The sequence below is a fragment of the Mycolicibacterium llatzerense genome (assembly GCF_000878195.1).
GTDB lineage: Bacteria > Actinomycetota > Actinomycetes > Mycobacteriales > Mycobacteriaceae > Mycobacterium > Mycobacterium llatzerense.
In genome coordinates, this window is the sequence record NZ_JXST01000033.1 from 1 (window position 1) to 56,439 (window position 56,439).

Annotated in this window: 58 protein-coding genes and 1 tRNA gene (1 of these 59 only partly in view); 15 read left to right on the forward strand and 44 right to left on the reverse strand. The window is 66.6% G+C overall.

Features of this window, described 5'->3' with window-relative positions; all coding sequences use genetic code 11:
• The coding region (locus TL10_RS31755) for a hypothetical protein (protein ID WP_234711503.1) at positions 1–287 on the forward strand (287 nt) is incomplete at its 5' end.
• Positions 288–385: 98 nt separating this feature from the next.
• On the opposite strand, the gene murA is transcribed toward TL10_RS31755, so the two are convergent.
• The gene (gene murA / locus TL10_RS20965; protein ID WP_043397050.1) at positions 386–1,639 is read right to left on the reverse strand and encodes a UDP-N-acetylglucosamine 1-carboxyvinyltransferase; all 1,254 of its coding nucleotides are present in this window, start codon (positions 1,637–1,639) and stop codon (positions 386–388) included.
• A 71-nt stretch (positions 1,640–1,710) separates the two neighbouring features.
• Here murA and TL10_RS20970 point away from each other — a divergent pair, with 71 nt between their 5' ends.
• On the forward strand, positions 1,711–2,286 hold the full coding sequence (locus TL10_RS20970) for a cob(I)yrinic acid a,c-diamide adenosyltransferase (RefSeq protein ID WP_043397047.1): 576 nt from the start codon (positions 1,711–1,713) through the stop codon (positions 2,284–2,286).
• A gap of 6 nt (positions 2,287–2,292) precedes the next feature.
• Here the strand turns inward: TL10_RS20970 and TL10_RS20975 are convergent, their stop codons facing one another.
• The 18 genes from TL10_RS20975 to fadD1 form a co-directional block, all read right to left on the reverse strand.
• Positions 2,293–2,739: a DUF2550 domain-containing protein gene (locus TL10_RS20975; RefSeq protein WP_043397045.1), complete on the reverse strand. Its 447-nt coding sequence runs from the start codon at positions 2,737–2,739 to the stop codon at positions 2,293–2,295.
• A 7-nt stretch (positions 2,740–2,746) separates the two neighbouring features.
• Entirely contained in the window at positions 2,747–3,112 is a 366-nt protein-coding gene (locus TL10_RS20980) for a F0F1 ATP synthase subunit epsilon (RefSeq protein WP_043397041.1), read from the reverse strand.
• A gap of 66 nt (positions 3,113–3,178) precedes the next feature.
• Positions 3,179–4,609, reverse strand: coding sequence for a F0F1 ATP synthase subunit beta (gene atpD / locus TL10_RS20985; protein WP_043397038.1), 1,431 nt, complete (start codon positions 4,607–4,609; stop codon positions 3,179–3,181).
• Positions 4,610–4,633: 24 nt separating this feature from the next.
• On the reverse strand, positions 4,634–5,554 hold the full coding sequence (locus TL10_RS20990) for a F0F1 ATP synthase subunit gamma (protein ID WP_043987160.1): 921 nt from the start codon (positions 5,552–5,554) through the stop codon (positions 4,634–4,636).
• 7 nt (positions 5,555–5,561) lie between these two features.
• The gene (gene atpA / locus TL10_RS20995) at positions 5,562–7,211 is read right to left on the reverse strand and encodes a F0F1 ATP synthase subunit alpha (protein WP_043397032.1); all 1,650 of its coding nucleotides are present in this window, start codon (positions 7,209–7,211) and stop codon (positions 5,562–5,564) included.
• A 45-nt stretch (positions 7,212–7,256) separates the two neighbouring features.
• Positions 7,257–8,597: a F0F1 ATP synthase subunit B/delta gene (locus TL10_RS21000; RefSeq protein ID WP_043397031.1), complete on the reverse strand. Its 1,341-nt coding sequence runs from the start codon at positions 8,595–8,597 to the stop codon at positions 7,257–7,259.
• Positions 8,598–9,110 carry a F0F1 ATP synthase subunit B gene (locus TL10_RS21005; RefSeq protein WP_043397028.1) on the reverse strand — a complete coding sequence of 171 codons (513 nt, stop codon included), beginning with the start codon at positions 9,108–9,110 and terminating at the stop codon, positions 8,598–8,600.
• Between the two features lie 9 nt (positions 9,111–9,119).
• Entirely contained in the window at positions 9,120–9,383 is a 264-nt protein-coding gene (locus TL10_RS21010; RefSeq protein ID WP_020104130.1) for a F0F1 ATP synthase subunit C, read from the reverse strand.
• A gap of 73 nt (positions 9,384–9,456) precedes the next feature.
• Complete coding sequence (gene atpB / locus TL10_RS21015) at positions 9,457–10,209, reverse strand: F0F1 ATP synthase subunit A (protein ID WP_192830277.1); 753 nt, start codon at positions 10,207–10,209, stop codon at positions 9,457–9,459.
• Positions 10,210–10,217: 8 nt separating this feature from the next.
• Positions 10,218–10,694, reverse strand: coding sequence for a hypothetical protein (locus TL10_RS21020; RefSeq protein ID WP_043987202.1), 477 nt, complete (start codon positions 10,692–10,694; stop codon positions 10,218–10,220).
• Between the two features lie 259 nt (positions 10,695–10,953).
• Complete coding sequence (locus TL10_RS21025) at positions 10,954–12,150, reverse strand: glycosyltransferase family 4 protein (RefSeq protein ID WP_043397025.1); 1,197 nt, start codon at positions 12,148–12,150, stop codon at positions 10,954–10,956.
• Positions 12,147–12,806: an L-threonylcarbamoyladenylate synthase gene (locus TL10_RS21030; RefSeq protein WP_043987162.1), complete on the reverse strand. Its 660-nt coding sequence runs from the start codon at positions 12,804–12,806 to the stop codon at positions 12,147–12,149. Before TL10_RS21030 ends, TL10_RS21025 begins: the two co-directional genes overlap by 4 nt.
• A gap of 43 nt (positions 12,807–12,849) precedes the next feature.
• Positions 12,850–13,683, reverse strand: a complete 834-nt coding sequence (gene prmC / locus TL10_RS21035) for a peptide chain release factor N(5)-glutamine methyltransferase (RefSeq protein WP_043987163.1) — start codon at positions 13,681–13,683, stop codon at positions 12,850–12,852.
• Positions 13,684–13,692: 9 nt separating this feature from the next.
• A complete protein-coding gene (gene prfA, locus TL10_RS21040; RefSeq protein WP_043987165.1) occupies positions 13,693–14,772 on the reverse strand; it encodes a peptide chain release factor 1 in 1,080 nt (359 codons plus the stop codon).
• A gap of 100 nt (positions 14,773–14,872) precedes the next feature.
• On the reverse strand, positions 14,873–15,109 hold the full coding sequence (gene rpmE, locus TL10_RS21045) for a 50S ribosomal protein L31 (RefSeq protein WP_043987166.1): 237 nt from the start codon (positions 15,107–15,109) through the stop codon (positions 14,873–14,875).
• Between the two features lie 128 nt (positions 15,110–15,237).
• Positions 15,238–16,395: an RNA polymerase sigma factor gene (locus tag TL10_RS21050; protein ID WP_234711504.1), complete on the reverse strand. Its 1,158-nt coding sequence runs from the start codon at positions 16,393–16,395 to the stop codon at positions 15,238–15,240.
• Between the two features lie 32 nt (positions 16,396–16,427).
• On the reverse strand, positions 16,428–16,778 hold the full coding sequence (locus tag TL10_RS21055) for a YciI family protein (protein WP_043987169.1): 351 nt from the start codon (positions 16,776–16,778) through the stop codon (positions 16,428–16,430).
• Positions 16,779–16,855: 77 nt separating this feature from the next.
• Positions 16,856–18,418, reverse strand: coding sequence for a fatty-acid--CoA ligase FadD1 (gene fadD1, locus TL10_RS21060; protein WP_043397013.1), 1,563 nt, complete (start codon positions 18,416–18,418; stop codon positions 16,856–16,858).
• A 146-nt stretch (positions 18,419–18,564) separates the two neighbouring features.
• Between fadD1 and TL10_RS21065 the strand changes: the two genes are divergently transcribed.
• Positions 18,565–19,164: a TetR/AcrR family transcriptional regulator gene (locus tag TL10_RS21065; protein WP_043397010.1), complete on the forward strand. Its 600-nt coding sequence runs from the start codon at positions 18,565–18,567 to the stop codon at positions 19,162–19,164.
• Positions 19,165–19,236: 72 nt separating this feature from the next.
• Here TL10_RS21065 and rho read toward each other — a convergent pair whose 3' ends face one another.
• From rho to argS, 6 genes are all read right to left on the reverse strand, one after another.
• Positions 19,237–21,198 carry a transcription termination factor Rho gene (gene rho / locus TL10_RS21070; RefSeq protein ID WP_110789170.1) on the reverse strand — a complete coding sequence of 654 codons (1,962 nt, stop codon included), beginning with the start codon at positions 21,196–21,198 and terminating at the stop codon, positions 19,237–19,239.
• A 293-nt stretch (positions 21,199–21,491) separates the two neighbouring features.
• On the reverse strand, positions 21,492–22,421 hold the full coding sequence (gene thrB / locus TL10_RS21075; RefSeq protein ID WP_043397005.1) for a homoserine kinase: 930 nt from the start codon (positions 22,419–22,421) through the stop codon (positions 21,492–21,494).
• A gap of 5 nt (positions 22,422–22,426) precedes the next feature.
• Positions 22,427–23,494 carry a threonine synthase gene (gene thrC, locus TL10_RS21080; protein ID WP_043397002.1) on the reverse strand — a complete coding sequence of 356 codons (1,068 nt, stop codon included), beginning with the start codon at positions 23,492–23,494 and terminating at the stop codon, positions 22,427–22,429.
• Entirely contained in the window at positions 23,491–24,810 is a 1,320-nt protein-coding gene (locus tag TL10_RS21085) for a homoserine dehydrogenase (RefSeq protein WP_043397000.1), read from the reverse strand. Before TL10_RS21085 ends, thrC begins: the two co-directional genes overlap by 4 nt.
• Entirely contained in the window at positions 24,807–26,204 is a 1,398-nt protein-coding gene (gene lysA / locus TL10_RS21090; RefSeq protein ID WP_043396997.1) for a diaminopimelate decarboxylase, read from the reverse strand. Before lysA ends, TL10_RS21085 begins: the two co-directional genes overlap by 4 nt.
• Complete coding sequence (gene argS, locus TL10_RS21095) at positions 26,201–27,853, reverse strand: arginine--tRNA ligase (protein WP_043396994.1); 1,653 nt, start codon at positions 27,851–27,853, stop codon at positions 26,201–26,203. The genes lysA and argS overlap by 4 nt, the downstream gene beginning before the upstream one ends.
• A gap of 167 nt (positions 27,854–28,020) precedes the next feature.
• On the opposite strand from argS, the gene TL10_RS21100 reads away from it, so the two are divergent.
• The 3 genes from TL10_RS21100 to TL10_RS21110 all read left to right on the forward strand — a co-directional run bounded on the left by TL10_RS21100 (position 28,021) and on the right by TL10_RS21110 (position 29,462).
• Positions 28,021–28,093: transfer RNA gene (locus TL10_RS21100), tRNA-Arg, on the forward strand.
• Positions 28,094–28,271: 178 nt separating this feature from the next.
• Positions 28,272–28,571, forward strand: a complete 300-nt coding sequence (locus TL10_RS21105) for a hypothetical protein (RefSeq protein WP_043396991.1) — start codon at positions 28,272–28,274, stop codon at positions 28,569–28,571.
• 9 nt (positions 28,572–28,580) lie between these two features.
• A complete protein-coding gene (locus TL10_RS21110) occupies positions 28,581–29,462 on the forward strand; it encodes a hypothetical protein (RefSeq protein WP_131630780.1) in 882 nt (293 codons plus the stop codon).
• Between the two features lie 36 nt (positions 29,463–29,498).
• Here TL10_RS21110 and TL10_RS21115 read toward each other — a convergent pair whose 3' ends face one another.
• Both TL10_RS21115 and TL10_RS30280 read right to left on the reverse strand, forming a co-directional pair.
• On the reverse strand, positions 29,499–30,062 hold the full coding sequence (locus tag TL10_RS21115; protein WP_043396986.1) for a hypothetical protein: 564 nt from the start codon (positions 30,060–30,062) through the stop codon (positions 29,499–29,501).
• A 568-nt stretch (positions 30,063–30,630) separates the two neighbouring features.
• On the reverse strand, positions 30,631–31,275 hold the full coding sequence (locus TL10_RS30280; protein WP_043987171.1) for a DUF1942 domain-containing protein: 645 nt from the start codon (positions 31,273–31,275) through the stop codon (positions 30,631–30,633).
• A 181-nt stretch (positions 31,276–31,456) separates the two neighbouring features.
• Here TL10_RS30280 and TL10_RS30285 point away from each other — a divergent pair, with 181 nt between their 5' ends.
• Positions 31,457–31,996 (forward strand): hypothetical protein, encoded by a 540-nt coding sequence (locus TL10_RS30285; protein WP_202813123.1) that lies wholly within the window; start codon positions 31,457–31,459, stop codon positions 31,994–31,996.
• Here the strand turns inward: TL10_RS30285 and TL10_RS21130 are convergent.
• Positions 31,887–33,134, reverse strand: coding sequence for an amidohydrolase (locus TL10_RS21130; RefSeq protein WP_081936723.1), 1,248 nt, complete (start codon positions 33,132–33,134; stop codon positions 31,887–31,889). The two genes, TL10_RS30285 and TL10_RS21130, sit on opposite strands and share 110 nt — an antisense overlap.
• On the reverse strand, positions 33,131–34,027 hold the full coding sequence (locus TL10_RS21135; protein ID WP_043397165.1) for an LLM class flavin-dependent oxidoreductase: 897 nt from the start codon (positions 34,025–34,027) through the stop codon (positions 33,131–33,133). Before TL10_RS21135 ends, TL10_RS21130 begins: the two co-directional genes overlap by 4 nt.
• A gap of 138 nt (positions 34,028–34,165) precedes the next feature.
• On the opposite strand from TL10_RS21135, the gene TL10_RS21140 reads away from it, so the two are divergent.
• Genes TL10_RS21140 through TL10_RS21150 form a run of 3 tightly spaced genes read left to right on the forward strand, consistent with a single transcriptional unit; the run spans position 34,166 to position 37,020 of the window.
• Complete coding sequence (locus tag TL10_RS21140; protein ID WP_043987172.1) at positions 34,166–35,479, forward strand: sensor histidine kinase; 1,314 nt, start codon at positions 34,166–34,168, stop codon at positions 35,477–35,479.
• Positions 35,467–36,111, forward strand: coding sequence for a response regulator transcription factor (locus TL10_RS21145; RefSeq protein WP_043396976.1), 645 nt, complete (start codon positions 35,467–35,469; stop codon positions 36,109–36,111). The genes TL10_RS21140 and TL10_RS21145 overlap by 13 nt, the downstream gene beginning before the upstream one ends.
• Before the next feature lie 18 nt (positions 36,112–36,129).
• Entirely contained in the window at positions 36,130–37,020 is an 891-nt protein-coding gene (locus tag TL10_RS21150) for a DUF4097 family beta strand repeat-containing protein (RefSeq protein ID WP_043396974.1), read from the forward strand.
• Here TL10_RS21150 and TL10_RS21155 read toward each other — a convergent pair.
• Both TL10_RS21155 and TL10_RS21160 read right to left on the reverse strand, forming a co-directional pair.
• On the reverse strand, positions 37,007–37,504 hold the full coding sequence (locus TL10_RS21155; RefSeq protein ID WP_131630781.1) for a DUF4232 domain-containing protein: 498 nt from the start codon (positions 37,502–37,504) through the stop codon (positions 37,007–37,009). The two genes, TL10_RS21150 and TL10_RS21155, sit on opposite strands and share 14 nt — an antisense overlap.
• 20 nt (positions 37,505–37,524) lie before the next feature.
• Entirely contained in the window at positions 37,525–38,538 is a 1,014-nt protein-coding gene (locus TL10_RS21160) for a nitronate monooxygenase (protein ID WP_043987173.1), read from the reverse strand.
• A gap of 75 nt (positions 38,539–38,613) precedes the next feature.
• Between TL10_RS21160 and TL10_RS21165 the strand changes: the two genes are divergently transcribed.
• Positions 38,614–39,003, forward strand: a complete 390-nt coding sequence (locus TL10_RS21165; protein ID WP_043987174.1) for a VOC family protein — start codon at positions 38,614–38,616, stop codon at positions 39,001–39,003.
• Here the strand turns inward: TL10_RS21165 and TL10_RS21170 are convergent.
• Positions 38,975–39,631, reverse strand: a complete 657-nt coding sequence (locus tag TL10_RS21170; protein WP_043987175.1) for a maleylpyruvate isomerase family mycothiol-dependent enzyme — start codon at positions 39,629–39,631, stop codon at positions 38,975–38,977. The genes TL10_RS21165 and TL10_RS21170 overlap by 29 nt on opposite strands.
• Positions 39,631–40,521 carry an alpha/beta hydrolase gene (locus TL10_RS21175; protein WP_043987176.1) on the reverse strand — a complete coding sequence of 297 codons (891 nt, stop codon included), beginning with the start codon at positions 40,519–40,521 and terminating at the stop codon, positions 39,631–39,633. The genes TL10_RS21170 and TL10_RS21175 overlap by 1 nt, the downstream gene beginning before the upstream one ends.
• A gap of 78 nt (positions 40,522–40,599) precedes the next feature.
• Between TL10_RS21175 and TL10_RS21180 the strand changes: the two genes are divergently transcribed.
• A complete protein-coding gene (locus tag TL10_RS21180; RefSeq protein WP_043987177.1) occupies positions 40,600–41,220 on the forward strand; it encodes a TetR/AcrR family transcriptional regulator in 621 nt (206 codons plus the stop codon).
• 24 nt (positions 41,221–41,244) lie between these two features.
• Here TL10_RS21180 and TL10_RS21185 read toward each other — a convergent pair whose 3' ends face one another.
• From TL10_RS21185 to TL10_RS21195, 4 genes are all read right to left on the reverse strand, one after another.
• On the reverse strand, positions 41,245–41,712 hold the full coding sequence (locus TL10_RS21185; protein WP_043987178.1) for an Rrf2 family transcriptional regulator: 468 nt from the start codon (positions 41,710–41,712) through the stop codon (positions 41,245–41,247).
• Between the two features lie 27 nt (positions 41,713–41,739).
• Positions 41,740–42,336 carry a cysteine hydrolase family protein gene (locus tag TL10_RS21190; RefSeq protein WP_043987204.1) on the reverse strand — a complete coding sequence of 199 codons (597 nt, stop codon included), beginning with the start codon at positions 42,334–42,336 and terminating at the stop codon, positions 41,740–41,742.
• 97 nt (positions 42,337–42,433) lie between these two features.
• Positions 42,434–42,703, reverse strand: a complete 270-nt coding sequence (locus TL10_RS30290; protein ID WP_082068031.1) for a hypothetical protein — start codon at positions 42,701–42,703, stop codon at positions 42,434–42,436.
• Positions 42,704–42,748: 45 nt separating this feature from the next.
• On the reverse strand, positions 42,749–43,357 hold the full coding sequence (locus TL10_RS21195; RefSeq protein ID WP_043987179.1) for a TetR/AcrR family transcriptional regulator: 609 nt from the start codon (positions 43,355–43,357) through the stop codon (positions 42,749–42,751).
• A 107-nt stretch (positions 43,358–43,464) separates the two neighbouring features.
• Here TL10_RS21195 and TL10_RS21200 point away from each other — a divergent pair, with 107 nt between their 5' ends.
• Both TL10_RS21200 and TL10_RS21205 read left to right on the forward strand, forming a co-directional pair.
• Positions 43,465–44,391: a metal-dependent hydrolase gene (locus TL10_RS21200; RefSeq protein ID WP_043987180.1), complete on the forward strand. Its 927-nt coding sequence runs from the start codon at positions 43,465–43,467 to the stop codon at positions 44,389–44,391.
• A complete protein-coding gene (locus TL10_RS21205; RefSeq protein ID WP_043987181.1) occupies positions 44,384–45,538 on the forward strand; it encodes a hypothetical protein in 1,155 nt (384 codons plus the stop codon). The genes TL10_RS21200 and TL10_RS21205 overlap by 8 nt, the downstream gene beginning before the upstream one ends.
• 345 nt (positions 45,539–45,883) lie before the next feature.
• Here the strand turns inward: TL10_RS21205 and TL10_RS21210 are convergent, their stop codons facing one another.
• Genes TL10_RS21210 through cysD form a run of 3 tightly spaced genes read right to left on the reverse strand, consistent with a single transcriptional unit; the run spans position 45,884 to position 49,426 of the window.
• Positions 45,884–46,630, reverse strand: coding sequence for a 3'(2'),5'-bisphosphate nucleotidase CysQ (locus TL10_RS21210; protein ID WP_043987182.1), 747 nt, complete (start codon positions 46,628–46,630; stop codon positions 45,884–45,886).
• Positions 46,630–48,474, reverse strand: coding sequence for a sulfate adenylyltransferase subunit CysN (gene cysN / locus TL10_RS21215; protein ID WP_043396949.1), 1,845 nt, complete (start codon positions 48,472–48,474; stop codon positions 46,630–46,632). Before cysN ends, TL10_RS21210 begins: the two co-directional genes overlap by 1 nt.
• Position 48,475: 1 nt before the next feature.
• Positions 48,476–49,426 (reverse strand): sulfate adenylyltransferase subunit CysD, encoded by a 951-nt coding sequence (gene cysD / locus TL10_RS21220; RefSeq protein WP_192830278.1) that lies wholly within the window; start codon positions 49,424–49,426, stop codon positions 48,476–48,478.
• Between the two features lie 180 nt (positions 49,427–49,606).
• On the opposite strand from cysD, the gene TL10_RS21225 reads away from it, so the two are divergent.
• On the forward strand, positions 49,607–50,020 hold the full coding sequence (locus TL10_RS21225) for a PaaI family thioesterase (protein WP_043987184.1): 414 nt from the start codon (positions 49,607–49,609) through the stop codon (positions 50,018–50,020).
• A gap of 10 nt (positions 50,021–50,030) precedes the next feature.
• On the opposite strand, the gene TL10_RS21230 is transcribed toward TL10_RS21225, so the two are convergent.
• The 4 genes in view from TL10_RS21230 to TL10_RS21245 are tightly spaced (at most 60 nt apart) and all read right to left on the reverse strand, a layout consistent with a single transcriptional unit that may run on beyond the window.
• Positions 50,031–51,947 carry an ArnT family glycosyltransferase gene (locus tag TL10_RS21230; RefSeq protein WP_110789171.1) on the reverse strand — a complete coding sequence of 639 codons (1,917 nt, stop codon included), beginning with the start codon at positions 51,945–51,947 and terminating at the stop codon, positions 50,031–50,033.
• 60 nt (positions 51,948–52,007) lie between these two features.
• Positions 52,008–53,264 (reverse strand): bifunctional glycosyltransferase family 2/GtrA family protein, encoded by a 1,257-nt coding sequence (locus tag TL10_RS21235; protein WP_043987185.1) that lies wholly within the window; start codon positions 53,262–53,264, stop codon positions 52,008–52,010.
• A 56-nt stretch (positions 53,265–53,320) separates the two neighbouring features.
• Positions 53,321–55,216: an ArnT family glycosyltransferase gene (locus tag TL10_RS21240; RefSeq protein ID WP_043987186.1), complete on the reverse strand. Its 1,896-nt coding sequence runs from the start codon at positions 55,214–55,216 to the stop codon at positions 53,321–53,323.
• Between the two features lie 14 nt (positions 55,217–55,230).
• Positions 55,231–56,439, reverse strand: partial view of a sensor histidine kinase gene (locus tag TL10_RS21245; RefSeq protein WP_043987207.1) — the 3' portion only. 399 nt of this gene lie beyond the right edge of the window; 1,209 of the gene's 1,608 nt are visible here — the last part of the coding sequence; its start codon lies off the right edge, out of view; the stop codon is at positions 55,231–55,233.

Consider the following 56,439-nt stretch of genomic DNA (forward strand, 5'->3'; position numbering starts at 1 on the left):
AACCCATCCAAAGACAGGTGAATTCGAATCAGAAAAATCCGATCACAAACAAAAGACACCAAACAAACTGGCATCAAAAAAACAACCACACCCCACAAACGGGAAAACAAGAGGTGCAGTCAAAAAACAACAAACAAAAACCACCAAACACACTATTGAGTTCTCAAACAACACGCCGTTTTCGGGCAACCCCACCAACCTACTACCTCTTGGTCGGGCTGTCAAGCTCTTGCTCTGGGCTTTTTCGGCCCCGCTCGCTGCTGACTTGGAATACATTAGCGGGCTGATCTTGATTTTACAAAACGGCTGCATACGGGCGGTTTTTCGGCGAAAACGTGTTGCACAGCTGTCCGTCGGAACGGTCAGTGCGACACGCCAATCCCCGTCAACTGACCCGTTCGACCTCCGCGCCCAGACTTACGAGGTTCTCCACGAACAACGGGTACCCCCGGTCGATGTGGAAAACGTCGTGAACCTCGGTGTCACCGTCGGCGACCAATCCCGCCAACACCAAACCGGCGCCGGCGCGAATATCCGAAGCCCACACCGGTGCACTCGACAACAGCGGAATTCCGCGGACCACCGCATGGTGTCCATCGGTCCGCGCATCGGCGCCCAGGCGGATCATCTCCTCGACGAACCGGAACCGCGCTTCGAACACGTTCTCGGTGATCATCGAGGTGCCTTCGGCGATGCACGCCAAGCCGATGGCCATCGGCTGCAGGTCGGTCGGGAATCCGGGATACGGCAGCGTCGCGACGTTGACGGCCTTCGGCCGTTCGTACTGCACGACGCGGAAACCGTTGTCGTGCTGGGTCACGGTCGCGCCGGCGTCGTGGAGTTTGTGCAGCACCAGCTGCAGATGCTGCGGGTCCACCCCCGTCACGGCGACATCGCCCCGCGTCATCGCCGCGGCAATTCCCCAGGTCGCTGCCACGATCCGGTCACCGATCACCCGGTGCTCGGTCGGATGCAGCTTGTCCACCCCGGTGATGGTCAGGGTCGAGGTCCCTCCCCCACTGACCTTGGCCCCCATCTGGTTCAGCATGTCGCAGATGTCGACGATGTCCGGCTCACGCGCTGCGTTGTGGATGACCGTCACGCCCTCGGCGAGCACGGCAGCCATCAGGATGTTCTCGGTCGCACCCACCGACGGGAACTCGAGCTGAATCTCGGCCCCACGCAGGTGATCGGCCTCAGCGACCACGCAACCGTGCTCGATGTTGCATCGGGCACCGAGTTGCCGCAGACCGGATTGATGCATGTCCAGCGGCCGCGATCCGATCGCATCACCACCGGGCAACGCGACTTTCGCCTTCTTGCAGCGGCCCACCAACGGCCCGAGCACACACACCGAAGCGCGGAACTGCCGGACCGCGGCGAAATCCGCGTCGTACTTGGGTTCGTCAGGTGAGGTGATTCTGGCCACGTCACCTTCGAGCTCGACGGTGGCCCCGAGACCGCGCAGCACCTCGGCCATCAATGGCACATCCAAGATGTCCGGACAGTTGGTGATCGTGGTGGTGCCCTCGGCCAACAGTGCCGCGGCCATCAGCTTCAGCACGCTGTTCTTAGCGCCCCCCACGGCAACTTCGCCGGACAACCGGCTACCCCCAGTCACCACGAAACGCTCGCTCACGCGGCTAAGTGTAGACAGCGGCGTCGGCCGGTGTCAGGCCACGAAGAAGTCTCCGCGAGTACGGTTTGACCATGGCTGTTCACCTGACCCGTATCTATACCCGGACCGGCGACGACGGGTCGACCGGACTCAGCGATTTCAGCCGCGTGTCGAAGAACGATTCGCGCCTGGCGGCGTACGCCGACTGCGACGAAGCCAACGCCGCGATCGGCGTCGCCGTCTCTGCGGGCGCACCCGACGAACGAATTCGCTTGGTACTCCTGCAGATTCAGAACGATCTCTTCGATGCCGGCGCGGACCTGTCGACCCCGGTGGTCGAGAATCCGGAATACCCGCCGCTGCGGATCACCCAGCCGTACATCGATCGGCTCGAAGCGTGGTGTGACGAGTTCAACGAACCGCTGCCGAAACTGACGTCGTTCATCCTGCCCGGCGGCACTCCCCTGTCGGCGTACCTGCACGTCGCCCGGACCGTGGTGCGGCGGGCCGAGCGAGCTGCCTGGCAGGCGATCGACGAACACGGCGACGGCGTCAGCATCCTGCCGGCCAAATATCTGAATCGGCTGTCGGATCTGCTGTTCATCCTGTCGCGGGTCGCGAACCCGGATGGCGATGTGCTGTGGCAGCCCGGCGGCGGCATGCAGTAGCAGAAATCAGACCGCGCGGCGGCGCGACCGCGGCGACGGCCGGGCCTCCAGCCACGATGTGAAAGCCGTCAAAGCTCCACGGTCCAAAGCGATTTCGTAACCGCTGCGCCGTTCGGGACTGTTGTCGCGCAGCTCGAGAATGACCGTTTCGATGGTCATGATGTCGAATTCGTCGCCCCGTGGGGCGCGGCGCCCGACGACTTCCAGGCCACGACGGGACAGTGTCCGGTCGGGCCACCAGCGCAGGCTCGACAAACGATAAAAGCCGGCCTCACCACCGCGGTAGCGCATGACTCCATGCCGCCACCCGTGGCCGCCGGCAGCCGGGTAGTCGCGCAGGATGGCGGCAGTACCGCCAACCTGACGCAACTTCCACAGCCGATAACTCAGGGCCGCTACAGCCAGCACCAACACACCGACGAGCGCGACCATCATCAACATGGACGCGCTCATCGGGATATCAGTCGAGCTGGCCTACGGCGCGCAGACGCGCCCGGCCCCACGCAGCGGTCGCCTCGTCGTCCGACGCGGCATCGGCCTTGGCCGCATGCGCATCGATCTCCGACTCCAGCGCCGCGTCTTCCACCAGAATCCGCACGGTCTCCTCGGTCACCGAGAGGAACCCGCCGGACACTGCGATCCGCAGATCATCCTCGCCCTCGCGCTCGACCCGGACCATCGCGTCCTCGACCAGCTGGCCGACCAACGGGATGTGCCGGGGCAGGATGCCGATCTCGCCGGCGGTGGTGCGAGTGAAGACGAATGTGGCCTTGCCTGTCCACAGCGCGCGCTCGACGGCGACGATCTCGACGTCCATTTCGGCCATGTCACACCACCTTTCGACTAGTACTGACGACGAACTGCGCCAGTCGGTTCTTCGCGCAAGCGCTCATCACAGCTTGGCGCCGAGGCTTTCGGCCTTCTTCGCCAGGTCGTCGAGACCACCGATGAGGAAGAACGCCTGCTCGGGCAGGTGGTCGAAGTCGCCCTTGGCGAGACGGTCGAACGCCTCGATGGTCTCCTTCAGCGGCACCGTCGAACCCGGCTGGCCGGTGAACTGCTCGGCGGCCATCATGTTCTGGCTCAGGAAGCGCTCGATCTTACGGGCGCGGTACACCAGCACCTTGTCCTCTTCCGACAGTTCGTCGATACCGAGGATGGCGATGATGTCCTGAAGGTCCTTGTAGCGCTGCAGGATTCGGATGACTTCCTGAGCCACCCGGTAGTGCTCGGCACCGACGACGCTGGGGTGCAGGATCGTCGAGGACGATGCCAGCGGGTCCACGGCCGGGAAGATGCCCTTGGAGAACACCGCACGAGAAAGCTCGGTGGTGGCGTCCAGGTGGGCGAACGTGGTGGCCGGGGCCGGGTCGGTGTAGTCGTCGGCGGGCACGTACACGGCCTGCATCGAGGTGATCGACCGACCACGGGTCGAGGTGATGCGCTCCTGGAGCTCACCCATCTCGTCGGCCAGCGTCGGCTGGTAACCCACGGCCGAAGGCATACGACCCAGCAGGGTCGAGACCTCGGAACCGGCCTGGGTGAACCGGAAGATGTTGTCGATGAACAGCAGCACGTCCTGGCCCTGCTCGTCGCGGAAGTACTCCGCCATGGTCAGGGCCGAGAGGGCGACGCGCATACGGGTGCCTGGCGGCTCGTCCATCTGGCCGAACACAAGCGCGGTGTCCTTGAGCACGTTCGCGTCCGCGAGCTCGACCCACAGGTCGTTGCCCTCACGGGTGCGCTCACCGACGCCGGCGAACACCGAGGTACCACCGAAGTTGCGGGCAATACGGTTGATCATTTCCTGGATCAGAACCGTCTTACCGACACCGGCACCACCGAACAGGGCGATCTTGCCACCACGCACGTACGGGGTCAGCAGGTCGACGACCTTCAGACCGGTCTCCAGCATCTCGGTGCGGGGCTCCAGGTCGGCGAAGGCCGGCGGCTTGCGGTGGATGGACCAGTGCTGGAAGTCCTTGCCGTAGCCGGGCTCGTCCAGGCAGTCGCCGAGCGCGTTGAACACGTGGCCCTTGACGCCGTCGCCGACTGGCACCGAGATGGAGGCACCGGTGTCGCGGACCTCGGTGCCACGCACCAGGCCGTCGGTCGGCTGCATCGAGATGCAGCGCACCAGGTTGTCACCGAGGTGCTGAGCAACCTCGAGGGTCAGAGTCTTTGCCAGCGCACCGAAGGTGATGTCGGCGTGCAGAGCGTTGAACAGCTCGGGCACCGAGCCGCGCGGGAACTCGATATCCACCACCGGGCCGGTGATGCGAACCACGCGACCGGCGGTCTTGGTCTCTACGGCAGAAGTCATATCTCTCTTCGCTTCCTACGGGGCCTATTTCGCGTCGGCCAGCGCGTTGGCGCCACCGACGATTTCGCTGATTTCCTGGGTGATCTGGGCCTGGCGCTCGCGGTTCGCGGCGAGCGTGAGGGCCTTGATCAGGTCGTCGGCGTTGTCCGTTGCCGACTTCATGGCGCGTCGACGCGAAGCCGACTCCGAGGCCGCGGCCTCAAGCAGTGCCGCGTAGACACGGGTCGCGATGTACCGCGGCAGCAGCGCATCGAACAACACGTCCGCGCTCGGCTCGAACGAGTACAGCGTCTGGATGCCGACCGGCTCGTCCGAGTACTCGACGGCCAACGGGGCGATCCGCACCGCCTCGGCGGTCTGCGACAGCATCGACTTGAACTCGGTCGAGACGATGTGCAGCTCGTCGACGCCCAAGATGCCGTCGGCACCCGGTCCGTCACCCTCGTCGTCGGCTCCTGCCATGAACGCCGCCACCAGGGTGTCGGCGATCTCCTTGGCGTTGGTGTACTCCGGACGCTCCGAGAAGCCGGTCCAGGACTCGGCGACGGCACGCTGACGGAAGCTGTAGTAGCCCAAGGCCTTTCGGCCGACCACATACAGCACCGGGTCCTTGCCCTCGTTGCGCAGCAACGTGAACAGTTCCTCGGCCCGACGCAGCACGTTGGCGTTGTAGCCGCCGCACAGGCCGCGGTCCGACGACACCACCAGCACCCCGGCACGGCGGGGATTCTTCCGCTCGACGAGCAGCGGGTGGTCCAGCGCACTGGCCCCCGCAAGCTCGGTGAGCATGTTGGTGATCTCGGTGGCGTAGGGCCGGGCTGCATCAACCCGGGCCTGCGCCTTGGCGATCCGCGACGTGGCGATCAGCTCCTGCGCCTTCGTGATCTTCTTGATCGACGAGGCGGATTTGATCCGTCCGCGTAGCTCGCGCAGTGTGGCTGCCATTGGTTACCTAGGCCTTCTTCGGTGCCGGCTTGTGGACCTTCACCGACTCCTGGCCGAGCTCAGCAGGGTCCAGTGCCTCGACACCGGCTTCCTTGACCACGACCGAGCTGCCGTCGGTGGCGGCGAAGCCCTTCTTGAACTCGTTGATGACCGAGACCAGCTTCTCCTCGTTCTCCTCCGAGAGCTTCTTGGTCGACTTGATCCCGTCGAGGATCTCGGCGTGGCTGGCCTTCACGTGCTCCAGCAGCTCGGCGGAGAAGCGCGAAACGTCCTCGGCCGGAACCGAATCCAGGTGGCCCTGGGTACCGAGGAAGATCTCGACGACCTGATCCTCGACGGCCAGCGGGCTGTACTGCGGCTGCTTGAGCAGCTCGACCAGGCGAACGCCGCGGTCCAGCTGAGCCTTCGACGCCGCGTCCAGGTCCGAGGCGAAGGCCGCGAAGGCCTCCAGCTCGCGGTACTGCGACAGGTCTAGGCGGAGCGAGCCCGCAACTTCCTTCATCGCCTTGATCTGAGCGGCACCACCGACGCGGGACACCGACACACCGACGTTCACGGCCGGGCGCACACCCTGGTTGAACAGGTCGGACTCCAGGAAGCACTGGCCGTCGGTGATCGAGATGACGTTGGTCGGGATGAACGCCGAGATGTCGTTGGCCTTGGTCTCGATCACCGGCAGACCCGTCATCGAACCGCCACCGAGCTCGTCGGACAGCTTCGCGCAACGCTCCAGCAGACGCGAGTGCAGGTAGAAGACGTCACCCGGGAAGGCCTCGCGGCCCGGCGGGCGGCGCAGCAGCAGCGAGATGGCGCGGTAGGCGTCAGCCTGCTTGGACAGATCGTCGAACACGATCAGCACGTGCTTGCCGGCGTACATCCAGTGCTGGCCGATGGCCGAGCCGGTGTACGGAGCCAGCCACTTGAAGCCGGCGGGGTCGGAGGCGGGGGCCGCGACGATGGTGGTGTACTCCATCGCGCCACCCTCTTCCAGCGCGCGCTTCACGCTGGCGATGGTGGTGCCCTTCTGGCCGATCGCGACGTAGACGCAGCGGACCTGCTGCTTCGGGTCGCCGGTCTCCCAGGCCTCACGCTGGTTCAGGATGGTGTCGACGCAGACCGCGGTCTTGCCGGTCTTGCGGTCACCGATGATGAGCTGGCGCTGGCCACGGCCGATCGGGGTCATGGCGTCGATGGCCTTGATACCGGTCTGCAGCGGCTCGCCGACGCCCTGGCGCTGAACCACCGAAGGGGCCTGGAGCTCGAGCACGCGACGGGTCTCGGCGACGATCTCGCCCTGACCGTCGATCGGCTCACCCAGCGGGTTGATGACGCGGCCCAGGAAGGCGTCGCCGACAGGCACCGAGAGCACCTCACCGGTGCGCTTGACCTGCTGGCCCTCTTCGATCTTCTCGAAGCCGCCCAAGATGACCGTACCGACGCTGTGCTCGTCGAGGTTCAGGGCCACGCCCAGAACACCGCCAGGGAACTCGAGGAGCTCCTGCGTCATAACCGAGGGCAGACCCTCGACGTGTGCGATGCCGTCACCGGCGTCGACGACGGTGCCGATTTCCTCGCGATCGTTCGAGGCCGAGAACGTCGTTACGTAGTTCTCGATGGCACCTTCGATATCAGCAGCCGAGATTGTCAACTCTGCCATGGTTTTTGGTCTTCCTACCTAGTCTTGGGTGTTTCGGAGTCTGGGTTAGTCCGGCAGCCGGTTGGAGGCGGCGGCCAGTCGTGACGAGATGGATCCGTCGATCACCTCGTCACCGACGGTGATGGTCAGACCACCGAGGAGGCTCGGATCGACATGCAGCTGGACGGACACCGGGTGGCCGTAGATGCGGGTCAGGACCGACGTGAGTCGGGTCCGCTGGGCATCGGACAGTGCCGCGGCGGCTTCCACGTGGGCAACAACCTCACCGCGGCGGGCGACTGCCAGCTCTGCCAGGTCGAGAACTGCCTCATCGGCACGTTCGCCGCGCAGCAGGCTCACGGTCTGCGTCAGCAGCGCCTTGACGGAGCTGTTGACCGAGCCGTTGGCACCGGTAAGGACCTTGTCCAGCAAGGCAACTCGGCCATCGACCGGAGTGCCGTAGTCACCGAGCAGCGTCGACAGGCGCGGCTGCGCGTCCAGCACACGGCTGAACCGGAACAGCTGGTCCTCGACCTCGGCGACCTCACCGCTGACATCGGCCCGCTTGATCAGCGCCAGGCGAGCGATGTGCTCGACGGCGTCGACCAGGTCGGACTGCTCCGACCACCGCGACGACACCGCGGAGCGCAGCAGCTCCAGGGCGGGGGCGCCGATCTTGCCGGACAGCACCGCGTCCAGCAGCGCGACCTTGGGAGCCGGGTCATCTGCGGGCTCGGCCAGATGCCGGTCGAGGTTGACCTCGGTCAGCAGCAGCCGGGCGACGGCGGCCAGATCATCGGCCAGCGCCGTGAGCGCAGCCGCATCCAGGCCGTTGGCCGTGGCGTCGAACTTGCCGACCAGCGCGGTCAGTGACTCCCGGCTCGCGGCCCGCAGCTTCACCTCGGCGTGGGTACCGACCTCAGCCGAGGACGGCGCCATCTGCTCGAGATCGGCGAGGAAGCGGTCGACAGTGCCGGCCTGAGCGGCGGGCTCGGCGACGAACTGGCGCACCAGCTCGTCGGCCTTGGCCACCGACTCCGCACCCAGCCCCTGACGGAGCTCGCGGATGACGCCCTGGCGCATCAGCTCGACGTGCTGGACGCCCTGCGCCTTGATGCGCTCGGCGTCGACGCCGGCCTGCTCGCTGAGCTGCTCGACGATGCGCCGCGAATCGTGCCGGGCCTCGTCGGTCACCTTGCCCGACTCGGCCTTCGCGTCGGCGAGAGCCTTGGCGTGCATCTCGTCGGCGTCAGCGAGTTTCTTTGCGGCTTCGGCACTTTCGGCCAGCGCGACGCGAACGGCCTCCTGCTGCTTGGCCATCAGGCCCTTCACCGGAGGTACCACGTACTTCCAGATGATGGCCACGATGACGGCAAAGCCGATCAGCTGCCCGATGAAGATTTCCATCTACTGGCTCCCGCCTGATTTCACGTCCACGCCGAGGATTCGGCTCGCCAGCGTCTGGGACAGGTTGTCGACCGACGACTGCAGTTCGGCCTCTGTGGACTGCCGCTTCGCGGACAGTGCCTGGTCGGCACCCTTGAGGGTTTCGGCCACCTCACCACTTGCCGCTGCACGCGCCTCGTCGACGACCTTGCGGCCCTCGTTGCGGGCCTCGTCACGGATGGCCGAGGCCTCCGTGCGAGCGCCCGCCATCGCCGCGTTGTAGTCCGCCTCTGCGGCGGCCACCTGCTCAGCCGACTTCCGGTTGTCAGCAGCGGTCTTGGCCAGCATTTCCTCGCGTTCGACCAAGACCTTGCTGATCGGTGGCACAACCCACTTGCCGATCACGCCGAGCACGATCAGGAAGATGATCAGCACGACGAAGAAGGTCGCGTTGGGGATCAGGAAGTTCTGACCCCCGCCGCCTTCCGCTGCTGCCTGGCCCGAAGCCAGGATGGTTGCGCTCAATTCACCCATGTCGACGGATTACGACAGGCCCGGGGTGGCGAACACGAAGAGCGCCATGAAGGCCAGGTTGATGAAGTACGCGGCTTCCACCAGACCGACGGTGATGAAGAACGGGGTGAACAGGCGGCCCTGGGCCTCCGGCTGGCGGGCGATGCCCGAGATCAGCGCGTTGCCGGCGATACCGTCACCGATACCGGCGCCGATGGCGCCACCGGCCATGATCAAGCCACCGCCGATGAGGGCGCCCTGGATGATAGTGGCGTTCGTTGCTGCGTCGGCCATTCTCTTTTTCCTCCTTGGTAACTGGTAGCTGCGCTACCAGGGTCTTATTTGCGGTTCCTACAGGTCTTGCTGGTTAGTGATGCTCGTCGAGTTCCATCGACTGGCTGAAGTACAGGATCGTCAGCAGCGCGAAGATGAACGCCTGGATCAGGCCGACGAACAGGTCGAAGGTCTTCCAGATGGCGTTCGGCGCCCACTGCACGTACCAGGGGAACATCGCGATCAGCGCGACCAGGATGCCGCCGGCGAACATGTTGCCGAAGAGTCGCAGAGACAGCGAGACCGGCTTGGCGATCTCCTCGACGATGTTGATCGGCGCCAGGACCGCGACGTGGCCCTTCAGCAGCTTCTTGAAGTGGCCGAAGACGCCCCGGCGCCAGATGCCCGCAGCGTGGTAGCAGAGGAAGACGAACAGCGCGAGCGCCAATACGTAGTTGATGTCCGAGGCCGGCGGGGCCAGCAGCTCCTTGGCGCCACCGCCTTCCCCACCGAACTGCACCGGCAGAACAGAGAGCCAGTTGGAGATCAGGATGAAGGTGAAGATCGTGACGGCCAGCGGCAGCACGAAGGGCGCGACCTTCATACCGATCGCGGTCTCGATCTGCTGGCGCATCTGGATGGTGATGGCCTCGAAGAACAGCTGAACACCGCCGGGAACTCCGGTCGAGGTCACCTTCGCCTTCACGAGGAAGGCCAACGCAATGACGATGACCGCGGCCACGCTGGTGGCGATGATCGTGTCGACGTTGAAGGTGTAGCCCCACAGCTCGTGCTGCTCGTGGTGGCCGACCTCAATGGCGGCCTCGGCGGTGAATTGTTGAATCACTTGGGTCGTCAGTCCTTTGCTTCTGATCCGTCGTGTGCTTCTGGTCCGTCGGCGCCGGCGCCACCTTCACGCTGGCCGGCGCGCACCTTCTTCATGACCGGCAATGCCGTGCTCATGACAAGAATCGCCTGGAACAACGCCACCCCGAACAGCACGCCGATTCCGGTTGGCTTGAAAAACCACGTGATCAGCAGGGCGATCACGGAGATGGCCACCAACCGCATCGCGGAGTTGGCTGCCATCTGCATCTTCAGCGGGTGGTCCTTGGCGGTGACCTTGGCAACCGCGCGACGGACCATCATGGCGTTGGCCAGACCGAGCGCCATCCCCAGGCCGAAGAAGGCACCGAATTTGAGATTGCCGCTCACTGCGTAGCCGCCACCGAGCGCGATGGCCGTGACGAGGAGCGAGATAGCAAACAAACGCACGGGCTGAAAAGCCACTGCCGGCAACACCAAAGGCGCGTCTTGCGCTGGCGTCGTCATTGTGTTCACCTCAATCCCGCGGTCACGAGTGCCGTCCCCATATACCTGGCAATCCTGTGTGCGTGCCCACAGAGCGTATCGAAGGTCACATCGAGCGCGTCGGGCACACTGGAATCACCCAAGGGGAAGCTCCCTTTGTCGGTCGTCATTCGGCGCCGATCGGCTTGTGTGAACCGATGGGCCGGGCCGGCAACCCGCGAGGTTTTTCGGGTTCTGCCAGAACCGTACCACATGGTGGGCACCCAAAAACGGGCACCTACTACTTTTTGTCGTACTCGCCTTCTGGCAGGTCATCGCGCCGCCGCAGCAGCGGGATCAGGGTGAAAATGGCGGCCAGCAGGATGGCTCCGAGCATGACCGCACCGGTGTATCGGGGGTCGAAGAATATGGTGCTGGCCGCCCCCAGCGCGACGATCCCCACCCATAGGTAGATGAGCAGTACGACGCGTCGGTGCGAGTGGCCGATCTGCAGCAGCCGGTGGTGCAGATGCATCTTGTCGGGGCTGAACGGACTGAGGCCGGCACGGGTGCGGCGGACGATCGCCAGCAGCATGTCGAGGGCCGGCACGAACATCACCGCAACGACCAACAGGAACGGCGACAGCAAAGCGAACACGTCGCGCGCGCCGTAGGCGTTCTGGGAGATCGGGCCGGCCGCGGTGGTCGACGCGGCGGCCAGCATCAGGCCGATCAGCATAGACCCGGAGTCGCCCATGAAGATGCGGGCCGGATGGAAATTGTGCGGCAGGAAGCCCAAGCACGCGCCGGCAAGCACCACCGAGATGACGGCCGGCGGGTAGAACAGCACGTCACCGCCGTGGTCGCGCAGCAGCCCGACCGAGAAGATGCAGATGGCCGACGCGGTGATCAGTCCGAGCCCGGCAGCCAGGCCGTCGAGGCCGTCGACGAAGTTCATCGCGTTGACGATCGAGACCGTCAGCGCCAGGGTCAGCAGGATCGATGACGCCTGGTCCAGCACGATGGTGCCGACGCCGCCGATCGGGATGTACAGCACACTCCAGGCCACGCCCATGGTGACCAGGACGCTGGCCGCGGTGATCTGGCCGGCGAACTTGGTCAGGGCGTCCAGGCCCCAGCGGTCGTCGATCAAGCCGATCAGCATGATCAGGCCGCCCGCCACCACGACCGCGGGCATACCGGAGGAATAGACGAAACCACGTGTCAGCGCGGGCAATTGGGAAGCCAGCAGAACGGCGGCGGCCACCCCGATGTACATGGCCAGCCCGCCCATCCGCGGGACCGGCTGGACGTGGACGTCACGCTCGCGCGGGTAGGCGACCGCACCGAACCGGAAGGCCAGCGCCCGTACCCAGCCGGTGGCGAAGTACGTGATGATCGCCGCGGTGAGACCGACCAGCACCAGCTCCCGGAGCGGGACCCCGGTACCGCGATCGATCTGCGCGAGCAGCCGGCCGGCGTCGGCAACTACGGTCACGGCACCTCGCCGGTCAGGGACTCCGCGTCGACGCCGAGCACTTCGGCGATCTGCGCGGCAGAGATCGGCCCTTCGCGCAGGACCCGGGGCGTCGCGCCGGCGAGGTCGACGATGGTCGACGCGGCCTGCTTGGTCGCCGGGCCGGCATCGAGGTACACCTCGACCTTCTCGCCCAGCTGCTCGCGCGCTTCGTCAGCGTTGACCGCGGGCGGCTGGCCGGAGATGTTGGCGCTGGACACGGCCATGGGGCCGACCTCGCGCAGCAGCTCGATCGCCACGGGGTGCAGCGGCATACGCAGCATGACGCTGCCGTTGGTGTCGCCGAGATCCCATGACAGCGACGGGGCCTGGCGCACTACCAGGCTCAACGCTCCGGGCCAGAACGCCTCGATCAGGTCCCGCGCCGAGGGCGGGACGGTGTAGACCAGGCCGTCGATAGTGCGCCAGGAACCGACCAGAACCGGGACCGGCATGTTGCGGCCCCTCCCCTTCGCGGCCAGCAGCGCCGCGACGGCCTCGCTGTTGAAGGCGTCGGCGCCGAGACCGTAGACGGTGTCGGTGGGCAGCACGACCAGGCGCCCGCCTTTGAGGGCACTTATGGCCGACGCGATCCCGGTGCTGCGTTTCGCCGCATCGCCGCAGTCGAACGTCTCCATCTATGACTCCTCACGCAAGCGTTCGTCGGTTGCCATGACCCGTTTACCGTCGAGTCGCGGTGACGAACCGGGGCCGCCCGGTCAGATCGCGCCGTGCGGTGATGTCACCGAACGTACCGTCGCGGTCCAACGCGGCCACCACCTGATCCGCCGTGGTGTCGTCGTGCTCGATGCCCAACTTGCCCCCCGGACGCAGCAACCGGGCCGCCAGCGCGACGATCGGCACGATGACGGACATGCCGTCGGGCCCGCCGAACAGGGCCGCGGCCGGGTCGTGGTCGATGACTTCGGGATCGAGCTCGGCGCCGTCGGGGATGTAGGGCGGGTTGGACACCAGCAGGTCCACTGTGCCGTCCCTGTCTGCCAGCAGGCTGGGAACGGTGACGTCGGCCTCAAGCACTTCGACGGCGCGTCCGGCACAGTTACGCCGGGCATAGACCAGGGCCTCCGGGGACTTCTCGACGGCCACGACCTGCGCCTGCGGCCAGGTGTGCGCGAGCGCGAGGGCCAGCGCTCCCGACCCGGTGCACAGGTCCACGATCACCGGGCTCGGCGGCAACGACTGGTTCATCGCCCACTCCAGCAGCGCCTCGGTCTCCGGGCGGGGAATGAACACCCCCGGACCGACCTGCACCTCCACCGGGCCGAACGCGGCTGTTCCGATCAAGTGCTGCAAGGGAATTCGCTGGGCGCGACGCGTCACCAGATCATGGAACCGCGGATAGAACGCCGGGTCGGGCTCGGCGAACATCACCCGGGCCCGGTCCACCCCGGCAGCGTGCGCGGCGAGGTATTCGGCGTCGACCCGCGCCGAGTCGACGCCCGCGGCGGCCAGCACGGCCGCCGCGTCAGCGATCGCTTGCCTGACGGAGTTCACTCGGGCCCGTCACTCTTGCGCGAGCCGGGCCTGCTTGTCGGCGGCGGCGAGGGCGTCGAGCAGCGCGTCCATGTCGCCGTCGAGCACCTGGTCGAGGTTGTGGGCCTTGAAGTTGATGCGGTGGTCGGCGATCCGGTTCTCCGGGAAGTTGTACGTGCGGATGCGCTCGCTGCGGTCGACGGTGCGAATCTGGCTGGCGCGGTCAGCGGAGGCGTCCGCGGACGCCTGTTCCTCGGCCAGCGCCTGCAGGCGCGCGGCGAGCACCACCATGGCGCGGGCCTTGTTCTGCAGCTGCGAGCGCTCGTTCTGGCAGGTGACGACGATGCCGGTGGGCAGGTGGGTGATGCGGACCGCCGAGTCGGTGGTGTTGACGCCCTGACCGCCCTTGCCGGACGACCGGTAGACGTCGATGCGCAGGTCGGATTCGTCGATCTGCACCTGCTCGACGTCTTCGGGCTCCGGGTACACGAGGACGCCGGCTGCCGACGTGTGCACGCGGCCCTGCGATTCGGTGACGGGCACGCGCTGCACGCGGTGGACGCCGCCTTCGAACTTCATGCGCGACCACACGCCGTCGGCGGAATCGCCCTTGCTGGCGATGGTGATGGTGGCGTCCTTGTAGCCGCCGAGGTCCGACCAGGTCTCGTCGAGCACGGTGACGGTCCAGCCGTGGCGCTCGGCGTACCGGATGTACATGCGCGCGAGGTCGGACGCGAACAGCGCCGACTCTTCGCCGCCCTCACCGGATTTCACCTCGAGCACGACATCGTCGGCGTCGTGCGGATCACGCGGGGCCAGCAGATCGGTCAGCTTGGCATCGAGTTCGGCGACGCGGGCCTCCAGCTCGGGCACCTCCGCGGCGAACGCGGCGTCCTCTGCGGCCAGCTCGCGGGCCGCTTCGAGGTCGCCTTGGGCGGCCTCGAGCTTGCGGTAGGTCACGACGATCGGCGACACCTGCGCGAAGCGGCGACCGACCTTACGGGCCGCGCCGGCGTCAGCGTGCAGACCCGGGTCCCCCAGTTGCCGTTCGAGATCGGCGTGCTCGGCCAGCAGCGCCTCGATGCGGGGCGCTGTATCTGTCTGTGCCACTTGAGGACTCCTGCGGTAGTTCTGGGGTGCCGGGTTCTGGATACGAAAACGGCGCCCAGACCTGACGCGAATGCGACAGATCGGGCGCCGCCCGTGGAAGCTAGCTCTCGGACTCGGCCTTCGCGCCGGCGGTGCGCTTGCCGTAGCGCTTCTCGAAGCGAGCCACGCGGCCGCCGGTGTCGAGAAGCTTCTGCTTGCCCGTGTAGAACGGGTGGCACTGCGAGCACACCTCGACCACGATGTGGCCGCTGTCCTTGGTGCTACGAGTCTGGAAGCTGTTGCCGCAACCGCAGACCACAGTGGTCTCGACGTATGCGGGGTGAATACCCGATTTCATTTCATGGTCCTCTGCGATCGATGGCGCCGGGTCGCCCGATTATTCGGACGTGAACCGGAACCGAGGGGGTTCGGCGGTCGATTATGCCAGGTCAGCCGCCAAGGTCCTAAACGCGGCCGAGCCGGTGACTATTCCTTGGCGGCGCCAGGACGCAGCTCGACCAGCCGGCGCTCCAGGAATCGTCGTTCCGCCTCGGTCGTGGCCAGTGCCAGCGCTCGTTCGAACTCGCTGCGCGCCTCGTCGGTGCGGCCCAGCCGGCGCCACAATTCCGCCCGAGTGGACGGCAGATAACGGTAATCGCCCAGGTCAAGCGCGTCGATGAGGTCCAGCGCCCGGGCGGGATCACCGGCCTCGGCGACGGCCACCGCACGGTTGAGTGCGACGACCGGTGATCCGGTCAGCTCTTCGAGCCGCTCGTACAAGACCACGACCTCGTCCCAATCGATCTCCTCATCGGCCTGCAACGAGGCGATGGCCGCCTGCAGCACGTACGGCCCGGCGGCCAGCCGCAGGGCCAGCGCCCGGTCGAGGGCGGCCCGTCCGGCGTCGACCTTGGTCTGGTCGTGCAATGTCCGATCCTGTTCGGCGAGCGGCACCACCTGGCCGTCGACCACGCGGGCCGCGCGTCGCGAATCGTGCAGCAGCATCAGCGCCAGCAGCCCGTAAGCCTCGGGTTCGTCGGCCAGTAGTTCGGCGAGCAGCCGGCCGAGCCGGATCGCTTCGGCGGCGAGATCGTCCCGCTCGGTGAAGCCCTGGTTGAAGATCAGGTAGAGCACCGCGAGGACCGCCGCCACCCGGTCCGGCAGCAGCCGGTCGGCAGGCAGGGCGAAGGGAATGTTCGTCGCCTTGATCTTGGTCTTGGCCCGGGAGAGACGCCGCTTCATGGTGTCCTCGGAAACCAGGAACGCGCGCCCGATCTCGGCGGTGGTCAGCCCGCCAAGAGCCCGCAGCGTGAGCGCCACCTGCGCCTCACGTGCCAGCGCCGGATGGCAGCACATGAAGATCAGCTGCAGGCGCTCGTCGCCGATGGTGCTGTCATCGAGGTCGATCTCGTCCATCGTGGTTGCCTGTTGATCCGCTTCGAGCAGCCGGGTCTTGGCGCGCAGCGTCTGCTCGCGGCGCAACCGGTCGATCGCCACATTGCGTCCGGCGCGGACCAGCCAGGCCACCGGCGCAGCCGGCACGCCGTCCCGGGGCCAGCGCTCGGCCGCTCGGGCGAACGCTTCCTGCGCGGCATCCTCGGCGAGGTCGAAGTCGCCGAGGATGCCGATGAGCGCGGCCAGCACGCGGCCCCACTCGCGCTGGAAGATCGCCTCGATCAGTAGCCCGTCTCCACCGGTACCTCGAAGAGCGGCCGTACCTCGACGCCACCACCGAGGCGCACCGCCGGGATCCGCTGCGCCCAGGCCAGGGCATCGTCGAGGTTGTCGGCCTCGATGACGAAGTAGCCGGCGAACACCTCTTTGGTGTCGGCATACGGTCCGTCGGTGATCAGCCCGTCACCGCGCACCGTGGTGGCCGTCTCGACCGGCTGCAGGTGGCCGCCGCCGACGCACTGCGGCTCGAACCGCAGGGCCATGTACTCCGCGCTGAGCGCGGCCTGCTCGTCGTCGGTGAGCTCCGCGTCGTGGCTGCCCGGCTTGATGTAGATCAGCGTTGCGTATTTCATCGTTGTCTCCTTCTGGGTTGATCGTCCAACAGCAGTGAGACGAACGGGGGCCCGTTGAGGGGACACGTCGGCAGAAATCAGTTTTCGGTCAGCTGCCGGTACTCGGTACCGTCGCGCTTCCACACCAACCGACCGGCCGGATCCGTGCCGAGGGCGACCAGTTCCCGCTTCAGAATCTTGTTGGTCGCGGTGCTGGGCAGGTCGTCGGCGAGCCAGACGTACCGCGGCCAGGACTTCGGGGACATGTCCGGCTGGGCGGCCAGGAATTCCGCGAATGACGTCGGGTCGAGGGTGTGTCCGTCACGCAGCACCATGGCGGCCATCACCTGGTCGCCGATGAACTCGTCGGGCACCGGATAGACAGCGACCCGGCTGATCACCGGGTGGCGCAACAGGATTCGTTCGATGGGGGCCGCCGTGATGTTCTCCCCGTCGACCCGCATCCAGTCGGTGGTGCGGCCGGCCAGGTAGATCCAGCCGTCGGCGTCGCGGTAGGCCAGATCGCCCGACCAGTACATGCCGTGCCGCAGCCGTTCGTCGGTCGCACCCTGGTCGTTGTGGTAGCCGCGGAACATGCCGCTGCCGTTGGTGTTCACCAACTCGCCGGTGGCGGCGTCGCCGTTGACCAGCGCGCCGGTCTCGTCGAAGCGGGCGACCTCGCATTCTTCGACGGTCTCCGGGTCGTAGATCGCCACACCAGGGAACCCCTGTCCGACGCTGCCGGCCGGGGTGCCCTCGGAGCGGGTGATGATGATCGCGAGCTCGGTCGAGCCGAAGCCGTCCCACACGCTGCAGTCGAACCGGCGGCTGAACTCGTCGATATCGCGGTCGGCGGCCTCGTTGCCGAAGGCCACCCGCAGCGGGTTGTCGTGGTCGTCGGGCTGCTCGGCGGTGGCCAGGATGTAGGCCAGCGGCTTGCCGACGTAGTTCATGTAGGTCGCACCGTAGCGGCGGATGTCCGGGAGGAATCTCGACGCGGAGAACTGTGCCGGCGCCATCGCCGCTCCGGACCCGAGGGCGACGCCCCAGCCGGCGTAGACGCCGTTGGAGTGGAACAGCGGCATCGCCAGGTAACAGGTGTCGGCCTCGGTGAGGTGGTAGCGCTGCACCAGCGCCGCGGCCGAGAACAGCACGATGGAGTGCGCCACCTCGACGGCCTTGGGCTCGCCGCTGGTGCCCGAGGTGAAGATCATCATGAAGGTGTCGTCGGGCCCGACTTCACGATGCGGCGTCAGGTCCTGCTGCGGCCACTCGGTCGCGGTGACGTCGATGACGGTGACGCCCGGCAGTTTGACGTCCTGGAGGAGCTCTCGACCCGCCTGATCTACGAGCACGATCTGGCATTCGACGCGCGCGATGTCGCGCGCGAGCGCCTCACCTCGACGGGTGTTGTTGATACCGCACAGCACGTAGCCACCCAGCGCCGCGGCGGCCAGCGCCGTCAGCATGTCGGGGGTGTTGCCCAGCAGGGTGCCGACGTGCAGCGGCCGCAGCGGGTCGGCCTGACCGATCAGGGCGGCGGCCTGCGCCTTGGCTCCGGCGACGTACTCTCGCCACGTCCAGGTCGTCTCGCCATACTTGACGGCGACGGTGTCCTGGTCCGCGCGTTCGAGAAGCAGCTGCTGAAGGGTCTCCGCCATTTAGGCTCCCGGTGCGGTGGGCGGTCACGAACCACCCAGAGTGAACAGATTGTAGAAAGTGTCTACCATGGCTGAGGGGTAGCGCACTAGCGTCCGCACCCTGGCAGAATCGTCGTTCGCCCGGTTGACAAGTGAGGAGACATCCGGTGGCTAGCCCAGAATCCCCGAAAAGTGTGCGCGATCGACTGATCGACGCCGCTGAAGAGTGCATGCGCGCCAAGGGAATTCGCGCCACCACGGTATCCGAGGTCGCCGAGGCCGCCGGCGTCTCACGCGGCTGGCTCTACCGGCATTTCCCGGACAAGGTGACACTGCTGGGCGCGGCGATCGTCCGCCTCAACAACGCCTACTGGACCGACGCGCACGCCATGCTGGAGTCGATCGACGGCCTGGACAACCAGATGGTGACCGGAATCCAGCACGGCCGCACCGCCTACGACGACCCCGGCGCCCTGCTGATGAAGCTGCGCGTCGAAGAACCCGACGAGTTCGCCGCCTGCGCCGGCGCCGGCGTGCAGGGCCTGGTGCCCGACCTCGCCGATTTCTGGTCGCGGTACCTCGTCAGCGCCCGCGACAACGGCGAGATCCACCCCGACACCGACATCGACGACGCCGCCGAGTGGGTCGCGCGGGTCATCCTGTCGCTGGCCACCATGCCCGGGCAGCGGCTGGACGCCAACAATGCCGAGGAACTGCGCGCGCACGTCCGCCGCTACGTGATGCCGGGGTTGAAGGCGCAGCCGTAGCAGTACCCCAGAACGCACTGAAGGCCGCAACTCGGGCAGAGTTGCGGCCTTCAGTTTCAAGAACTGCGACGGTTAGTCGTTGTCCGGACCGCCGGGGGCAGTCTTGGAGACCTGGACCAGGAACTCGTAGTTGGTCTTGGTCTTGCGCAGCTGGCTCATCAGCAGGTCGATGGCCTGATGTGGATCCAGACCGCTGAGCACGCGACGCAGCTTGTGCACCACCGCAAACTCGTCGGTGGACAGCAGCAGCTCGTCCTTACGCGTACCGGACGGGTTGACGTCGACCGCCGGGAACACCCGGCGCTCGGAGATCTTGCGGTCCAGCTTGAGCTCAGCGTTACCCGTGCCCTTGAACTCCTCGAAGATGACGGTGTCACCGGTGGAGCCGGTCTCGACCATCGCGGTGGCGATGATGGTCAGCGAGCCGCCGTGCTCGATGTTGCGGGCAGCACCGAGGAACCGCTTGGGTGGGTACAGGGCGGTGGAGTCGACACCACCGGAGAGGATGCGGCCCGACGCCGGCGACGCGTTGTTGTACGCGCGGCCCAGACGGGTGATCGAGTCCAGCAGCACCACGACGTCCTTGCCCTGCTCGACCAGGCGCTTGGCCCGCTCGATGGCCAGCTCGGCGGCCTGGGTGTGGTCTGACGGCGGACGGTCGAAGGTCGAGGCGATGACCTCACCCTTCACCGAGCGCGTCATGTCGGTGACCTCTTCCGGACGCTCGTCGACGAGCACCACCATGAGGTGGCATTCCGGGTTGTTCTGAGTGATCGCGTTGGCGATGTCCTGCATGATCGTCGTCTTACCGGCCTTCGGCGGGGACACGATCAGCGCACGCTGGCCCTTACCGATCGGCATGATCAGGTCGATCACACGCGTGGTCAGCCGGTCCGGAGTGGTCTCCAGACGCAGCCGCTGGTTCGGGTACAGCGGGGTGAGCTTGTTGAAGTCTGGACGGTTGCGGGCAGCCTCGACCGGGCCGCCATTGACGCTGTCCAGCCGCACCAGCGGGTTGAACTTCTGACGCGGGTTGTTTCCACTGCTGCTGGCGCCGGTTTCGCCCTCGCGCGGGACCCGCACGGCGCCGGTCACCGCATCACCACGGCGCAGGCCGTTCTTGCGGACCATGTTCATCGAGACGTAGACGTCGTTGGAGCCGGCCAGGTAGCCCGAGGTGCGGACGAACGCGTAGTTGTCCAGCACGTCGAGGATGCCGGCGACCGGCTGCAGGACGTCGTCCTCGCGCAGTTCGGTCTCGGCGTTGCCGCCGCCCTGGTTATCGCCGCGCTCCCCACGACGACGACGGTCACGGTCGCGGAACCGACGGCCGCGACGGCCTCCACGGCTGTCGTCGTCATCATCATTGTTGGAGTTGTCGTTGCCGCCCTGGTTGCGGTTGCCACCCTGGTTGCGGTTGCCGCCCTGGTTGTCGCCACCGCGATCGCGGTTGCCGCCCTGGTCGCGGTTGCCACCCTGGTTACCTTCGGACTTGTTGCCGCCCTGGTTGCTGTTGTCGGCGTTCCGCTCGCGGTTGCGCTCCTCGCGCGGGGCGTCGGTGTTGTCCGCGTTCTCGGCGGGCTTGTCGCCGGCATCGCCGGATTCGCCGTCGGCGGGCGCACCGGCCCGGCGCGCCGAGCCACGGCGTTCGCGGCGCGGGGCCTGCTCAGCGGCGGGCGCGTCAGCGGCAGCTTCGCCGCCGGTGTTCGCGGCCGCGGCCGGGGCTTCCTTGGCCTCGTTGGCGGCGTCGTTGCCGTTCACAGCCTCGGCGGTCTTGGTTTCGGTCTTGGGTTCAGCCTTGGCGGCCTTGGCTTCGCTCTTGGCGCCGTTTGCCTCGCCGCGGTGTTCCCGGATGGCGGCGATCAATTCGCTCTTGCGCATGCCGGAGGTGCCCTTGACGCCGGCTTCGGAAGCGAGCGCACGCAGGTCGGGGAGCAGAAGACTGGTCAGCGATCCGGAGCGTCCGGCCGCCGGCGCTTCAGTTGCCGGGGCATCAGTGGTGCCATCGGCGGTGAAGAGGTCCGTATCAGTCACGGATTTCCTTTCTGTGCCCTCGCGCATCGGATCAGGCGAGGGTTTTGTTCGCAGTCGGACGGCTTCCCCGAACCGCAATCGGCAAGAGCCCTGGTCAGCTGAGGCAGTGCAACAGCCAAGCACCGGGATTTGCCGCCGTGCGGCGAACCATCAGTCCACGAGTTGAACATCTAAGAGAAGAGTGGTCGTCCTACCGTAGGCGCAGGTACTAGAGCCTGCGATTGCTGGACGGTGCGAGAATATCTCTGATCCGACAATGAAGCAAGAAATGCCACTCCGGCGTGTGCTTTTCGTTAGACGCCGGCACCGACGGTCCAGCGAACCCCTTGGCCCACAGCCATCTTTTCGACGACGAACCCGTTGGCAGCGCCGAATTCGAGGACTTCGGCGGGCAACTCGGGCTCGGTGCTGAATGCGATAACCGCAGGTCCAGCACCGGAAAGCACTGCTGCCACTCCAGAACGCCGCAGCATCGCCAGATATTCCGCCGAGGCCGGCATGGCAGCTGCCCGCTGCGGCTGGTGCATGACGTCCTCGGTTGCCGCCATCAGCAAATCCGGGCGCTGCGTCAGTGCCACCACCAGCAGCGCGGCGCGGCTCACATTGAACGTCGCGTCAGTGTGAGCGATGACTTCCGGCAGCACAGCCCGAGTCTCCGCGGTCGACGACCGCACCTGCGGAATGGCCGGGAACAGATGAATGTCGGGATGCAGCGCCAGTGGCACCGCCGCGTACACCGGGCCGGGCTCGGTGTAGGACACCACCGCGCCACCCAGCACCGCAGCCGACGCATTGTCCGGATGCCCCTCGAACTCCGAAGACAGCTGCACCAGCTGATCGAGCGTGAGCGGCTGCGAACCCGATTGTGCGATAAGGCCATTGGCGACGGCCAGGCCGCCGACCACCGCTGCCGCCGACGACCCGAGTCCCCGCGAATGCGGAATGACGTTGCGGCACTTGATGTTCAGGCCAGAAGCCGAGACTCCGCCGGCAGCCAGACCACGCCGGATCGCCCGCACGACCAGATGAGACTCGTCGAGCGGAACCTGCCCGGCGCCCTCCCCCGTCACCTCGATGACGAGGCCGGAATCGGTTGTCTCCGCCTGAATTTCGTCGTAGAGACTCAGTGCCAGGCCCAGGCTGTCGAAGCCGGGGCCGAGATTGGCGCTCGAGGCGGGGACGACGGCGGTGGCGAGCAGGCCGGCGGGCAGGCTTTCGGTCACTTGCGTCAGACCAGTCCGAGCTGTTCGACCACGGCGGTCGGATCGACCGGGATGGCCTTGACCTCGGGGATGCCCTTGAGTGCGGTATCGGGATCCTTGAGGCCGTTACCGGTGACGGTGCAGACCACGGTCGAGCCGGGCTTGACCCAGCCATCCTCGATGGACTTGAGCAGGCCCGCGATGCTGGCGGCCGACGCCGGCTCGACGAACACGCCTTCAGCCTTGGCCACCAGGTGGTACGCGGCCAGGATCTCTTCGTCGGTGGCAGCCAGGAAGCGGCCGTCCGACTGCTCTTTGGCGGCGACGGCGCCGTCCCACGAAGCCGGAGAACCGATTCGGATCGCGGTCGCGATGGTCTCCGGGTTCTTGACGGGCTCGCCGAGCACCAGCGGCGCCGCACCGGCGGCCTGCGTGCCGAGCATGCGGGGCAGCCGATCGGAGACGCCGTCCCGGTGGTATTCGCTGTATCCGCGCCAGTAGGCAGTGATGTTGCCGGCGTTGCCGACGGGCAGCGAGTGCACGTCGGGCGCGGTGCCGAGGGCATCGACGATCTCGAACGCCGCGGTCTTCTGGCCCTCGATGCGGACCGGGTTGACGGAGTTGACCAGGGCGATGGTCGGGTAGTCGGCGGTCAGCTTGCGGGCCAGCTCCAGACAGTCGTCGAAGTTGCCGTCGACCTGAATGATCTTGGCGCCGTGCATGACTGCCTGCGCCAGCTTGCCCATGGCGATCTTGCCCTGCGGGATCAGCACCGCGCAGGTGATGCCGGCGCGGGCAGCGTAGGCGGCCGCCGAGGCCGAGGTGTTGCCGGTGGACGCGCACAGCACGGCCTTCTGGCCCTTCGCCACGGCGTCGCTGACGGCCATGGTCATGCCGCGGTCCTTGAACGAACCGGTCGGGTTGAGCCCCTCGACCTTCAAATGCACTGTGCAGCCGGTCAGTTCACTGATCCGCTTGGCGTGGATCAGCGGGGTGCCACCCTCGAGCAGGGTGACCGGCGTCCAGTTCTCGGTGCCGGGCAGACGATCCCGGTAGGCCTCGATCAGGCCGGGCCACGGCTTGTGCACGCTCATTTACTCGTTCCTTCCATGCGCAGCACACTGTTGATGCTCTGTACTGCTTCGTGATCTGCGAGGGCCGCAACGGTTTCCGACAGCGCCTCATCGGTGGCCCGATGGGTGACGACGACGATCCGGGCGCCGCTGCGCTGGCCGGACTCGTCCTCCATGCCCTCCTGGCGAACCTCGGCGATGCTGACCTCGCGCTTGCCGAATTCGGCTGCGACAGAAGACAACACACCGGGCTTGTCCGCGACGTTCATGCTGACGTAGTAGCGAGTTTCGATAGCGCCGATCGATGCGATGGGCAGCTTGGCGTACTTGGATTCCCGCGGACCGCGGCCACCCTGCACGCGGTTACGCGCAGCCATGACCACGTCGCCCATGACGGCCGACGCGGTCGGAGCGCCGCCGGCGCCGCGACCGTAGAACATCAGCTCGCCGGCAGCCTCGGCCTCCACGAAGACCGCGTTGAACGCACCGTTGACCGAGGCCAGCGGGTGGTCCAGCGGCACCAGCGCCGGGTAGACGCGGGCCGAAACCCGTTGCTTGCCTTTACCGGTGGTCAGGCGCTCACAGATGGCGAGCAGCTTGATGGTGCAGCCCAGCGCCTTGGCCGACTCGAAGTCAGCGGCGCTGACCTTGGTCATGCCCTCGCGGTAGACATCGTCGGCGGTGACGCGGGTGTGGAACGCGATGGATGCCAGGATCGCGGCCTTGGCAGCGGCGTCGTAGCCCTCGACGTCGGCGGTCGGGTCGGCTTCGGCGTAGCCCAGCACACCGGCTTCGGCCAGCGCGTCGGCGTAATCGGCGCCGGTCTCACTCATCGCCGACAGGATGTAGTTGGTGGTGCCGTTGACGATGCCGGCCACCCGCAGCACCACGTCACCCGCGAGCGACTGCGTCAGCGGGCGGATCACCGGGATCGCGCCGGCCACGGCTGCCTCGAAATACAAGTCCACGCGCGCCTTTTCGGCGGCCTGAGCGAGTTCGCCAGTGGACTGGGCCATCAGCGCCTTGTTCGCGGTGACCACGGACTTGCCCTTTTCCAGCGCGGCCATGATGGCCTTGCGGGCCGGCTCGACGGGGCCCATGAGCTCGATGACGATGTCGACGTCGTCACGCGAAACCAGCGCCTCGATGTCGTCGGTGAGCAGGTCGACCGAGACGCCGCGGCCCTTGGCCACCTTGCGGACGCCGACGCCACGCAGCTCCAGGGGCGCACCGATGCGAGCGGCCAGGTCGTCGGCGCTGTTCTCGATGATCCGGACCACCTCGGTCCCGACGTTCCCGAGTCCGAGAACTGCTACGCCGATTGGCTTTTCACTCATTGACCACTCACCTCCAGGCTCAACAGGTCTTCGACGGTCTCCCGACGCAGGATCAGCCGTGCGTTGCCGTCCTTCACCGCGACGACAGCGGGACGGGTCAGCAGGTTGTACCGGCTGGACATCGAGTAGCAGTAGGCGCCGGTGGCGGCGACTGCCAACAGGTCACCGGGCCCCACATCGTCGGACACCCAGGTGTCGCGGACGATGATGTCGCCACTCTCGCAGTGCTTTCCGACGATCCGGGCGAGGACCGCGGGGGCGTCGCTGACGCGCGACACCAACCGGGCGTCGTACAGGGCGTCGTACAGCGACGGCCGGATGTTGTCGCTCATGCCGCCGTCGACGCTGACGTAGCGCCGGTACTTGTCGGCCGAAACGGCAACGTCTTTCACGGTGCCGACTTCGTACAGCGTGATGGTGCCCGGGCCCGCGATGGCGCGGCCGGGCTCCACGACCAGCTTGGGCGTGGGCAGCCCGACGGCCGCCGATTCGGCCTTCACGATGGCCTTGAGCTTGTCGGCGAGTTCCTTCATGGGCGGTGGGTCGTCGCTGGGCAGGTACGAGATACCCAGTCCCCCACCGAGATCCATGACGGACATCTGCGCTGTCTTTTCGACGCCGAATTCGGCGACCACATCGCGCAGCAGGCCGATGACGCGGTGGGCGGCGATCTCGAATCCGGCCACATCGAAGATCTGCGAGCCGACGTGGCAGTGCAGGCCGACCAGGCGCAGGTTGTCGGTGGCGAAGACCTTGCGCACGGCATCCATCGCCGCACCGCTGGCCAGCGACAGACCGAACTTCTGGTCCTCGTGGGCGGTGGAGATGAACTCGTGGGTGTGCGCCTCGACGCCGGGGGTCACGCGGACCAGGACGTCCTGGACGACGCCCGCCGCACCGGCGATGGCCTCCAGGCGTTCGATCTCGATCTCGGAGTCCAGCACGATGTGCCCGACGCCGGCCTTGACCGCCGCGGTCAGCTCAGGAACCGATTTGTTGTTGCCGTGCACGGTGATTCGCTCGGCCGGGAAGTCGGCATGCAGGGCCACGGCGAGCTCGCCGCCGGTGGCCACGTCGAGGCAGAGGCCTTCCTGCGCGACCCAGCGGGCAATCTCGGCGCACAGGAACGCTTTTCCGGCGTAGTGCACATGCTCGCCGCCACCGAAGGCGTCAGCGATCTCGCGGCAACGGGACCGGAAGTCGTCCTCGTCGATGACGAACAGCGGCGTGCCGAACTGCTTCGCCAGTTCACCGACGGTGACGCCGGCGACGCTGACCTGGCCATCGGCGCCCCGAACGAGGTTGCGCGGCCAGACATTCGAAGCCAGCAAGTTGACCTCGTCGGCGGACCGTGGCTTCTCCGGCACGGTGTTGCCGGTCGGCTGCCCGCTCACATCCGCTCCGGAGCGGTGACGCCGAGGATGTGCAGACCGTTGGCGATGACCTGGCGGGTGGCCGCGCACAGCGCGAGCCGCGCCCGGTGCAGGTCACTGTGCTCTTCGTCGCCCATGGGCAGCACGCGACAGGAGTCGTAGAACCGGTGGTAGTCACCGGCCAGGTCCTCCAGGTACCGGCACACGCGGTGTGGTTCCCGAAGGGACGCAGCGGTTTTGAGCACCCGCGGGAACTCGCCGATGGTGCGCATCAGGGTGGCTTCACGGTCGTGGTCGAGCAGGTCGAGGTGCCCGAGGTCCAGCCCCAGGCCGAGGTCGGCGGCGTTGCGCGCCAGGGCCGACAGCCGGGCGTGCGCGTACTGCACGTAGTAGACCGGGTTTTCGTTGGACGCACTGGCCCACAGGCCCAGGTCGATGTCGATGGGGCTGTTCACCGACGACCGGATCAGCACGTAGCGGGCCGCATCCACGCCGATGGCGTCAACCAGGTCTTCCAGGGTGATCACGGTGCCGGCGCGCTTGCTCATGCGCATCGGCTGGCCGTCCTTGACCAGGTTGACCATCTGGCCGATCAGCACCTCGACGGTTGCCGGGTCCTCACCCAGCGCGGCCGCGACGGCCTTCAGGCGGCCGATGTAGCCGTGGTGGTCGGCACCGAGCATGTAGATGCACAGGTCGAACCCACGCTGGCGCTTGTCCAGGTAGTACGCGATATCGCCCGCGACGTACGCCGGGTTGCCGTCACTCTTGATGACGACGCGATCCTTGTCGTCACCGAAGTCGGTGGTGCGCAACCAGATTGCGCCGTCCAGCTCGTAGATCGAGCCGTTGTCGCGCAGCTTGTCGATGGCCTGCTGCACCCGGCCCGAGGTGTGCATCGAGTCTTCGTGGGTGTAAACGTCGAAGTCGGTGCCGAAGTCGTGCAGAGACTGCTTGATCTGACCGAACATCAGATCCACGCCGACCTCGCGGAAGACTTCCTGGCACTCGTCGGCCGGCAGCTCCAACGCGTCGGGCCGCTTGGTCACGACGTCGGCGGCGATGTCTTTGATGTAGTCGCCGCCGTAGCCGTCCTCCGGGGCCGGCTCGCCCTTGGCGGCCGCGACCAGCGAGCGGGCGAACCGGTCGATCTGCCCGCCGTGGTCGTTGAAGTAGTACTCGCGGACGACGGTGGCGTCCTGCGTGGCCAGCAGGCGGCCCAGCGCGTCGCCGACAGCGGCCCAGCGGGTGCCACCGATGTGGATGGGCCCGGTCGGGTTGGCCGACACGAACTCCAGGTTGATGTGGCGGCCCTTGAGCTCCTCGGACGTGCCATAGCTCGCCCCGCCGCCCAGCACGTTGAGGACGACGACGCTCTGCGCGGAGGCCTCGATGCGCAGGTTCACGAAGCCCGGACCGGCGATGCTGGCGTCGGCGATGCCGTCGGCGTTGATGAGGGCCTCGGCCAGCCATTCGCCCAGCTGACGCGGGTTGACGCCGACCTTCTTGCCCAGCTGCAGCGCCAGATTGGTGGCGTAATCACCGTGCTCAGGGTTGCGCGGACGCTCGATGACCACTGTTTCGGGCAGCGCGGCAATGTCCAGGCCGTGTTCGACCAGGACCGCGGCGGCGGTGTTCTTTAGCAGTTCAGCCAGATCGGCGGGGGTCACGGGGGTCCATCCTATGGGCTGAGCTGCTCACGCTTGTCATCGGTCGTCCGCTGGTCGGTAGCAGGCCACAGGCGGAATTAGTGCGCATTAGGTCCGATTCCTGTCGGTAGGCTCGAATGCGCTACTCTGTGATCGCCCAACGGCGCCGCTGGTCCCCAGCATCATGCGCCCCCGTAGCTCAGGGGATAGAGCGTCTGCCTCCGGAGCAGAAGGCCGCAGGTTCGAATCCTGCCGGGGGCACTCTTTGACCCACGTCTGCGCAGGCCCGTGCGTTATTCGCTCAGGTGAACTGGCGTTGGCACACTGCCGCGTCGGTCGAAATACACACCATCAATCCGGTGTTGTGACTTGTACAGCGCGTAGTCTGTTTTGACAGCAGCCGCTGCGAGTTACCGCGATCAGAGGGAAGGTGCACCCGGTGGGGATTCGGTCGAACGCACACTTCGGGGTCAAGGAGCAGGTCCTCGACGCCGTGATTGATGGGATTCGCGACGCCCTGAAAGACTTCGATACCGCACGGTACGGGGTGACCGACGTTCACGTTGAGCGCCAGGATGACGACAGTTTCGTCATCAAATTTGCGATGAAGAGCAGCGACGCCGAGCAGGCTGACGTGGATGCGGACGCGGCCGTAGAGGCCATCAAGGAAATTCTCCGTGGTCACTTCGAGTGGGGTGACGATGTGCGGGAAAGGCAGCGGGAACTCACCCTCGCCTGACCTACGCCGATGCTTTGGTTCTCTCGGATACCTAAACAGTTTCGTAAACGGGCCCATCTGTTTTTCGTTGAATACCTTGCCGATTCGCTCACTGCTGTAAGCGCGGTGCCCTTCTGCGTTGCAAGCATCGGCCCGTCCTATAAATGGAACGGCCTGGTTGTCTTCGCGCTCATTGCACTCGGCCTCCTGCTCGCAGGCGGAGCAATCGTCTACAACCGCCGACGCCATCGCCCTACATTGCTCACCCTCACCAACGAAAACGCACTGCTCACAGACGAACTCGCGCGGTGCGAAGAACAGATAGACAACCGGGCCACAAACCTGATCAACGTCGTCAACGTCCTATTGCGAGACCTCGCAAATGATCTCGGAATCTACCGGGGCGACACTCGGCTTTCCGTGTACCGACACAATGAAGACAAGTTCTACCTGGTAGGACGTGTCTCGCCCAATGAGAACTATGCGGCAGTCGGCCGCACTTCATATCCAGACTCACAAGGCTTCATCGGGCAGGTCTGGCGCGCAGCAGATGACAAGACCAACGTCACATTTCCGACCGACCGGCAGGACTGGGTCGAGACCCAAGTGCAATCGTATGGCCTATCCAGATCGGAAGCTGAGGTGCTAAAGATGCATACCGTTTTCATGACGGCCACGAAGCTGAGGCGTGATGTGCACGATGCCGCGTTCGGCGTCCTGTGCATCGAGTGTGACCGGAAACGGGGATCAGTCAAAGCTGGGACCCTCAACGAGGTCAGAAATTCCCCACAATTCAAGACACTCACCTCAATTCTCGATATCTCACTGACCGGCCTGTCCCACGATGAGGTCAAACGAGGCTTCCTAGACAAGGCATCGAACAGCGGCTCACTACCTACGCAGCAGTCATAATGGAATTGCGCAACCGAAAGCCATCGTGGTGCCCGTCTAACCCGTCTGGATCGACTCCGTTGACCAGCGACCGCCCTTTGACCGCCAACTGACCTCGACTTGCACCTGCATGCGAACGTTCGTGTTGACCATGTCTTCGTAACTTGAGTCGCTGGCAGCGATGAGATCGCCTATAAACGACGGTGCGCCCGCGAACGGACGTGGTACGGCAATTGGAATCGGCACGCCCTCTCGCGCGGCGTCCATATCGGGCCCTATTGAGCTGCGGTGTGCGAGCGTGATCTCGGCATACTCAACCGTGCCGTTTAGCGTGTACGGCAACAACGACCCCACCGTCTCCGTAGCGTAATCGTGGGAGTCCCAAGCCTCGACGGTTACCTCATACGCGACGTCGCGACCGACATTCATCACTCGGAATACGCCCGGAGTATCTGGAGTCTTGCGCTCCACCTGCCATTTAACAATGGAACGTTCAGTTGCCAGGATGGTGTTTTTCTTTGCAATGCGTTCGGCGCGAACTCCGATCACTATTGCCGCGATCAGGCTGAGTCCGGCAAGCACTGCTGCTGCGATAGTCCACGCGAGAGTTGCGGCTTCCATGGCCAAATAGCCTAGGCGAGTCCTAGTCGGTGCCCACGGCTACAGTCCCGGCAGTAGACACGACAACCTCAGCCGATTGGGCAAATCGGCGCGAGCACCCGACCGCGTCTATATCGAGGTCCTTCCCGGGCTGGCGCGGCGATCGGCACGTGATCAGGACGTGCATATTCAAAGCTGTTATTCGGGCAACCGAAATCCACCGCCCGCCGGCAAGGGTACGGAGTCTAGTTTCGACAACCGGTCAATGTGTCAGTCGCTGAAAGTTCATCCGACCGAACGTCAGCCGGGACGGACAGCCGTCTGCTCCCGCCCACGCCGGCCCGCTGCCGCCGCACACGTGGTACCCAGGCGACAACATGACCTACTCCCGTTACGTCATGTCGTCAGGACCCGGCGTCGCGTACCAGTGGGACATGAAGGTCTGCCACACCCGGTAATTCGTCAAGGGGGCAACTTGGGCAACGTGCCCTACCAGGGCCACCTACCCAGCGGTGTGTGAGACGGCGAGAACCCGCCTGACGTAAGTCAGGATTCGTGCGACTTCTGTTGGTAGGCAATCAGAGATTGCTCAGCGACGGCCGCCACCCTCGTTGTATCCCGGTGAAGCAATCTCAGCTTCGGTGAGCTCGAAGGGTGGCGGTGCGAGGACTTCAGGGGCGAAGAAGTTGCCACCTGTCGGAGTTCCCTCGGCAGGCGGCGTGCTCTCGGCGGCCGGTGCGGTGATGATCTCGCTGGTCCCGACCACGTCGTCGTCGGCGTCGGCAGCAGCTACGACACTCGCGGATGGGCGAGGCACCCACACCAGCAGGTCCTGGAAACCGTCGTTGTAGACGACGCTGTTCGGCACGTCACCGACGACGTCGAAGTAGAGCTTGCCGGTCGTCTTCCCTCCGGGAGGTGCCGACGGCACGCCCCCGCCGATGACCCGGTAGTTCGTGCCGCTCTCGGCGCGGGCGTTGAAGAACCCAACGATCGGGTTGCCCCAACCGCCGAGCCCCTCGACCGTCACGGTCGCCGAGTAGAGCTGGCCGTTGTGCGGCACGGGGTCCGAACTCGGCTTCAGGCCCTTGACCGTGTAGCCGATCTCGTTCAGCGTCTCCTGCTGACCGAACGGCTTGATGTTGTTGGCCGCCGAGGCGTAGCCCGCCGTCATGCCAGCCAGGCCGAACGCGATCGCGGCGATCCCAACAGGCGCCACAAGTTTGATCTTCACCGTTACTCCCGTTCCCACACCGAGGCAGTGTTCAACGCGGAGGTTACCCGCCGAAGCCCTGGTCAAACGCAATTTCGCGCAGATCCTTCGGTCGGGCACTGTCCGGCTGCCTGGAAGCCGAGATCCGTAGCGCGCTCATCCGGGATATCAACGATCTGAATCTCAAGATCGGAAGGATGTCATGGGCAAGCAATTCGGGTGGGGACGCTTTTTGGTGATCGCGGTGCCGGTGTCGATTCTGACGTTCATTCTCGACGTCGTCTTCCACAAGGCCGCGGGACCGGCGCTGTTCGGCGACAGCTATCCAGCGGCTGATTATCCGCAGCGCCCGCTGACCGAAATCATGGACCTGTTCCCTTTTCTTGGGTTCACGTACGTCCTGCAGCTGACGATGCTGTGCTTCATGTTCCTGCGCCTGTACCCCGGCCGCGGGCTGGGCAAGGCGGCTTGGTGGGGCCTTTGGGGCGGGCTGTTCGTCGTCATTCCCAACATGCAGTTCTTCGTCGCCGTCGCACGCACGACGTGGACGATGCTGATCATCCAGATGGTCGAAGCCATCGCCCTCTGCGTGCTGGCCCGTGCGTCTTCGAGATCGCCTACCGCCCAAAGGACTACAACCAGGACAGCGCGGCCACCACGAGCGCCTCGGTGCCGGTGTCCAGCGTCGGCTGAATCACCGGGCCGAATGTCGGCGAGTGATTCACCGGGATGTCCTGGCTGATCCGGCCGGCTTCGGCCGCACGAGTGAACTCGGCGGCATCGATACCGCCGAACATCCAATACGTGTACGGCACGCCGAGGGCCCGCGGGATGTCACTGAAGTCCTCACTGGCGGCCGCCGGCGGGACGGTCAGCGCGCGGTCACCGAAGTGCTCGACGAAGGCGTCGTGGGTGCGGGTCGTGACGGTCTCATCGTTGTCGGTGACCGGAAACTGGTCGTAGAAGTCGAATTCCGGCTCCTTGGGTGAATCCGAGGCCTGGCACTCGGCGATGACGATGCGCTTGATCGCGGCGATGACAGCGGTGCGGACGGCGGCGTCGTAGGTGCGCAGGTTCAGTTCCAGCACCGCGTGGTCACCGATGATGTTGCTCTTGGTTCCCGAGTGGATGCTGCCGACGGTGAGGACGACGGTGTCGGTGGGCGCCACCTCGCGGGACACGATGGTTTGCAGCCGGATCACGATCATGGCGGCCAGCACCACGGGATCGATGGTGGCGTTCGGCATGGACCCGTGGCCCCCGCGCCCGTACACCGTGACGCGGATGCTGTCGGCCGCAGCGAGTATCGGGCCACTGCAGGTGCCGACGTATCCGGCCGGGGCGGGGGCGACATGCTGGCCCAACGCCACATCGACCTTGCCGACGATGTCCGCCAGCCCGTCGGCGACCATGCCGGCGGCACCGCCGCCGAGTTCTTCGGCCGGCTGGAACAACGCAATCGCCGTGCCCTGCCAGTGATCTCGCCCGTCGGCCAGCAGCGCGGCTGCGCCCAACAAGCAGGTGACGTGGGTGTCGTGACCGCACGCGTGCATGACGGGCACGTCCTTGCCTGCGGCGTCGGTGGCGCGCACCGCGCTGGCGTAGGGCAGCCCGGTGGCTTCGGCGACAGGCAGCGCGTCCATGTCGGCGCGCATCAGCACCGACGCGCCGTCGCCATTGCGCAGGATGCCCACCACGCCGGTGCCGCCGACCCCCTCGGTCACCTGGTAGCCGAGCTCATTGAGCCTGTCCGACACCAGTTTTGCGGTGCGGTGCTCCTGGTACGACAACTCCGGGTGCTCATGCAGATCCCGGTACAGGTCCTCCTGCCACGCCCGCACCGTGGGCAAGCCGGCCAGCACGTCCGTCGCACGGCTCATAGCGATGCCTCTCCGGTGAAGTCCTTGACCACGTCGGCCACCCGGCGCAGCTGGTCGATGTCCGAACTGGTGGGAATCAGATGCACCTCGTCGGCGCCGATGTCATCGAATTTCTGCAGCACGTCGAGCAATTCGTCTTCGGTGCCGGCCCAGCCCGTGGTGGGCGCCATCGCATCGACGTATTCCTCGGGAATCCAGTTCATGTACCGGCGCAGGTGGCGGTGCACCTGGTCACGTGCGGTGTCCTTGTCACCGAGGGCGAACCAGAAGGAGGTGGCCAAGTGCGGCTTGGGTTTTCCCGCCTCGGCCCACGCCGCGCGGGCGACGTCGAACAATTCGCTCTCGCGCTCCACGCTGAGATCCAGCGTCGTGCCCGCCATCCCGTCGGCCCAATTCGCCGCACTGCGTACGGTTTTCGGCCCGATGGTGCCCACCAATAGCTGCGGGCCGCCGGGCTGCACGGGCTGCGGACCGACGGGCAGCACGGAGTCGGTCAGCTTCTCCCCCGCCCAAACCCGCTTCATCAGCGCGACGCGCTCGGCCATGCCGCGCATCGTCTGGGTCTTGGGGTCGGCGCCGACAGCGTTGTAGTCCTCGTGTCGGCCCCCGACACCGAGCCCGACGGTGAGCCGTCCGCCGCTGAGCAAGTCACCGGTGGCAAGCGCTTTGGCCAGCATCACCGGATCGTGCAACTGCGGGACGATCACGGTGGTGACCAGGCGCACCCGGTCCGTCCAGGCCGCGAGTGCGCCGAGCAGGGTCAGTGAATCCGGGTTGTCGAAGGCGATGCGCTCACCCCAACACAGGGACGAGAACGGCCCTCCGTCGATCACGCGAGCCCACGCCGTCAGCGTGGCCGCGTCGAGGTTGGACTCCATCACTGGCATCGTCATCCCGATCTGCACACAGCCGATTCTGGCACGCGCGTCCAGCGCACGGTCCGAGTTGCCGAGCCGAGTGGGGGTTTACCCCCAGCTCAATCGAGGGAAAACGCCGTGTCGCCAGGCACCGCCAGTGCCTAGGTTGGAGGCATGGTTGTAACAGCTACTGGCACCGCTTCGGCCGAGCCGATAAATCCGACGACGGCACCGCCAGCGCGGCGCGCACCAGACCTCGGCATCGTCCCGACCGCGTCGATGATCGTCGGCGCCATGACCGGCATGATCTGGTTCTGGATACCGCTGTCGCTTCTCATCCTCACCGTCAGCTCGATTCCCTCGGTGATCGGGACCGTGTTCGGTGGGGTGGTGTTCGTGTACGCCGTCCGCGCCACCGACCGGGTGGAGCGGGTGCGCAGCGAAGCCATCTTCGGCTTCGGCATCGCCGTTCCGTACCGAAAGATGACTCCCTACACCGGTTTTCAAGGGTGGGCGCATCAGCTCTGGCTAGACGTGAGCAGCGGCCGATTCTGGAAGGTGTTGGCGCACAGCTACCTGCGCATGGCTTTCGACATCTTCGCGGTCGGGTTGGCGTTCACCCTGCTGGCCTTCGCGCTGATCGGTCCTGCCGCCGCGACCGCCATCCATAACAGTGACCCGGCCGCCGGGTTGAGCTTCATCTCGCCGCCGTTGTCCTGGCTGCTGGCCGTCATCGCGATGGCGGCCGCCGGAGCCATCCTGGTGTTCGGCCCGAGGGTGGACGCGGTCATCGATCGGTGGCTGCTGCCGGCCTCGCCGACAGCGGCACTGCAGCACGAGGTGACCGCCCTGCACCAGGCCCGCCGCGGCGCGGTCTCATCGGCGTCGACCGAACGGCACCGCATCGAACGCGACCTGCATGACAGTGTTCAGCCCCGGCTCGTGTCATTGGCCATGACGATCGGGCTGGCGCAGACCAAGCTCGACTCGGACCTGCCCGAGGCCCGCAAGCTGATCGCCGAAGCGCACGACGACGCCAAGGCCGCGCTCCTCGAACTACGAAATGTGGTGCGCGGCATCGCGCCGACGATCCTGGCCGACCGCGGCCTGGACGCCGCGCTGTCGGCGGTGGTCCAGCGCACCGAAACAGCCGGGGTGCCAGTGACGCTGGAACTGCAACTGCCGAAACGCTTTTCCGATGAGGTCGAGTCGTGCGCATACTTCGTCGTCGCCGAGTCGTTGACCAACATCGCCAAGCACGCCCACGCCACCCACGCCGTCATCTCGGTGCGCTACCACGAGCCCACCGACCAGTTGCACATCTCGATATTCGACGACGGGATCGGCGGGGCCCAAACCACCGGTGACGACACGACGGGCCTGCGCGGGCTCGGCGAGCGGGTACGCGCGGCGCGGGGCACCTTCGCTGTCTCGAGCCCCGAGACCGGAACGACGACCGTGACGGCGGTGCTGCCATGCGCATTGTGATCGCCGAGGATTCGGCTTTGCTGCGCGCGGGAATCGAGCGCATCCTGATCGACGCCGGCCACGACGTACTGGCCGGGGTACCCGACGCCACGGAGCTGCTGCGCGCCGTCAACGAGCACCAGCCTGACCTCGTCATCGTCGATGTCCGGATGCCACCGACCTTCACCGACGAGGGCATCCGCGCCGCCGCCCTGCTCCGCAGCCAGAATCCCGAGTCACCGGTGTTGGTGTTGTCGCACTACGTCGAAGAACGGTACGCAGCTGACCTGATCACCTCGGACACAAGGGGTTTCGGTTATCTGTTGAAGGACCGGGTCGCCGACGTCCCGGCGTTCCTGGACGCCGTCACCACGGTGGGCACGGGCGGCACTGTCCTGGACCCGGAAGTGGTGTCGCAAATCCTGGTGCGCACGCACCGCCGCTCCACCCTCGCGGTGCTCACCCCGCGCGAGCAGGAGGTGATGCAGCTGATGGCCGAAGGCAAGACCAATTCGGCCATCGCCGCGCTACTGCACATCTCGATCGGCTCCGCGGAAAAACACATCGCATCGATCTTCACCAAGCTGGACCTGACCCCCGACGACAGCGAGAACCGCCGCGTCCTCGCCGTCTTGCGCTACCTCGAATCCTGAACAGAGAAAAGGATATTCATGACTTCCAACTTGGACTTCGAACCAGTGACCGAGCCGGCCCCAGCGGCCAAACCGCCCACACTGTCACCGGGAGCGCGCTCGGCGATCCGCACGATTCTGGTACTCGTCGCGTTGGTCGTGACCACATCGGCTGCGCTGGGACTCGGTGGGTTGGCCTGGGGTATCGGCTCGGTACGCGTCGCCGCCAACTCCGAGACACTGCCGGCCGATCTGAGCTCGCTGACCATCGATACCGGCGATCTGCCGACCGCCATCCGGATCACCAGCGATCGCAATGTCCGCGAACCGCGCGTCCGGATGCGGCTGCTGAACTCCGCGCAAAACGACGAGCAAGCGCTGAAAGTCACGCGGAACGGCAGCGCAGTCAGCCTGACCGTGGCCGGTTCACCGTCCCCGCTGTTCAACTTCGGCCCGCCCGGGGAAATCACGGTGACGCTGCCGCCCTCTGCCGCACACCAGCTTTCCGTGACCACCAAACAGCAGGTCGGCGCGCTGCTGACCCAGACCAATCTGGACCAGCTGACCGTGCACAACACCGACGGCGCGGTGATCCTCGGTGGCAACGCCCGGCGGATCGAAATCCACACGCAGAGCGCCGATGTGCAGACCCGCGACCCGATCGTGGTCAGTGACGCCTTCATCGCCGACTCCACCGACGGCCACATCGCCGTGGACTTCAAGGAGATCGCCCCGCGCACCGTGGACATCACCACACAGAGTTCTGACGTCGACATCACCCTGCCGCCAGGTGGGCCGTACCTGGTTCGGGCAGAGGCCGGCGATGACGCGAAAGTGCGAGTTCCTCAGACCAGCGACGCGTCTCGCGCGGTTGCACAGATCACCGCACGCGCCCCCGAGGGCAGCGTCGCCGTCACTACGCGCCGGTGAACGGCCCTACTCGCAACGTCGGGTATGCCGTACTGGCACAGGCGGTATCGGCGTGGCCGACGATGATCGGATCGGTCTCACCCGGCAGGTTGACCTGTAAACCGCTGACCGGTACAGCATTACAGTCGGCGGGGAAGTTGCCCGCGTTGACGATGCCCAGGTTCGCCGACGTGGACTGGCCGGGTCCGATCACCACGACGCCGATGGTGGTTTCCACTTCCTGGCTGGCGGCCACCCCGACCAGATGATTGTCCGAACCAGCGATGAACGACACCGCCGGATAGCCCGACATGCTGCACGGGGCGTCCCCGGAGTTCTTCAGGATCACCGGATAGAAGGTGGTGCCGGCGGCACCGTCGGGCGGGCCGAGGCTCGGCGTCAATTGGGCACTGGCACAACGCGGCACCTGTACGGGGTCGGCATGAGCGACGGTGATCGGCCAGACACAGGCCACCGCCAACGGGATCGCCACAACGGATCGCATGCCGGCTCCTTTCACGACGCTCACACCAGTCCGGCCATGATGTCGGCGACCGACCCCGACCGGATTTTGCGGAATCCGGTGCCCGCCCACACATTTGTGCCGTCCGGATCGCCGGCCGCCACGGCCGCCTTGCGCACCGGGCTGGTGAGGTAGTGCACCTCCGGATAGGCCAGCGGCGCCTGCTCGTCGTGCTCATCGATGAACCGGTTACGCAACCCCCGCGCGTAGCGCCCCGAGAATGCCTTGGTGACAACGGTTTCGGTGAACCGCGGATCGACGAGCGCGGCGCGGTGCACCGGGCTGGAGCCGGACTCGTCGGCGAGCAGAAACGCCGTGCCGAGCTGTGCGGCCACCGCACCGGCCGCGATCACGGCGGCGACGTCGTCGGCCGTCATCAGACCGCCGGCCGCGACCACCGGCACCGTCGTCGCGGCGAGCACGTCGGCCAGCAGTTCGGTGAGTGCCTGCGTCGCGGGCGCGGCCAGCGGGTCGTAGGTGCCGCGATGGCCACCGGCGCCGGGCCCCTGAACGGCGAGCGCATCGACACCCGAGGCGACGGCCTGCACCGCTTCGGCCCGGGTGGTGACCGTCGCGACCGTGGTGATGCCGGCCTGCCGCAACCGCGCGCACTCACCGGCGGTGGGCCCGCCGAAAGTGAACGACACGACCTCGGGTCGCAGGTCGGCGACGACGTCGAGCTTGGCGGCCCAGTCGTCGTCGTTGAATTTCGGATCGCCGAGTGCGGCGCCATAGCGGGTGGCTTCACCGGCGAGGTCCGTTGCGTAGCGCTCGATCTCGCCGGGCCGGGCGGTACTGGGCTGCGAGGCAAAGAGATTCACGCCGAGCGGGCCGGTGGTCAGCGCGCGGGCGGCGGTGATCCGATCGGATAGGGCCGCAGCGGTCAGGTAGCCGGCCGCCACGAATCCCAGACCGCCGGCTGTCGAACCGGCGGCGGCCAGCTCAGGCGTCGTCGGCCCGCCGGCCATGGGCGCGACGATGATCGGAACTGCCAGCTCTCGCAGGTCGAACGCCATGCCTAGATCATGACAGGCCAGGACCTCCCACACCGGCAGTGACGCGGCACGCGCGACGGGGTAGAACAGAGATCTATGGCCATCACCTTCAACCACACCATCGTCCACTCGACTGACCGCTCGGCCGCGGCCACTTTCTTCACCGAGCTCTTCGGCCTCCCGCCCGCGAAAGAAGCCGGGCATTTCCTCGCTGTCGAACTCAACCACGGCGTGGGCCTCGATTTCGCCCAGATGCCGGAGGGCACCACCGTTGTGCCCCAGCACTACGCGTTCCTGGTGTCCGAGGACGAATTCACCGCGATCTACGGCCGGATTCGTGAACGCGGGCTGGAGCATTGGGCCGACCCGCGGGCACAGCACCCCGGCGAGATCAATCACAACGACGGTGGTCGGGGCGTCTACTTCCAGGACCCGAGTGGGCATTACCTGGAGATCATCACCCGGCCGTACGGGTCTGGCGGCTGAGCAGCCGGTCGGCCAGTATCTCGGCGCCTGCTCCCCGCAGCCGAGGCAACACCTTCGGCCGGTTGCCCAGGACCGAGATCAGCTCGGCGGCCGTCCCCTCCACGGTCGGCCCGACATTGCCGTGGCACCATCCGGTGTCGGCGGCGACGAGCCGCAGGCCCTGACTGTTGCGATAGGCCGGGACGAACGGGTTGGGGAAGGCCACCTGGGTGTCCAGCACCGCATTGAGCAGGTGCGGCGGGATGTCCGGCTCCCGGCCGACAGCGAACAGGATGTCCAACTCGTGGGTGATGTGGTCGCCCAGCAGGAGTCGCGCCGGAAAGTACCTACCGACTCCTTCCGGGCGCGCACTGACGGCGCGGAAATCGGTCAAGAGCGCTTCTACGCTGCGGTCCCGCGCAGCCTCCTGGGCAGTCGCGGTGTTGGCGCAATCGAAATTCCGGTGCAGGACCAGCGCACCGAGAAACGTGCCGACGGGATGGCTGCATCCGACCACCAGATGCCCCAACACCTCACGATTGCTCCACTCCGTACACAGGCTCGGCGCGGCCCATTCGTCGGGGGTCAGTCCGGCGGCGACGTCGGCGAAGCGTTCATCGTTGGCGCGCAATACATCTCGCGACCCCATCACAGATGCTCTTTCAGAAAAGAGACCTGATCGTCGAGCACTCGCCGCACCAGCGGCGGGTGATAGATCGCGAAGTGGTCGGATTCGTAATGCCGGGCAATACCCCGCGGTGCTCGTTGGGCCACCAGTTCGGCGTAGCGCGGATCCATCAGCGTCTCGCCGTCGCAGACGCACACCAGCAGTGGCGCCTGCACCCGCGCCGCGTGGCTCAGCGCCGATCGCGTGATCAATAGCGCTGCATCGATGGCCGTCATTCGATTGTCGAAGGCCGCTCCGTCGGGCACCGTCGAGCGCCACCCGTCCTCCGCGCCGGCGACCGTCACCATCGCATCGGTACCCGGCTGCCCGACGATCGGCACGTAGCGACGGCCGCGCCGGAATGCCGCGCGCACCACGTCCTCGGCGATCGCCGGCGTCAGCCGTAGCGCTCCGCGGATGCCGACGGTTCCGGCCGCCGCCGGCCCGTGGGTGATCGGGCATTGCACCACTGCCGCTGCGATATCGCTGCGACTACCGGCCACCCGCACCACATTCATGCCGCCGAGGCTGGTGCCCCACAAACCAATTCGGCCGGCATCCACGTGCGGGTGCCGCTGCACAAAATTGATGGCGGCGGCGACGTCTCGGCATTGTTCGGGGATCGAAATTCGTTGCCGCGGTTGACCTCCGGACGCTCCGGTGAATCGGTAGTCGAAGGACAGCACGGCGATGCCCGCGGCGGCGAAGTGCTGCTCGTATTGCGGCAGCATCATGTCGCGGGTGGCGCCGAGACCGTGCACCAACACCACGGCGGGGTGCGGCCCGGGCGTCGGCGGCAGCGTGAGCCAGGCGGCATACCGGTCACCGCCACTGTCGAAGTCCAACCGCTCGACTGAAATCGCTGATGTCATGGCAACTCCCTCACATAAGTACGTTGTACGTATGAACTACACTTCAACACGTACGACGTACTTGTCAAGGGGTTGCTCATGCGCGCACGGTTCACCAGGGACGAAATCGCTTCGGCCGCACTGCGAATCGTCGATGAATCGGGATTGTCGGCGCTGAGCATGCGGAGCCTGGCCAGCACACTCGGGACCGGTCCGATGACGATGTACAACTACGTCGCCGACAAGGAAGGCCTGGAGGAACTGGTCGTCGCCGCGGTAGCGGCCGGCATCGTCGTCCCCGAACCGACTGACGACTGGGCGGCCGACGTGCATGCGACGGCGTCGGCGATGTGGCGCGGGGTTCGGGCGCATCCGGCAGCCATCCCGTTGGTCCTGACCCGGCGGATGAATTCGGCAACAGGATTTGGCATTGCCGACGCCCTGGTCGGCGCGTTGGGGCGCGCAGGGCTGTCAGACGCCAACCGGCTGTCGGCTTTTCACGCGGTACTCGGGCTGGTCACGGGATCAGCGCAGGCCCAGCTGGCCGGACCGTTTTCCGGCGACGCCGCCGAAACCGCAGCCCGTATCGGGTCGGCGGCCGGGGCCCAGCACCCGCACATCGCCGCGCTGTCCGAGGTGGCCGTCACCGTGTCAGTCGAGGACGATTTCGACGGCGGCCTGCGGATGCTGATCGCGGGGATCGCCGCGGCGGGCAGTTAGCGCACGCTCGCGGGAAGTAGCCGGCTAGTGGCCGCGGCGGGCTTCCTGCGTCCGGTAGTCCCCCGCCAGCGCGCTGACGTGGTTGGGCAGGTGGCCCGTGGCCACGTCGGCCAGGCTGGTTTGTTCGAGCACCGAACGCATGCTGGCCCGCAGCGCCCGCCACACATCGGTGAGCGAGGCCGTCGGTCCGGAGTACGGCAGGTCCCCCAGCCCCATGTCCCGCACGCTGGCCAGTGGACCGTCGATGCAGCGCAGGACGTCGGCGATGCTGATGTCCGCGGCCGGGCGGGCCAGCTCGTAGCCGCCGTCGCGGCCGCGGTGGCTGCGCACCAAACGGTCGGTACGCAGGTTGGTGAGGATGTCGACCAGGAACTGCGCCGGGATGCCCTGTGCCTTGGCCAGGTCGTCGGTTTTGACCAGCGCACCCGCGTCGGCGGCGGCCAGTTCGACCATGGCGCGGACGGCGTACTCCGCCTTGGCTGACATCCGCATCAGCCAATCATGCCATTTCAGGTCGGATTAGTCCGGAATAGCGGCTGCGTTGGGGGCCACCACTGCCACCAGGTCGGCCAGCCCGGCGAGGCTCGCCGCTTGCAGCGCCGCAGCCGGCACCGGCTGACCGTCGGGGCCGGCCAGGGTGCGGGTCGCCGTCGCGGCAGCCACGACCGTCGGTGCGTACCCGAGGCTGAACGCGCCACGGGCGGTGGAGTTCACACACATGTGCGTCATGAACCCGGCCAGCACCAGGTTCGACGCACCGAGGGCCTTGAGCCGCTCATCTAGTTCGGTCTGCACGAACGAGTTCGGGTACTGCTTGACGATCACCGGCTCGTCGCCGCGCGGAGCCACCCGATCGACGATGGCACCGATATCGGCGCGGATGTCGTAGAGCGACCCCGGTCCGTCGTCGTGCTGGATATGAATGACGGGAATGCCGGCGGTGCGGGCCCGGTCGAGCAGTGCAGCGGTCTCATCGAGTGCGGCCTGCACTCCCTCGAGTTCCATCACCCCGTGCGTGTAGGTGTTCTGACAGTCGATCAGCACGAGAGCCGAGTCCGCGAGGCTAACGGGTTCGACAGGGAGACTGGACAATTCACGCAGAGTCGGGCGGGTCATATTGGTGAGCGTACCGGTGGACACTGCGCTCGCGGACAAACTCGACATGGTCAGTCGAGGCAATCCGAATAGCTTCAGCCGAAACGGCTTTCAACCACTAATTGTTGCCGTTGATACCCGGATGCAGACCAGGTGCCACGCTCGGCGCACCCGGCGCGGTGACCCCTGGCGTGAACAGGTTGCCGCCGGTAGGGCTGATGCTCTTCTCTGTCGCCGTCGGCGAGGGAGAGGTCGTGGTGGTCGTGGTCGTCGTGGAGGGCGATTGCCCGCCGTTGCTACTACAACCTGCGGTGAGCACCCCCATCGCAACAAGGGCGGCGCCTCCGGCCGCGGCCATCAACCGACGAGTGGACAGATGTGTGCTCATACGAACCCAAACTAGCCCTGACCGGCAGTTATCGCCACCGCTAGCTCAGCCCTGCTGCCCCAGGATCGCGGCGCCCAGCCAACGCCGGATGAAAGCCCGCAACTCCTCGGGAGTTCGTCCGTCTCCGGCCGGCGCCAGGAAGTAGGACAGCATGATGCGCAGCGTGAATTCGACCAGATCACGCAGCGCCACGTCGTCGTATCCATAACTGGCCCAGTCGACGTCGAATCGGGTGATCATCTGCATGCCGAAGTCCTGCGCCTCGGCAGAAGCCAGGTCGCTGCTGTGCGCGCCGACGTACGGCGCCGACATCAGGATGCCCAGATGCGGCGTGCGGGTCACCGCGTCGAGTGTGTAGAGGACACCCTCTGTCATCGCGTCGGCCGGATCGTGGATCCCCCGCACGTGCTCGCTGAGCTGGTCCAAAAAGCCTGCAACCGAGGCGATCGCGGCAGCCCGCATCAGCTCGTCGGCCGTCGGGAAGTAGCGGTACACCGTCTGCCGGATGACTCCGAGCGACTCGGCGACATCGGCGATGGTGATCGCCGTGCCCGTCGTGGACAGCAACTCGACCGCAGCCGCGACGATGCGCCGCGTCGCCTCTTCGTCGTCGGCGGGCGGCTCCCCACCCCAACCGCGACGTTTGCGTGCCATTCGCCGGACGGTACACGTCGGACCCCACCCGGGCATTGACGGATCGCGTCGACACTGTAACCATACAAACAAGACATCCTTTGTATGATTACTGAACGAGGTGCCCTGTGACCGATCTCCAGGTCCGCAAGATGCGGTTCGCTTTCGCGGACCACCCCGTGCCGTTCCTCTGGAACGAGACCAACCCCGCCTTCTCCGCGATGGCAAATGCCGTGTCCTTCTTGGCAATTGCGTTCGAGAAGATGATCGTCAGCACCATGGCCGAGGCCAAGCCGCTGCTGACCGACCCGGTGATCGCCGAGGAGGCCGAGGCGTTCGTCCGGCAGGAGGGCCAGCATTCGATGGCCCATCGCGCACATGCCCGAGGCCTCATCAAGGCCCACCCGGAGCTCAAAGAGACGCTCGACGACGTGATCGCCGCGTTCGACGATCTCGTCGCCAACAAGCCCCTCAAATATCGGCTGGCCTACACCGCCGACCTGGAGGCGACGTTCACGCCCGTGTTCAAGCTGATGCTCGACCACGACGACACGCTGTTCGCGCCGGGCGACGACCGGGTCGCGTCATTGTTCCTGTGGCACTTCGTCGAAGAGGTCGAGCACCGGAGCTCGGCGCTGATCATCTACAACGGCCTCGTCGACGATCCGTGGTACCGCATGCGCGTGGCGCCCTCGATCTTCAAGCACGTGATGGACGTCGTGCGGCTGGCGTGCGACGGGTTCAACAAGCATCTGCCGCTGGAAGTCCGCAAGGTCGACGCTCTGTCAGCATTCGCGCTCGAACGCCGCAAGAACACCATTCTGAAGCGGCTGGGCCGCATCCCTGACTTCGGGCCGTTCGCCAGCGCCTTCCACGATCTCCCGGTCCGGGAGCAACTGGTGGCGCTGTCGGGCATTGTGCGCAGCCAGATCCCGGGTCACAACCCGGAGCACGAGAAGCTGCCCGCACTGGCGGCCGAATGGTTCGAACGCTACGACGCCGGCTACGACGTCACCCACTGGTACACCGCCGGAAAGCAGAGCGCCCATGTCTGACCTGTGTTCGGCAACGTTCGCTGATCTCGCTGGGCGCCTGGGGTTTTCCTGTCAGACGGCGGGCGGCCTGCTCGAGATCCGCAATCCCCTCCAGCTGGAGAACTGGACCCTGCCGGTCCTCGAGTTGACTGTCATCACCGGCGCGGTGCTGACCCTCGTCTACGCGATCATCCGGCTCCGTCGCCACGGTGACGCCACCAACATCGCATTGTGGTTCGGCGCGGTGGCCTACTTGTTGATCATCGAACCGCCGCTGTACTTCCCGGCCGCCTTCGGCATCGCCGATCGCGTCGACACCATGTTCGCGCACAATGTGTTCACGGTGGACTTCCTGTGGGGACGACTGCCGCTGTACATCGTGGCGATCTACCCGATGATGGCTACCGTCGCGTTCGAAATCGTCCGCAGCCTAGGGGTTTTCCGCCGCTACGGCACCCTGGTCGGCGCCGTGTGCGTGGGCTTCGTCCACCACGCGTTCTACGAGATCTTCGACCACCTGGGCCCGCAACTGCGGTGGTGGGAATGGTCGGTGCACAACCCGATGAACCAGCCGATGTTCGACTCCGTGCCGCTGCCCAGCGTGGTGGTCTTCGCCGCGCTGTGGCCGATGTCGCTGGCGCTGTGTGTGCAGTTCTTCGTCGGCCGCCACGCCGACCGGGGCCGCCGCTTCACCGGTATCCAGATCGCTTGGCGCACTGTGGTGGCCGGGGTGTTGGCTTCTTTGGGCACCGCAATCCTGCCGCTGCCCGCGACCGTGATCGGCGGCGTGACGGGGAGTTCCACCGCCGGTGGCATCGCCTACGCCGCCGAACTAGTGGCTGTCTGTGCCGTGGCAATCTGGGCACTGGTCACCCAATGGCGCCGACTGCGCAGCACCGCCGCCAGCCCGACCGAACCACGCTATGTGAGCCCGCCGTGGTTGGTCGGCTACAGCATCGCCTACCTGGTGATCATGGCAGTTCTCTGGCTCAGCGCGCTGCCGGACTACTTTGGCGCGGTCAATGGCGTTACCGCACACGGAGATCCGATCGGCAGCCTGTGGTACACGGCGATGTGCTTCGGCATTGCGGTGGCGTGCGTGGTGGCGGTGCGCACCGTGGCACGGACGCCGTCGGATGCGCCGCTGCCGGTCACCGCGTCGACGTAGCCGTCAGAGAAAGTCCTCTCACGAGAAATCCGCAGCTTCAATCACGCGGCACTCTCGACGCTCGTTTTTGAGGCCAGGTACTTTTTCGGGCCGTCAGGGGTCCCTGATTGCAATAACCATCAGCAGACCGTCCGTACTGCAGTCGGGTTCATGTCGAGGCTTCAGTACGCGCTCGTGCTGGGCACTCGACAAGCAAAAGCCTTGTGGGCGTTGACCGTGCGCTGACGTTCACAAAGTTCGAGTAGCGAAGGCCCAGGGTGCAGGATCAACGCAAGGCCGACCCAAATAGCCGAAATGGCTGCGGGAACAAGCGTTCCCACAGCCATTTCGTCAATCTCGCGGAGGCTACTGCGTCGAAGTGATCGCCAGTACTCGCTCGGCCAGTTCTGGCCGGCACACGACCAGGTCGGGCAGCTTCGGGTCCTCGCGGTTGTAGACCAACGGCGAGCCGTCGATGCGCGAGGTGTGCAGTCCGGCGGCGCGGGCCACCGCGACCGGAGCCGCGGAGTCCCACTCGAACTGACCACCGGCGTGCACGTAGACGTCGGCCCGGCCCTGGATCACGGCCGCGACTTTGGCCCCCGCCGAACCCATTTCGACCAGAACCCCGTCGAGCGCGTCCCGCACTGCGAGCGCGACGGCCGGCGGGCGGGTACGCGACACCACGATGCGCGGCGGCCCGTCGACCGCGCGGGGCGCGGCCACCTCGGGCGTGTGCAGCGTGGTGTTCTGCGCGGGCAGCGCCACGGCGCCGGCAACCAGCTCGCCGGATTCCCACAACGCCACGTGCACGGCCCAGTCGTCCCGGTCCAGTTCGGAGAACTCGCGCGTGCCGTCGAGCGGGTCGATGATCCACACGCGGTCGGAGGTCAGGCGGGCGCTGTTGGCCCGCTCTTCCTCGGTTGCTTCCTCGGACAGCACCGCGTCGTTCGGCCGCAGCCGGGCGAGCTCCGTCATCAAGAACTCGTGAGAGCGCTTGTCCCCCGCGGCTTTCCGCTCGGCGGCGTCAGCTGTGGCGAACTCGGCCCGCACGTCCAGGAGCAGGTCACCCGCGCGGGTGGCCAATCGCTCGGCGACTTCGTGATCGATCATCACCGGCCCACCAGCAGGTCGACGACGCGCTGCGCCTGGGCATCCAGGTCACCCGGCACCAGAGCCAGAGCCGGGTTCTTCGGCCGCTGGTACGGGCTGTCGATACCGGTGAAGTGCGTGATCTCACCGGCACGCGCCTTGGCGTAGAGGCCCTTGGGGTCCCGGGCCTCGCAGTCGGCCAACGGGGTGTCCATGAACACCTCGAAGAACTCGAATCCCTGGTCGGTGTGGACCTTTCGCGCCAGCTCGCGGTGCTCTTCGAGCGGACTGATCGCCGGCACCAGCACGATCTGGCCCGAGTCGGCGAGCAGCGTGGCGATGTGGGCCAGGCGGCGCAGGTTCTCCGAGCGGTCGGCCATGGAGAAGCCCAGGTCCGCGTTCAGCCCGTGGCGCAGGTTGTCACCATCGAGAACGTAGGCGGGACGGCCCAATTCGAGCAGTTTGCGCTCCACCAGCATCGCCACCGACGACTTGCCCGAGCCGGACAGGCCGGTGAACCACACCGTGCTGCCCTTGGACAACCGGTCCTCGGCAGTGACGAGGTTGGCGTGCCGCACCGCATTCGGGGTGGCAGCCCGGCCGGCGGCCGGCGTGGTCTCGCGCACCATGCCCGCCGCGACGGTGCCGTTGGTGTCCGGGTCGATCAGGATGAACGAGCCGGTCACCGCGTTGCGCGAGTACTCGTCGAGCAGCAGCGGTTGCTGCGTGCGCAGCGTGACGCGGCCAAGTTCGTTGAGCTTCAACGCCGTTGCGCTCTTGTCCCGGTGCAGGGTGTTGACGTCCAGCCGGTAGTCCAGGTCAGTCACCCGGGCCCGCGTGGTGCGGGTGGTGTGCTTGATGATGTAGTCCCGACCCGGCTCGAGCGTCGCGTCATCGGACATCCAGCACACCGTGGCGTCGAATTCCTGCGTGGTGTGCGGCTGGTTGTGCACACGGGCGATCATGTCGCCGCGCGAGATGTCGATGTCGTCGGCCAGGCTGACCGACACCGCCATCGGCGCGAACGCCTCGTCGACCGGCCCGGTGGGTCCGTCGATCGCGGTGATGGTGCTGGTCTTTCCCGCTGGGAGAACGACGATTTCGTCGCCGGGGCGCATGACGCCACTGGCGATGGTGCCCGCGTAGCTGCGGTGGTCGGCGTGCTCGTGGGTCTGCGGCCGGATCACGAACTGGACCGGGAACCGCACGTCCTTCAGGTTGCGGTCACCGGCGATGTACACCTCTTCGAGGTGCGCCAGCAGGGCCGGTCCCTCGTACCACGGCGTCTTGTCCGACTTGGTCACCACGTTGTCGCCGGTCAGCGCCGACAGCGGAATGGTGGTGACGTCCTTGATGTCGAGGCGGGCGGCGAACTCGTGGAAGTCGTCGCGGATCGTCTCGAAACGCTCACGGTCCCAATCGATCAGGTCCATCTTGTTGACGGCCAGCACGATGTGCTGGATGCCAAGCAGCGAGGCCAGGAAGGCGTGCCGGCGCGACTGCTCCAGCAGACCGTGGCGGGCGTCGACCAACACGATGGCCAGCTGCGCCGTCGAGGTACCGGTGACCATGTTCCGGGTGTACTGGATGTGCCCCGGGGTGTCGGCAATGATGAATTTCCGCTTGGCCGTGGCGAAGTAGCGGTAGGCGACATCGATGGTGATGCCCTGTTCCCGCTCGGCACGCAGGCCGTCGGTGACCAGAGCGAGGTCGGTGTACCCGTGGCCGCGTTCCTTGGAGGTGCGCTCGACGGCGGCCAGCTGGTCTTCCATGACGGCCTTGCTGTCATAGAGCAGCCGGCCGATCAGCGTGGACTTACCGTCGTCCACCGAACCGGCAGTGGCGATACGAAGCAACGTTGCCATATCAGAAGTAGCCTTCCCGCTTGCGGTCTTCCATGCCGGCCTCAGAAATCCGGTCGTCTGCGCGGGTTGCGCCGCGCTCGGTCAGTCGGGACACCGCGGTCTCGGCGATGACTTCTTCGACAGTCGAAGCCTCCGACTCGACGCAACCGGTGCAGGTGACGTCACCGACGGTGCGGAACCGCACGGTCTTGGTGATCACCGGTTCGTTCTCGCCCGGCTTCAGGAATTCGTGCACCGCCAGCAGCATGCCGTCGCGCTCGAAGACCTGGCGCTCGTGCGCGTAGTAGATGCTCGGCAGCGCGATCTCCTCGGCGCCGATGTAGGCCCAGATGTCGTACTCGGTCCAGTTCGACAGCGGGAAGACGCGGATGTGCTCGCCCTTGCGGTGCCGGCCGTTGTACAGGTTCCACAGCTCGGGGCGCTGGTTCTTGGGGTCCCACTGACCGAACTCGTCGCGGAAGCTGAAGACGCGCTCCTTGGCGCGGGCCTTCTCCTCGTCGCGCCGGGCGCCACCGAAGGCGGCGTCGAACTTGTTCTCGCGGATGCCGCGCAGCAGCGACACGGTCTGCAGCGGGTTGCGCGACGGACCGTTGTCGACGACGCGTCCGGCATCGATGTCCTCCTGCACGCTGGCCACGACCAGGCGCAGGCTGTGCTTCGCGACCAGGGCGTCGCGGGTGGCGATGACCTCTTCGAAGTTGTGACCCGTGTCGACGTGCATGACGGGGAACGGCAGCCGGCCGGGCGCGAACGCCTTGATGGCCAGGTGGAGCATCACGATCGAGTCCTTGCCACCGGAAAACAGCAGCACCGGCCGCTCGAACTCCGCGGCGACCTCGCGGATGATGTGGATGGCCTCGGCCTCCAGCGATCGCAGATGGCTCAATTCGTATTTGGCGGCCCGGTGGTCCACCTTGGACGCCTCGGCGGCGTCGGGAGTGACGGTCATCATTTCCCCGTAAAGTTGGTAGAACTGGTCAAGTTAAGAACCATGGTCAGAATTTACGTGCCCGGTCCTGCGGTGTCAACGGTTGTAACCACCGAGATCAGTCCGCAGCGACAGACACGTCAGCACCATCACTACCTGGCAGGTAATTGATCCGGCGAGCAGCCGAGCGAAGACTTCGACTCCATGAGCCCGAGTACCGGCGCCGAGGTCATGGCGCAGTTCATCCCGCAGTCCCCACTGGTCGCCAAGCTGGGCATCGTCGCCGAGGCGCTCGACGCCCCCGAGGTGCGATTGCGGATGCCGTGGGATCCGTCCAACACCACGCTCGCCGACATGGTGCACGGCGGCGCGATCGCGGCGCTGGCCGATGTCACCGTGATGGCTGCGGCATGGTCGACCGAACAGGCACCGGAATCGCTGCGCGGCGTGACGATCTCGATGTCGGTCCAGTACCTGGCACCGGCCCGGTCCACCGACCTGATCGCCGTCGGCCGCGTCCTGCATCGCGGAAAGTCCTTGGTGCACTGCGAAGTCGAGGTCTCGACGCCGTCCGGTGACCCGGTAGCCAAGGCCGTCGGCACCTACAAGATCGGCTGACCCGCCGAGATCAGTGGGGCGCCTCGAGGTCGTAGACGGTGGCGCCGCCGACGTTGAGCTTGGCGAAATGCCCGGTGACCCACGCGGTGATCTCCGCGGCGCTCCCCCGTTCCCGACCGCCGGGCCCGGGTCCGCGCTTGTGATCACCCACGATGAAGTAGTGAATCTGGCCGTCCTCGACGTACTGGCGGAACTGCGCCAAGGTCGGTGCATTGTCGCCGCCGGAGAATCCGCCGATGGCCATCAACGACTTGCCGGTGCTCAATTCCAGATCGCCGGCCTGGAAGGACCCGACCGTGGCGGCCGCCCAGCGGTTGTCAGCACCACGGATCAGGTTCTCGAGTTCGGCATTGGGGCCGCCACGCTCGGGGCCGCCAGGACCGCCGCCCGGCCAGGCATCGCCGCCGGGCCGCGGCGGACCGGACATCGAGCCAGGCCCACTGCTGTGGGCTTGCGCGACGTTGTACAGCGTGAACGACGCCGAGCCGGCCAGGGCCGCGGCGATCGCGATGCCGGCGATGACCGCCGTGAGCCGTCCGGGGCGCGCTCCGACCGCCACGATGGCCACGGCCGCCAGGACGGCCACCACCGCGATGCTCCAGCGCAGGGCGGGCATCCAATCCGGGGTACGGGACAGCAGCGCGAACGCCCACCCAGCTGAGCCGACCAGGAGCAACGCGAGCAGCAGGCGTGCCGACAATTTGCCTCGGCGCTGCCACAGATGCGTGACCGTCATACCCGCCAGCGCGGCGACCGCAGGGGCGAGCGCGACGTTGTAATACGGGTGCACCGTGCCGTCCATGAAGCTGAACACCGCACCGGTCACCAGAAGCCAACCGCCCCAGAGCAATACACCGGCACGAAGCAGGTTAGGACGCGCTGCACCAGGACCGCCTGCGCGCAGAGCACGGAGACTCGTCCACAGCAGCAGCACCAGACCGATCAACGCCACAGGCAGCAACCACGACACCTCGACACCCATCGACGGGCCGAACAGCCGGGTGATGCCGGCGTGCCCGCCGAAGAACAGGTTGTCGCGCATGCCCCCGCCGGGCCCGCCGCTGGGTCGGTCACCGCCGGTGATCCGCTCGATGCCGTTATAACCCAAGGCCAATTGCAGCAGGCTGTTGTCGGAGGACCCGGCGATGTACGGGCGGGCGTCGGCGGGCCACAGGCTGACCAGCGCGATGTACCAGCCGGCCGAGATCACCAGGGCCACAACGGATATCAGCAGCGCGCCGACGCGGCGTCCCACGCTGAAGGGCGCGGCGACCAGGAACGCGAGCGCGAGCCCCGGCACCGGCAGGAAGGCCTGCAGCATCTTGGTCAGGAAGGCGAAGCCGACGACCGCGCCGGTCAGCGCCATCCACCGGGCGGACACCGCGAAGTCGGTGGACTGGATGGCCCGCACGGTGCAGTAGGCCGCGGTGATCAGTAGCAGTACGAGCAGCGCGTCGGGGTTGTTGAACCGGAACATCAGGGCCGCAACGGGAGTCACCGCCAGGACCAGGCCGGCCAGGAGGCCCGCGGCCGCGCCGCTGGTGCGGCGGACGGTCGCGTAGAGCATCCCGACGGCGGCCACACCCATCAGTGCCTGTGGCAGCAGCATGCTGAACGCGCTGAATCCGAACAGCCGGCCCGACAGGCCCATCAGCCACAAGGCGGCCGGCGGCTTGTCGACCGTGATGGCGTTGCCTGCGTCGAACGAGCCGAACAGCAGCGCTTCCCAGTTCTGGGTACCGGCCTGGGCCGCGGCGGCGTAGTAGGAGTTGGCCCAGCCCGACGAGCCGAGCGCCCACAGGTACAGCACTGCCGTCCCGGCCAGCAGGGTCAGCAGTGCGGACCGTTCCCAGACCGGGCGGGCCCAGATTGCCGGTCCGCGGCCGGCCTTCGGCAGCTGAGCGACGGTGGGTGCAGTGGCGATCACGAGTGGGTCTCCTCTGAAACAGTTGGTACGCAGGTCAATTCGTGCACTGGGTGGAACACCCTAATTTGAACGCCGTGGGTGGAACACCCAACCGCGCAGCAGCACGAACCGCACCGCGGTCGCAACCAGGTTGGCGGCCACCAGCACACTCAGTTCGAGAAGATGGTGGGCGTGCGGCGCGAACACATGCAGCCCCGCCAGCGCGCCACTGGTGATACCCAGGGCGATACCGAAGACGATCAATCCTTCGAATTGATGCCGGGTCGCACTCGCGGCTCCCCCGCCCGTGACGCCGAAAGTGAAGCGCCGGTTGGCAGCAGTATTGACGATCGCGGTGAGCAGCAGGGCGACCAGGTTGGCCGTCTGCGCGCCGAGCGCCGTGTGCATCATCATGAACAGCAGCAGGTAAGCCAGGGTCGACGCGACGCCGATGGTCCCGAACCGGACGACCTGGCGCAGCAGCGAGCCGGGCGCGGCCGCTTTGGTCGACGAACCCAGCTGAGCGGCAATGGTATTCACCGGGATGCTGCCGTTGGCGAAACCGCGCAGCAGCCGGCCGACGCCCTTGAGGTCCGCGGCGGCGGTGGCGATGATGTCCACCCGGCTGTCGGGATCGTCGACCCAGTCGACCGGGACCTCGTGGATACGCAGGCCCGTGCGCTCGGCGAGTACCAGCAGCTCGGTGTCGAAGAACCAGCCGGTGTCTTCGACCAGCGGCAGCAGCGCCTGGGCCACGTCGGCCCGGATGGCCTTGAAGCCGCACTGGGCGTCGGAGAACTTCGCAGACAGGGCGCCACGCAGGATCAGGTTGTAGCAGCGCGAGATGAACTCCCGCTTCGGTCCCCGCACGACTCGGGAAGACCGGGCCAGCCGGGTGCCGATCGCCAGGTCGGAGTGGCCGGAGATCAGCGGGGCCACCAGCGGGCCGAGGGCGGCCAGATCGGTGGAGAGATCGACGTCCATGTAGACCAGCACGGGAGACGGCGAGTGCGACCACACCTCGTGCAGCGCCCGACCGCGGCCCTTGAGCTCCAGTCGCACGACGCGGACGTTGTCCAGTTCGGCGGCGAGCTCGGCTGCGACCCGTGGGGTGTCGTCGATGCTCGCGTTGTCGGCGATGGTGATCTGCACCGGGTACGGGAAGTGCTCTTCCAGGTGGCGGTGCAGCCGGCGGATCGAGCCGGGCAGTGCGACCTGCTCGTTGTAGACGGGGACCACGACGTCCAGCACCGGCACGCCGGCGGCCTGAGCAACAACCGCGGCATTCTGGCGGGTGGTGAAGCGGCGTTCCGTGTCGCTCTCGAGCAGGTTTGTCATGACACTGATTTTTCGGCCACAGCTTTAGGCCGCCATTGGGTGAAGCTATGCGGAAGCTATGTGTTTCGAGCCGGGCGGGTCAGGTCGTAGACAACGGTGTTGTCGACCGTGGTGGCGGTGAAGTGCTCGCTGACCCACGTGGCGATCTGCTGAGATTCCTGCTTGCCGTCGTCCTGGCCATGCGGTCCCCAGCCCATCTTGACATCGCCCTCGACGAAGTAGTGGACCTGACCGGCCGCGACGTACTGCTGGAACTGCGCGAGCGTGGGCGCTGGATCGGTGCCGTTGAAGCCACCGATCGCCATCACCGGGACGCGGGCCGCCAGCTGATAGCCGGCGGCGTTGTTGGAGCCGACGACGGCGGCCGCCCAGCGGTAGTGCGCGGCATCGTTGCCCAACAGCGTGGTCAAGGCGGCCCCTGGAACCGGCGAATCGAGGAGCCCACCGCCCGGCCGAAACCCTTGCGGTGGTGCGCCCATCGCACGGCCCGATCCACCGGCCGAGGCCTTGCCGTGTCCGGGCCGTGGCCCCCAGCCGGCACTGTGCCCGCCGGGACCGCTCACGGACGGCATTGCCCCGGTATGCGAAACCTTCGCGGTGGCAATCGAATACGCGGTTGGGGCGGCCAGGCAGACCAGGACCGCCGTGGCCGCCGCCAGGCGCGCGGGTCCGAATCGTGGCGGCGCGAGCAGCAGCAGTGCGGCGACCGCGCCCACGATCAGTACCGACGTCCGCAACCAGGTCACCTCACCGCGGCCCAGCAGAATCGCGGCCAGCGCCGCCGTGGCCACCACGGTGCTCGCCATGGTCAGCCGGGCCTGCCACGCAGTGCGGTTGCGCCACAACAGGATCGACCCGATACCGACGCACGCGCCGATGGCCGGAGCCAGCGCGACCGTGTAGTACTGGTGCACGATGCCGTTGGCGAAGCTGAACACCGCGGCGGTGAACACCAGCCACCCGCCCCACAGGATCAGGGCGGCCCGGGTCGGATCGGTTCGCGGCGCCCGCCGGGTGAGCACCAATCCGGCGACCAGACAGATCAGCGCTGCCGGCAGGAGCCAGCCCGCGTAGCTGCCCATGCTCGCACCCACCAGCCGGTCCCACCCGACGTCGAAGTTCGGGTTGCCCAGTCCGCCGGGCTCATTTCCGCTGAGCCGGCCGACGCCGTTGTACCCCAGCGCCAGTTCGATGATCGAATCGTGTTGCGATCCACCGACATATGGGCGCGACGACGCGGGCCACAATTCGACCAGCAGCAGGTACCAGCCGCCGGCGACGATCATCGCCACGGCGGCCCCGAGCAGGCGCCACAGCCGGGTACGCACCGACGGCGGCCCGGCCACCAAGTACGCAGCCGCGAAGGCCGGCAGCACCAGGAACGCCTGCAGCATCTTGGCCAGGAACGCGAACCCGGCGGCCACCCCCGCGGCGATCAACCACCAACGGCCCGCGTCTTTTTCGCAGGCGCGTTGCACGCAGTACGCACCGATCACGAGAAGCAGCACCAAGAGTGCGTCGGGGTTGTTGAACCGGAACATCAAGGTGGCCACCGGCGTCAGCGCGAACACCGCACCGGCGATCAAAGCGGCGGCAGGCCCTGCAGCGCGGCGCACGGCGGCATACAGAACCGCGACCGCGGCCACTCCCATCACGGCCTGCGGCACCAGGATGCTCCAGGAGCTGAGCCCGAACAGCCGCACCGAGAGGTCCATCACCCACAGTGCACCCGGGGTCTTGTCGACGGTGATGGCATTGCCGGAGTCGCTGGCGCCGAACAACATTGCGGTCCAGTCGCTGGCTCCGGCCTGTGCCGCGGCTGAATAGAAACTGTTGGCCCAACCACTCACCGACAGGTTCCACAGGTACAACACAGCGGTACCCGCCAGCAGCAGTCCGAGCTGGAGTCGCTCGCCCAGCGGGCGGCGTAGTACAGGAGTCACCAGTCTGATTGTGAGTGCGCTGGTTAGGCGGATGTCGAGGCGACGCTATGCGGTGGCTGTGAGGCTGAATCTGCCGGGCCAGCGGGCAGGCGCACCATGAATACCGTCGCTCCTGGTCGGCTGTCGACGCTGATGGTGCCGCTGTGCGCCTTGACCACCGCGGCGACGATCGCCAGTCCCAGCCCGGTGCTGCCGGCCTGTCGGGACCGCGACGAGTCACCGCGCGCGAACCGCTCGAACACCTCGGGCTGCAAGGTTTTTGGAATGCCCGGACCGTCGTCGGCGATGCTGATCACCGTGGCGTCCGAATCAGCGGACAGGGCGATCGTCACCGACGTGCCCGCCGGCGTGTGCGTGCGCGCATTCGCCAGCAGATTCACCAGCACCTGGTGCAGCCGCGCCGGGTCACCCTCGATGGTGACCGGTTCGTCGGGCAGGTCCAGCGACCAGTCGTGATCGGGACCGGCGACGTGGGCGTCGCTGACGGCGTCGACGACCAGTTGGGACAGGTCGACGGTCTCCATTTCCAGCGGCCGACCCGCGTCGAGCCGGGCCAGCAGCAGCATGTCCTCGACGAGCCGGGTCATGCGCGCAGTCTCGGATTCGACGCGGTTCATCGCGTGGGCGACGTCGTCGGGCAGCTGGTCGCTCTTGCGTTGCGCCAGTTCGGTATAGCCGCGGATCGCGGCGAGCGGGGTGCGGAGTTCGTGACTGGCGTCTGCCACGAACTGGCGTACCCGCGTCTCACTGGCATGACGGGCCGCGAGCGCGCCGGCGACCCGGTCCAGCATGCGGTTCAGCGCCGAACCCAACTGGCCGACCTCGGTGTGCGCGGCGACCGGGTCGACGTGCACGATCTCCGCCGGCAGCTGTACCTCGCCCCGGTCCAGTTCGCGGTCGGCCACGTCGCGCGCGGCGGCGGCCACCCTTGACAGCGGGGCGAGTTGGCGCCGGATGATCCACACCCCGACCACCGTCGCCCCGATCAGCGCCAACGCCCCCACCGCGCAGAACATGCCGAGCACCCACAGCAGGGTGTTGTCGACATGCCTGGTGGGCAGGCCTGTCACGATGGTCTGCGGACCGCCGTGCCGGGGATGCAGACCGATGACGCGGTAGCTGCCCAGCCCGTCGATGTCGATGGTCCGAACCTTGCGATCCGGCCGTATCTGCGCCAATTGCGCTGTGGCCGTGGTGCTTACCGAGTTGCGACTGCCCTCGGAGGTGATGAC

Excerpts from the sequence above, each read along its gene's own strand:
- TL10_RS21135 (WP_043397165.1), bottom strand. The coding sequence starts at position 34,027 with ATGACGATGCCAGTGATGGAGTCCAACCTCGACGCGGCCACGCTGACG.
- TL10_RS21005 (WP_043397028.1), bottom strand. The coding sequence starts at position 9,110 with ATGGGTGAATTGAGCGCAACCATCCTGGCTTCGGGCCAGGCAGCAGCG.
- TL10_RS21000 (WP_043397031.1), bottom strand. The coding sequence starts at position 8,597 with ATGGAAATCTTCATCGGGCAGCTGATCGGCTTTGCCGTCATCGTGGCC.
- TL10_RS21055 (WP_043987169.1), bottom strand. The coding sequence starts at position 16,778 with ATGAAATACGCAACGCTGATCTACATCAAGCCGGGCAGCCACGACGCG.
- TL10_RS21225 (WP_043987184.1), top strand. The coding sequence starts at position 49,607 with ATGAGCCCGAGTACCGGCGCCGAGGTCATGGCGCAGTTCATCCCGCAG.
- TL10_RS30290 (WP_082068031.1), bottom strand. The coding sequence starts at position 42,703 with ATGAGCACACATCTGTCCACTCGTCGGTTGATGGCCGCGGCCGGAGGC.
- atpA (WP_043397032.1), bottom strand. The coding sequence starts at position 7,211 with ATGGCAGAGTTGACAATCTCGGCTGCTGATATCGAAGGTGCCATCGAG.
- TL10_RS21170 (WP_043987175.1), bottom strand. The coding sequence starts at position 39,631 with ATGGGGTCGCGAGATGTATTGCGCGCCAACGATGAACGCTTCGCCGAC.
- TL10_RS21190 (WP_043987204.1), bottom strand. The coding sequence starts at position 42,336 with ATGACCCGCCCGACTCTGCGTGAATTGTCCAGTCTCCCTGTCGAACCC.
- TL10_RS21185 (WP_043987178.1), bottom strand. The coding sequence starts at position 41,712 with ATGCGGATGTCAGCCAAGGCGGAGTACGCCGTCCGCGCCATGGTCGAA.
- TL10_RS21115 (WP_043396986.1), bottom strand. The coding sequence starts at position 30,062 with ATGGAAGCCGCAACTCTCGCGTGGACTATCGCAGCAGCAGTGCTTGCC.
- TL10_RS21195 (WP_043987179.1), bottom strand. The coding sequence starts at position 43,357 with ATGGCACGCAAACGTCGCGGTTGGGGTGGGGAGCCGCCCGCCGACGAC.
- TL10_RS21165 (WP_043987174.1), top strand. The coding sequence starts at position 38,614 with ATGGCCATCACCTTCAACCACACCATCGTCCACTCGACTGACCGCTCG.
- TL10_RS20975 (WP_043397045.1), bottom strand. The coding sequence starts at position 2,739 with ATGAGCGCGTCCATGTTGATGATGGTCGCGCTCGTCGGTGTGTTGGTG.
- TL10_RS21235 (WP_043987185.1), bottom strand. The coding sequence starts at position 53,264 with ATGACAAACCTGCTCGAGAGCGACACGGAACGCCGCTTCACCACCCGC.
- TL10_RS21130 (WP_081936723.1), bottom strand. The coding sequence starts at position 33,134 with ATGAGCCGTGCGACGGACGTGCTGGCCGGCTTGCCCACGGTGCGGGCG.
- TL10_RS21145 (WP_043396976.1), top strand. The coding sequence starts at position 35,467 with ATGCGCATTGTGATCGCCGAGGATTCGGCTTTGCTGCGCGCGGGAATC.
- fadD1 (WP_043397013.1), bottom strand. The coding sequence starts at position 18,418 with ATGGCGGAGACCCTTCAGCAGCTGCTTCTCGAACGCGCGGACCAGGAC.
- TL10_RS21010 (WP_020104130.1), bottom strand. The coding sequence starts at position 9,383 with ATGGCCGACGCAGCAACGAACGCCACTATCATCCAGGGCGCCCTCATC.
- TL10_RS21140 (WP_043987172.1), top strand. The coding sequence starts at position 34,166 with ATGGTTGTAACAGCTACTGGCACCGCTTCGGCCGAGCCGATAAATCCG.
- TL10_RS20990 (WP_043987160.1), bottom strand. The coding sequence starts at position 5,554 with ATGGCAGCCACACTGCGCGAGCTACGCGGACGGATCAAATCCGCCTCG.
- TL10_RS21180 (WP_043987177.1), top strand. The coding sequence starts at position 40,600 with ATGCGCGCACGGTTCACCAGGGACGAAATCGCTTCGGCCGCACTGCGA.
- TL10_RS21155 (WP_131630781.1), bottom strand. The coding sequence starts at position 37,504 with ATGCGATCCGTTGTGGCGATCCCGTTGGCGGTGGCCTGTGTCTGGCCG.
- atpD (WP_043397038.1), bottom strand. The coding sequence starts at position 4,609 with ATGACTTCTGCCGTAGAGACCAAGACCGCCGGTCGCGTGGTTCGCATC.
- thrC (WP_043397002.1), bottom strand. The coding sequence starts at position 23,494 with ATGAGCGTGCACAAGCCGTGGCCCGGCCTGATCGAGGCCTACCGGGAT.
- TL10_RS30285 (WP_202813123.1), top strand. The coding sequence starts at position 31,457 with ATGGGCAAGCAATTCGGGTGGGGACGCTTTTTGGTGATCGCGGTGCCG.
- TL10_RS21210 (WP_043987182.1), bottom strand. The coding sequence starts at position 46,630 with ATGATCGATCACGAAGTCGCCGAGCGATTGGCCACCCGCGCGGGTGAC.
- cysN (WP_043396949.1), bottom strand. The coding sequence starts at position 48,474 with ATGGCAACGTTGCTTCGTATCGCCACTGCCGGTTCGGTGGACGACGGT.
- TL10_RS21030 (WP_043987162.1), bottom strand. The coding sequence starts at position 12,806 with ATGGAGACGTTCGACTGCGGCGATGCGGCGAAACGCAGCACCGGGATC.
- TL10_RS21160 (WP_043987173.1), bottom strand. The coding sequence starts at position 38,538 with ATGGCGTTCGACCTGCGAGAGCTGGCAGTTCCGATCATCGTCGCGCCC.
- TL10_RS21085 (WP_043397000.1), bottom strand. The coding sequence starts at position 24,810 with ATGAGTGAAAAGCCAATCGGCGTAGCAGTTCTCGGACTCGGGAACGTC.
- TL10_RS20970 (WP_043397047.1), top strand. The coding sequence starts at position 1,711 with ATGGCTGTTCACCTGACCCGTATCTATACCCGGACCGGCGACGACGGG.
- TL10_RS21175 (WP_043987176.1), bottom strand. The coding sequence starts at position 40,521 with ATGACATCAGCGATTTCAGTCGAGCGGTTGGACTTCGACAGTGGCGGT.
- TL10_RS20980 (WP_043397041.1), bottom strand. The coding sequence starts at position 3,112 with ATGGCCGAAATGGACGTCGAGATCGTCGCCGTCGAGCGCGCGCTGTGG.
- TL10_RS21205 (WP_043987181.1), top strand. The coding sequence starts at position 44,384 with ATGTCTGACCTGTGTTCGGCAACGTTCGCTGATCTCGCTGGGCGCCTG.
- cysD (WP_192830278.1), bottom strand. The coding sequence starts at position 49,426 with ATGATGACCGTCACTCCCGACGCCGCCGAGGCGTCCAAGGTGGACCAC.
- rpmE (WP_043987166.1), bottom strand. The coding sequence starts at position 15,109 with ATGAAATCGGGTATTCACCCCGCATACGTCGAGACCACTGTGGTCTGC.
- TL10_RS21110 (WP_131630780.1), top strand. The coding sequence starts at position 28,581 with ATGCTTTGGTTCTCTCGGATACCTAAACAGTTTCGTAAACGGGCCCAT.
- TL10_RS21020 (WP_043987202.1), bottom strand. The coding sequence starts at position 10,694 with ATGACGACGCCAGCGCAAGACGCGCCTTTGGTGTTGCCGGCAGTGGCT.
- TL10_RS21150 (WP_043396974.1), top strand. The coding sequence starts at position 36,130 with ATGACTTCCAACTTGGACTTCGAACCAGTGACCGAGCCGGCCCCAGCG.